At 38.8% G+C, this 47815-nt stretch carries 37 protein-coding genes and 1 tRNA gene; 12 read left to right on the forward strand and 26 right to left on the reverse strand.

Going from position 1 to position 47815, the window contains the following annotated elements:
* Nucleotides 1-20 precede the first annotated feature (20 nt).
* The 17 genes from GSF09_RS13495 to GSF09_RS13575 form a co-directional block, all read right to left on the reverse strand.
* Entirely contained in the window at nt 21-1391 is a 1371-nt protein-coding gene (locus GSF09_RS13495) for an NADH-quinone oxidoreductase subunit N (protein WP_159802379.1), read from the reverse strand.
* A gap of 15 nt (nt 1392-1406) precedes the next feature.
* A complete protein-coding gene (locus GSF09_RS13500; protein WP_159802381.1) occupies nt 1407-2843 on the reverse strand; it encodes a NuoM family protein in 1437 nt (478 codons plus the stop codon).
* A 10-nt stretch (nt 2844-2853) separates the two neighbouring features.
* The gene (gene nuoL, locus GSF09_RS13505; RefSeq protein WP_159802383.1) at nt 2854-4734 is read right to left on the reverse strand and encodes an NADH-quinone oxidoreductase subunit L; all 1881 of its coding nucleotides are present in this window, start codon (nt 4732-4734) and stop codon (nt 2854-2856) included.
* Between the two features lie 6 nt (nt 4735-4740).
* Nucleotides 4741-5061: an NADH-quinone oxidoreductase subunit NuoK gene (gene nuoK / locus GSF09_RS13510; protein WP_159802385.1), complete on the reverse strand. Its 321-nt coding sequence runs from the start codon at nt 5059-5061 to the stop codon at nt 4741-4743.
* A gap of 1 nt (nt 5062) precedes the next feature.
* Nucleotides 5063-5566 (reverse strand): NADH-quinone oxidoreductase subunit J, encoded by a 504-nt coding sequence (locus GSF09_RS13515; protein ID WP_159802387.1) that lies wholly within the window; start codon nt 5564-5566, stop codon nt 5063-5065.
* Nucleotide 5567: 1 nt separating this feature from the next.
* Nucleotides 5568-6113, reverse strand: coding sequence for an NADH-quinone oxidoreductase subunit NuoI (gene nuoI / locus GSF09_RS13520; RefSeq protein WP_159802389.1), 546 nt, complete (start codon nt 6111-6113; stop codon nt 5568-5570).
* Between the two features lie 52 nt (nt 6114-6165).
* Nucleotides 6166-7197: an NADH-quinone oxidoreductase subunit NuoH gene (gene nuoH, locus GSF09_RS13525; protein ID WP_159802391.1), complete on the reverse strand. Its 1032-nt coding sequence runs from the start codon at nt 7195-7197 to the stop codon at nt 6166-6168.
* Between the two features lie 2 nt (nt 7198-7199).
* Nucleotides 7200-8243: a 2Fe-2S iron-sulfur cluster-binding protein gene (locus GSF09_RS13530; protein WP_159802393.1), complete on the reverse strand. Its 1044-nt coding sequence runs from the start codon at nt 8241-8243 to the stop codon at nt 7200-7202.
* Nucleotides 8244-8307: 64 nt separating this feature from the next.
* The gene (gene nuoF, locus GSF09_RS13535) at nt 8308-9675 is read right to left on the reverse strand and encodes an NADH-quinone oxidoreductase subunit NuoF (protein WP_159802395.1); all 1368 of its coding nucleotides are present in this window, start codon (nt 9673-9675) and stop codon (nt 8308-8310) included.
* Nucleotides 9676-9678: 3 nt separating this feature from the next.
* Nucleotides 9679-10224 carry an NAD(P)H-dependent oxidoreductase subunit E gene (nuoE, locus tag GSF09_RS13540; RefSeq protein WP_159802398.1) on the reverse strand — a complete coding sequence of 182 codons (546 nt, stop codon included), beginning with the start codon at nt 10222-10224 and terminating at the stop codon, nt 9679-9681.
* A gap of 5 nt (nt 10225-10229) precedes the next feature.
* On the reverse strand, nt 10230-11465 hold the full coding sequence (locus tag GSF09_RS13545; RefSeq protein WP_159802400.1) for an NADH-quinone oxidoreductase subunit D: 1236 nt from the start codon (nt 11463-11465) through the stop codon (nt 10230-10232).
* Nucleotides 11466-11476: 11 nt separating this feature from the next.
* Nucleotides 11477-12013, reverse strand: coding sequence for an NADH-quinone oxidoreductase subunit C (locus GSF09_RS13550; RefSeq protein ID WP_159802402.1), 537 nt, complete (start codon nt 12011-12013; stop codon nt 11477-11479).
* Nucleotides 12014-12019: 6 nt separating this feature from the next.
* Nucleotides 12020-12571, reverse strand: a complete 552-nt coding sequence (locus GSF09_RS13555) for an NADH-quinone oxidoreductase subunit B (RefSeq protein ID WP_159802404.1) — start codon at nt 12569-12571, stop codon at nt 12020-12022.
* A gap of 64 nt (nt 12572-12635) precedes the next feature.
* The gene (locus GSF09_RS13560; RefSeq protein WP_159802406.1) at nt 12636-13001 is read right to left on the reverse strand and encodes an NADH-quinone oxidoreductase subunit A; all 366 of its coding nucleotides are present in this window, start codon (nt 12999-13001) and stop codon (nt 12636-12638) included.
* Between the two features lie 297 nt (nt 13002-13298).
* On the reverse strand, nt 13299-13499 hold the full coding sequence (locus GSF09_RS13565; protein WP_159802408.1) for a cold-shock protein: 201 nt from the start codon (nt 13497-13499) through the stop codon (nt 13299-13301).
* A gap of 138 nt (nt 13500-13637) precedes the next feature.
* Entirely contained in the window at nt 13638-15389 is a 1752-nt protein-coding gene (gene aspS, locus GSF09_RS13570; protein WP_159802410.1) for an aspartate--tRNA ligase, read from the reverse strand.
* Between the two features lie 76 nt (nt 15390-15465).
* Nucleotides 15466-16020, reverse strand: a complete 555-nt coding sequence (locus tag GSF09_RS13575) for a hypothetical protein (protein WP_159802412.1) — start codon at nt 16018-16020, stop codon at nt 15466-15468.
* A gap of 195 nt (nt 16021-16215) precedes the next feature.
* Between GSF09_RS13575 and GSF09_RS13580 the strand changes: the two genes are divergently transcribed.
* On the forward strand, nt 16216-16563 hold the full coding sequence (locus tag GSF09_RS13580; protein ID WP_159802414.1) for a toxin-antitoxin system YwqK family antitoxin: 348 nt from the start codon (nt 16216-16218) through the stop codon (nt 16561-16563).
* Nucleotides 16564-16595: 32 nt separating this feature from the next.
* On the opposite strand, the gene GSF09_RS13585 is transcribed toward GSF09_RS13580, so the two are convergent.
* The 7 genes from GSF09_RS13585 to GSF09_RS13615 all read right to left on the reverse strand — a co-directional run bounded on the left by GSF09_RS13585 (nt 16596) and on the right by GSF09_RS13615 (nt 27377).
* Nucleotides 16596-17711: a PepSY domain-containing protein gene (locus GSF09_RS13585; RefSeq protein WP_159802416.1), complete on the reverse strand. Its 1116-nt coding sequence runs from the start codon at nt 17709-17711 to the stop codon at nt 16596-16598.
* A complete protein-coding gene (locus GSF09_RS13590) occupies nt 17711-20155 on the reverse strand; it encodes a TonB-dependent receptor (RefSeq protein ID WP_159802418.1) in 2445 nt (814 codons plus the stop codon). Before GSF09_RS13590 ends, GSF09_RS13585 begins: the two co-directional genes overlap by 1 nt.
* Nucleotides 20156-20397: 242 nt before the next feature.
* Nucleotides 20398-23574, reverse strand: coding sequence for an efflux RND transporter permease subunit (locus GSF09_RS13595; RefSeq protein ID WP_159802420.1), 3177 nt, complete (start codon nt 23572-23574; stop codon nt 20398-20400).
* Between the two features lie 67 nt (nt 23575-23641).
* Nucleotides 23642-24703 carry an efflux RND transporter periplasmic adaptor subunit gene (locus tag GSF09_RS13600; protein WP_159802422.1) on the reverse strand — a complete coding sequence of 354 codons (1062 nt, stop codon included), beginning with the start codon at nt 24701-24703 and terminating at the stop codon, nt 23642-23644.
* Nucleotides 24704-24710: 7 nt separating this feature from the next.
* The gene (locus GSF09_RS13605) at nt 24711-26006 is read right to left on the reverse strand and encodes a TolC family protein (RefSeq protein WP_236564889.1); all 1296 of its coding nucleotides are present in this window, start codon (nt 26004-26006) and stop codon (nt 24711-24713) included.
* Between the two features lie 101 nt (nt 26007-26107).
* The gene (locus tag GSF09_RS13610; protein ID WP_159802426.1) at nt 26108-26701 is read right to left on the reverse strand and encodes a TetR/AcrR family transcriptional regulator; all 594 of its coding nucleotides are present in this window, start codon (nt 26699-26701) and stop codon (nt 26108-26110) included.
* 85 nt (nt 26702-26786) lie between these two features.
* Nucleotides 26787-27377, reverse strand: coding sequence for a TetR/AcrR family transcriptional regulator (locus GSF09_RS13615; RefSeq protein WP_159802428.1), 591 nt, complete (start codon nt 27375-27377; stop codon nt 26787-26789).
* A 120-nt stretch (nt 27378-27497) separates the two neighbouring features.
* Here GSF09_RS13615 and GSF09_RS13620 point away from each other — a divergent pair, with 120 nt between their 5' ends.
* Nucleotides 27498-28472, forward strand: a complete 975-nt coding sequence (locus tag GSF09_RS13620; RefSeq protein ID WP_159802430.1) for a polyprenyl synthetase family protein — start codon at nt 27498-27500, stop codon at nt 28470-28472.
* Entirely contained in the window at nt 28472-28822 is a 351-nt protein-coding gene (locus GSF09_RS13625) for a hypothetical protein (RefSeq protein WP_159802452.1), read from the forward strand. The genes GSF09_RS13620 and GSF09_RS13625 overlap by 1 nt, the downstream gene beginning before the upstream one ends.
* A 46-nt stretch (nt 28823-28868) precedes the next feature.
* Here the strand turns inward: GSF09_RS13625 and GSF09_RS13630 are convergent, their stop codons facing one another.
* The gene (locus GSF09_RS13630) at nt 28869-29390 is read right to left on the reverse strand and encodes a hypothetical protein (RefSeq protein ID WP_159802432.1); all 522 of its coding nucleotides are present in this window, start codon (nt 29388-29390) and stop codon (nt 28869-28871) included.
* A gap of 119 nt (nt 29391-29509) precedes the next feature.
* On the opposite strand from GSF09_RS13630, the gene GSF09_RS13635 reads away from it, so the two are divergent.
* A complete protein-coding gene (locus tag GSF09_RS13635) occupies nt 29510-32299 on the forward strand; it encodes a 2-oxoglutarate dehydrogenase E1 component (protein ID WP_159802434.1) in 2790 nt (929 codons plus the stop codon).
* 56 nt (nt 32300-32355) lie between these two features.
* Nucleotides 32356-33591 carry a 2-oxoglutarate dehydrogenase complex dihydrolipoyllysine-residue succinyltransferase gene (odhB, locus tag GSF09_RS13640; protein ID WP_159802436.1) on the forward strand — a complete coding sequence of 412 codons (1236 nt, stop codon included), beginning with the start codon at nt 32356-32358 and terminating at the stop codon, nt 33589-33591.
* Between the two features lie 52 nt (nt 33592-33643).
* Here the strand turns inward: odhB and GSF09_RS13645 are convergent, their stop codons facing one another.
* Nucleotides 33644-34081, reverse strand: coding sequence for a retropepsin-like aspartic protease (locus GSF09_RS13645; RefSeq protein WP_159802438.1), 438 nt, complete (start codon nt 34079-34081; stop codon nt 33644-33646).
* Between the two features lie 96 nt (nt 34082-34177).
* Between GSF09_RS13645 and GSF09_RS13650 the strand changes: the two genes are divergently transcribed.
* From GSF09_RS13650 to GSF09_RS13680, 7 genes are all read left to right on the forward strand, one after another.
* Nucleotides 34178-34945, forward strand: coding sequence for a TatD family hydrolase (locus tag GSF09_RS13650; RefSeq protein WP_159802440.1), 768 nt, complete (start codon nt 34178-34180; stop codon nt 34943-34945).
* Nucleotides 34946-35012: 67 nt separating this feature from the next.
* Nucleotides 35013-36149 (forward strand): 1-acyl-sn-glycerol-3-phosphate acyltransferase, encoded by a 1137-nt coding sequence (locus GSF09_RS13655; RefSeq protein ID WP_159802442.1) that lies wholly within the window; start codon nt 35013-35015, stop codon nt 36147-36149.
* Nucleotides 36139-37167, forward strand: coding sequence for an asparaginase (locus GSF09_RS13660; protein WP_159802444.1), 1029 nt, complete (start codon nt 36139-36141; stop codon nt 37165-37167). Before GSF09_RS13655 ends, GSF09_RS13660 begins: the two co-directional genes overlap by 11 nt.
* Nucleotides 37168-37211: 44 nt before the next feature.
* Nucleotides 37212-37299, forward strand: a tRNA-Ser gene (locus GSF09_RS13665).
* A 311-nt stretch (nt 37300-37610) separates the two neighbouring features.
* Nucleotides 37611-38882 (forward strand): hypothetical protein, encoded by a 1272-nt coding sequence (locus GSF09_RS13670; protein WP_159802446.1) that lies wholly within the window; start codon nt 37611-37613, stop codon nt 38880-38882.
* Nucleotides 38857-39108 carry a hypothetical protein gene (locus tag GSF09_RS13675; protein WP_159802448.1) on the forward strand — a complete coding sequence of 84 codons (252 nt, stop codon included), beginning with the start codon at nt 38857-38859 and terminating at the stop codon, nt 39106-39108. Before GSF09_RS13670 ends, GSF09_RS13675 begins: the two co-directional genes overlap by 26 nt.
* A 131-nt stretch (nt 39109-39239) precedes the next feature.
* The coding region (locus tag GSF09_RS13680) for a SpvB/TcaC N-terminal domain-containing protein (protein WP_159802450.1) at nt 39240-47815 on the forward strand (8576 nt) is incomplete at its 3' end.

Raw genomic sequence — 47815 nt, forward strand, 5'->3', positions numbered from 1 at the left:
TTTTTTTATTATTTATATTTTTATCGCATAAGGTCGGCAACAAATGATGGATACAGCCCCATGGCAATATTTAAAACAATAGCCAAAACTGCTACAATGCTATACATTACAGGTACATTGCGTTTTTCTCCGGTAGCTTCTTTGCCATACATAGCCAGTATCAGCTTAAAGTAATAGCCCACACTGATTATAGAATTGATAACCGCAACTATAACTATGGCTACATGACCTGTTGCCAGTACTTTTTCAAAAAGGAACATTTTTGCAAAAAATCCTGAAAATATAGGTATTCCCGCCATAGAAAGTAATGAACAGGTAAGCACTGCCGCCATCAGCGGATTAGTTTTTCCTAAACCATTAAAATTGTATATGTGTTCATTCTCGCTTTTTTCGGCAACGAAAAGTATTACTGCAAAGGCTGCAATACCTGCAAACGCATAGGCTGCTGCATAATATAATAATATACCCGAGGTTAAAGGCGGATTAAAAAATACCATCAGCATAAAACCTGCGTGGGATATACCCGAAAAAGCAAGCATACGCTTAACGTTATCCTGGCGTAATGCCATAAGGTTACCCACTGTCATGGAAAGTATGGCTGCAATGCTTATAATAGTCATATAAGTACCCGGCACTTCCTGGTTCATGCTGCGCATCAGCTTAAAGAAAGCAGCCATAGCAGCAACTTTTGCAAGTGTGCTCATGGTTGCGGTAGAAAGGGCAGGGGAGCCTTCGTAAACATCAGGAGCCCAAAAATGAAAAGGCACTGCCGCAATTTTAAACAGCAACCCTATAGTAAGCAATACAATACCTATAAAAAACCATTGGGGTATATTTTGAGATACAACCGCTTCAAAAATAAGTGCAATATCAAATGTTCCCGTAGCACCATATATAAGCGCTATGCCGAAAAGCAATATGCCTGAGGCAAATGCACCCATTAAAAAGTATTTCATACCCGCCTCGTTGCTTTTTACATCTTTAGGCTGGCTGGCTGCCAATACATATAACGATATGGAAAGTATTTCTATGCCCAGAAAGAACATGGCAAGGTTGCCAAAGTTCACCATTGCTACCGCACCGGCTAAAAGAAAAAGCTTTATAGCCACAAAGTCGGAAATCTTTGTTTTATGCTCTTTATGGAAATCAGGGCTTAATGCCACAAGGAATATAGTAAGCAAAATAAAAAGCGCAGAAAAGGAAACCCCATATTTATCAATAACAACCATGTTATTATAAAACGTGGCAGTTGTACCGTAATCAGCCCAATTAAGCCCGAATATTCCAAGAAGGCCAATTATGGTAACCGGTACTATGGCTTTCCTTAGATTGAAAATTTCAGCTACAAGGCATACAATCCCTAATCCTGCAATAGCTATTAATGTATTCATTTCTTATGGACTTAATTATCTGTTTATAAGTAATAAAATTTCCTGTAGGTCAGGAGTAATAAAATCAACAATTGGCTTAGGATATAAACCAAAGAATAAAAGCACGGCTATAATAAGGACAAAAATAAAACCCTCACCAAATTTTATATCGGCAAAAATCTTTACATTCTGTTCCCCAAGCATAACATGCTGAAACATTCTCAGCATATAAAATGCCCCCAGTATAATGGTTGTACCACCCAAAACGGCAAGCCATATATTAGTTTGGGCAAGGCTGTACAGTAATTCAAATTCACCAATAAAGTTAAAGGTTGACGGCAGTGCTACCGATGCCAGCACCAATATCATAAACATGGAAGTAAACTTAGGTGACTGGCTCCTTATACCTCCCATTTCGCTTATCTCCGTTGTATTAAACCTTCGGATAATTATTTCAGCAGCATAAAAAAGCCCTACTACAACAAATCCGTGTGCTATCATTTGGAGGAATGCGCCCCTTAAACCATCCAGTGTAAGTGTATAGGCACCTGCTGCAATTAGCCCCACGTGTGCAAGAGAGGAATAAGCCAGTAGCTTTTTAAGGTCGGCCTGCTTCAGCGCAAGTATAGAACCATATATAACACCAGCTATGCTTAATCCTACAAATACATACATGTACTCTTTTGCCGGTGCAGGAGCAATAGGCAACTGCCACCTTATAATACTGTAAATGGCCATTTTAAGCATTATGCCCGAAAGCAGCATTGTGCCTGCTGTTGGCGCTTTTTGGTACACATTAGCCTGCCATGTATGGAAAGGTATAAGCGGTATTTTAATGGCATAGGCAAGAAAGAACGCAAGGAAAATCCAAAACTGTTCTGTGCCTGTAAATTCAGTCCTGTAAAGGGCAGTATTTAAAAACATGCCCGCTTTGTAATACATGTACACAAAGGCAACAAGCATAAATAATGAGCCTGCAAAAGTGTATATAAAGAATTTAACAACAGCTTTTTTACGGCTTTCATAATCGCCGCCGCCCCATATAAGTGCAATAAAATAAATAGGGATAAGCGAGAGTTCCCAAAATATGTAATACACAAGCCCGTCTGTACTAAGAAAAGTACCTGCCATGGCAAATGCCATAAAAAGAATCAGGGCATAAAACGCACGCGAATTGGCTATTACATTCCTAAAGGTTGATGCTATAATAACAGGCGTTAGTGCTGTGGTTAGCAATACCATTGAGAGCGAAAGCCCATCGGCCTGAAGGCTGAAGAATACACGTGGCGTGCGTATCCATACCTTGGCAAAATTTACCTTTTCGCCAAGATTGTAACGGTATAATATGTAAAGGGTTGCCGCAAAAGCCGCTGTGCCAAATATAAGCGCTGCTTTTGAGGCCCATTTGTTCCCCACGAAATAAGTAGCTGCCGCCCCAAACAATAAGATAATGAGTATAAATGATACGTCCATCAGGTGTAATTTATTTTGCTAAAAATATATAAGCTATTATAGAGCAAATGCCCAGCACAAATACTAAAAGGTAAAAGCCTATGCTTCCGTTCTGTATGGTTTTTCCACTTGTTCCAAGTGCATTGGCAAGCCTGCCAAGCCCAAATATAAATCCGGAAAAAGCAACTTCGGTAACATTGCGGAAAAAGCCTGCAAGCGCATATATAGGTTTAACTATTATTGCACTATATATTTCATCTACATACAGCTTGTTGTATAATATTTTGGTAAAGCCTGTAATTTCGCTGTCCTGTCCCGGCACTGCTGCCTGTTTAATATATTTTACATAGGCAATACCGATACCTATTAGCGCACCGATAACGGCTACCCCCATAAGCATATATTCTGTTGTGCCGAAATGGTGATGCTCTATTTCCCTTGTAAGTACGGGAGCAAGGTATTCATTTAACCAGCTGCTTCCCGGCAGGCTTATAGCACCGCCAACCAATGCCAGTATGGCAAGCACAACCAGAGGGAATGTTATCAGCCCAGGAGATTCATGTAAATGATGTTTTTGTTCTTCAGTTCCCCTGAAATCTTTGTAGAATGTAAGGTATAGCAGGCGGAACATATAAAATGCGGTCATTATTGATGCTACTGAGGCTATTACCCACAGTGCTTTATTATGGTGGAAAGCCGTCATTAATATTTCATCTTTCGAGAAGAAACCTGAAAACGGTGGCAAACCAGATATTGCAAGTGTGGAGATAAGGAAAGTTATAAATGTAACTTTCATAACCTTGCGCAGGCCGCCCATATAGCGCATATCCTGCTCGCCATGCATGGCATGTATTACCGAACCTGAACCAAGGAACAGGCATGCTTTAAAGAAAGCATGTGTTATCACATGAAAAACAGCCACATTATAAGCACCAAGCCCTAATGCAAGGAACATTAACCCAAGCTGTGATACTGTTGAATAGGCAAGCACTTTCTTAATGTCATTTTGTACCAGCCCTATGGATGCAGCAATTAATGAGGTTACCACACCTACAATTGCAATAATATTCTGTACATCGGGTGTAAGGTCAAACAGGAAGTTCATCCTTGTTATCATAAATATACCTGCAGTTACCATGGTTGCTGCGTGTATCAGTGCAGAAACTGGCGTTGGCCCTGCCATTGCATCGGGCAGCCATGTGTAAAGCGGTATCTGTGCACTTTTACCACAGGCACCAATAAACAGGCATAACGTTGCCACGCCCACCCACATCATATCTATCTCAGCACCGGATGTTACCGCACTTTTAATTACATTATAATCAAGGCTGTGGAAAAGGTAACCAATAATAAATATACCGATAAGGAAACCAAGGTCGCCAATACGGTTCATAATGAAAGCCTTTTTTGCGGCATCGTTATAATCCTGGTTTTTATACCAAAATCCTATTAGTAAGTAGGAACATAAACCAACGCCTTCCCAGCCGATAAACATTATAAGCAGATTGCTGCCCATTACCAGCGTTATCATAAAAAAGACAAAGAGGTTAAGGTAGGCAAAAAATTTGTGCAGGTTTTCATCATCATGCATATAGCTGATGGAATATATATGGATAAGCGTACCGATACCGGTTACAAACATTAGCCATAAAAGGGAAAGCTGGTCCAGCTGGAAAGCAAAATTAACCTTAAAGTTGGCAAGTGTCATCCATTCAAAAAGGTCAACCATTACCGCGTTTCCGGTATTATTAACCTGCAAAAAGAAAAACAGCGTTACGGCAAATGATACCGCAACAGCCAGCGAACCGATTGTTCCCGAAAGGTTACGGCTAAGCTTTTTACCTGTAAAAATATTTATTAAAAACCCTGCAAAGGGCGCTAAGAGTAGTAGTAATGCCAAATTAGTTTCCATTAGGCGTTATCCTTTTAATTTCTTTAAACTGTCAATATCAATATTCGTTACGTTCCTGTACACTGCTACAAGTATGGCAAGCCCAACGGCTACCTCGGCAGCAGCTACAGCCATAGAGAAGAATACAAAAACCTGCCCTGCAGCATCCTGGTGGTAGGTTGAAAAAGCAACCAAAAGCAGGTTAACGGCATTAAGCATAATTTCTACAGACATAAACATAACTATGGCATTCCTCCTGTAAAGCACACCAAATGCGCCCACACAAAAAAGCAATGTGGAAAGGTAAATGTAGTTTTCTATACCTATTTGCTGAAGTATATTTTCCATATTAATTATTGATGTGTTCTTTTTTAGATAATAATACAGCACCTATCATAGAGACAAGCAGCAGTATGGAGGCAAACTCAAAAGGTACCATATAATCGTTAAGCAATACCTGCCCTAATACTTTGATGGACTGGTAATCCTGCCCCGAAACTTTATAACTTTCTATAACAGGCTGTGATTTTATAAAGGTTGCCAATATAACAAGGCCCAAAAGCCCAAAAGCAACCACTGCAGCCAACCTTGAAAGCAGTGTTTTATTTTTTTCGTCTTCCTTATTCAGGTTCATGAGCATTATGGTGAAAAGCATAAGGATCATAATAGCGCCCGAATATACAATTATATGCACTATACCCAAAAACTGCGCGTTAAACATAAAGTAATGCCCCGCTATAGAGAAAAAGCAAAGTACAAGGTAAATAGCACTGTGTATAGGGTTTTTACTGAAAATAGTTAAAAATGCAGTAGCAAGTGTAATGGCCGAGAGAATGTAAAATAATGTCAGCATACTAGTTTGCCATTTGAGGTTTAGTATTATTTATAGCCATTTCAAGAGGCATAAGCAGTTTTTCCTTCCCATAAATAAAATCTTCCCTGTTGCTTTGCGATTTTACCATAACCCTTGATTTAGTAAGGTATATAGCCTGCTTAGGGCAAGCCTCTTCACATAGTCCGCAAAAAATGCAGCGAAGCATATTTATTTCATAAATTGAAGCATACTTTTCCTCCCTGTAAAGGTGTTTCTCCTCAGGTTTCCTTTCGTCGGCCTTCATGGTTATTGCCTCGGCAGGGCAGGAGAGTGCGCATAACCCGCACGCAGTGCAGCGTTCCCTTCCTTCCTCATCGCGCATCAGCATGTGCTGCCCCCTGTAAACAGGGCTTAATGGCCTTGTTTCTTCAGGGTATTTAATAGTTACCTTCCTTTTAAAAAGGTGGCGGATGGTTATCATCAGCCCTTTAAATATCGCAACAAGGTAAAGGCTTTCCCAAAAATTCATCTTTTTGTTGGAAACCTCTTTCTTTCTTCCCGATAATGATATGGTTTCTATTGACATTTTTATTATTATTTCCTGTCTGCTCTACAGGTATTCCTAATTTATTTTACGGCTACTCTACTAATAGCATTATTACTCCCGTAACAATTATATTGGCTATAGAAAGCGGTATAAGCACTTTCCACCCCAGGCGCATAAGCTGGTCGTAGCGGAACCTTGGTATTGTCCAGCGCACCCACATATAAAAGAATATGAAGAAACATATTTTTATAAACAGCACCGCTATACCTATAATGTTGGCAGGGTTTACACCCCAGTTAGCTTCAACCCAGTCCATGCCCGGATAATTGTAAGCACCAAAATATAATACAGCCAGTATGGTAGATGAAATAAACATGCTTGCATATTCAGCAAACAGGTAAAAGCCCATTTTCATGGATGAGTACTCCGTATGGTAGCCACCTATAAGTTCAGCCTCACACTCTGCAAGGTCAAACGGTGTACGGTTGGTTTCGGCAAACGAACATACCAGGAATATAAGGAACCCTACAGGCTGGTAAAATACATTCCAGTTCATGCCGCTTTGCTGTGCTGCAATTTCACGAAGGCTTAATGTGCCGCTCATCATGATAATTGCAATTATAGAAAGCCCCATCGCTACTTCATAAGAAATCATTTGCGAAGAAGCACGCATGGCGCTCATAAGCGAGAACTTGTTATTGGAAGCCCAACCGCCTATCATAATACCATAAACACCTACAGATATTACACCGAAAACATATAATAAGGCTACATCTATATCTGTTGCCTGTAGTATAACCTCACGGCCAAATATTTCCAGTTTATCTCCCCACGGGATAACAGCACTTGTCATTAAAGCGGTGCTCATTGATATGGCAGGGCCTACTATAAAGAGGAATTTATTAGGTGTGTTAGGGAAAAACTCTTCTTTGGAGAAAAGCTTTAAACCGTCAGCCAAAGGCTGTAAAATACCACCTTTCCCCGCACGGTTTGGGCCTACACGGTCCTGAAGCCACGCTGCAATTTTACGTTCGGCAAGGGTTTCATACATTGCAAAAAGCATGGTAATGGCAAAAATCACCACTATAAAAATGCCTTTTTCTATTATTATTGCTGAATCCATAATTATACGTTACCTTCTTTAAATGCTTCTTTTTCGTCCTTTTTAAGCGGAATGGCCTGCATGCTTATTTTCCTACGGTCTTTCTCCCGGCCTAAAAGTATTTGTTTTTCAGTTTCTATAACCACAGGCTTAATCTGCCTTGTGTAGTTGTTTTGGTTTATAACCGAATCTTTTTCAAACTTACGAGGGCCTTCTATTACCCAGTCTTCCACATTTTTATGCTCAAAGCGGCATTCGTTGCAAATAAATTCCTCTACCTCATGGTATTCGTCTTTGCGTGCCGTTACCCTTTGTATTTCGTTACCAAACATCCAAAGCGTGGTTTTTCCGCAGCATTTATCGCAATTCCTGTGTGCATTATACGGCTTATTGAACCATACCCTTTGTTTAAAGCGGAAAGTTTTGTCGGTAAGCGCACCTACAGGGCACACATCTATCATATTGCCTGAGAATTCATTATCAATAGCTTTGGATATGCAGGTTGATATTTGTGCGTGGTCGCCCCTGTTAATAACACCATGTACCCTGCCGTCAGTCAACTGGTCAGCAGTCATAACACAGCGGTAGCACAAAATACAGCGGTTCATGTGCAATTGTATCTTGTCGCCTATGTTTTCAGGTTCAAAAGTCCTTTTTTCTTCTATATAACGGGTATTGGCAGAGCCATGCTTAAAACTCAGGTTTTGCAGGTCGCACTCTCCGGCCTGGTCGCACACGGGGCAATCAAGCGGGTGGTTTATCAAAAGGAATTCTGTTACCGACTTCCTTGCATCCAGTACCCTTTCAGAAGTGATGCTTTTTACTTCCATGCCGTCCATAACGCCTGTAACGCACGATGCCATAAGTTTTGGCATTGGCCTTGGGTCGGCCTCGCTGCCTTTACTCACTTCCACAAGGCAGCAACGGCATTTGCCCCCGCTCCCTTTCAGCTTGGAGTAGTAGCACATTGCCGGCGGAACAGACTCTCCGCCAATCATTCGTGCAGCCTGCAGGATGGTAGTCCCAGGTTCTACATTTATTTCCTGTCCGTCTATTGTTACTTTCATATTTTTAGCCCTTAACCCCCATCGGGAGAATTATTTAGGTTAAATATTATTTCTGTTTATGCCTTTACACCTCTTGTTTTGCAACTAAATGCCTTACTTTTTCAAAAGGTTCAGCTACAAAATGGTCGCGGTTTTTAACTTTTTCCGGGAAACGAACGTGGTATTCAAACTCTTCCCTGAAATGGCGTATGGCAGCGGCCACGGGCCACGCTGCGGCATCACCCAGCGGGCAGATGGTATTCCCTTCAATTTTTTTCTGTATATCCCAAAGCAGGTCAATATCTTCTTCACGGCCGTGCCCGTTTTCTATGCGGTGCAATACTTTTTCCAGCCAGCCTGTACCCTCGCGGCACGGCGAGCACTGCCCGCAGCTTTCATGATGGTAAAACCTTGAAAAATTCCATGTGTTACGCACAATGCAGGCGGTATCATTATATACAATAAACCCACCTGAGCCAAGCATTGAACCTGATGCAAAGCCACCTTCACTTAAAGACTCATAAGACATAACCCTGTCGGCGCCTTCGGCTGTTTTATAGATAAGGTGCGCCGGCAGGATTGGCACCGAAGAACCCCCCGGAACCAAAGCCTTTAAAGGCCTGTCATCCATCATACCGCCAAGATATTCATCAGAATTCATAAATTCATCCACACCAAGGCCAAGCTCTATTTCATAAACTCCCGGATTTTTACAATGCCCGGAAGCTGATATCAATTTTGTACCTGTTGAGCGCCCAATACCTATTTTGGCATATTCAGCACCTGTATTGTTTACTATCCATGGCACAGCGGAAATCGACTCCACATTATTTACCACTGTAGGATTTGCCCAAAGCCCGCTTACAGCAGGAAACGGAGGCTTTATCCTTGGGTTGCCCCTTTTGCCTTCAAGGGATTCTATAAGAGCGGTTTCCTCACCGCAAATATATGCACCTGCACCGCAATGCACATGAAGGTCAAGGTCATAACCTGTGCCTAATATATTTTTACCAAGCCATCCTGCGGCATAGGCTTCTTTTATTGCGTTTTCAAGTATGCGGTAAACCCACATATATTCGCCACGTATATAGATGTAAGATAAATTACACCCTAAAGCATAGCTGGAAGTAATCATTCCCTCAATTAAAAGGTGGGGAATGTATTCCATAAGGTAGCGGTCTTTAAACGTACCCGGTTCAGATTCGTCAGCATTGCAAACCAGGTGGCGCGGCTTTCCTGATTTTTTATCAATAAAGCTCCACTTCATACCCGTTGGGAAGCCTGCACCACCACGGCCACGAAGCCCTGAGGTTTTTACTTCTTCCACCACTTCATCGGGAGTCATTGATTTTAATGCTTTTTCAACAGAAGCATAACCGCCCATTTTGCGATATACTTCATACGTTTTTATACCCGGAACATTTGCGTGTTCTAATAATATTTTCCTTCCCATCTGTTACTCGGTATATTGATCCTGTTTATGCAGCTGCACTTTTCCTGCCCTGCAGTCTTCAATCAGTTGGTCAATCTTTTCTTTAGTCAGGTTCTCCCTGTAATAATCGCCTATTTGCAGCATTGGTGCATAGCCGCATGCTCCCAAACACTCTACGCCTACTACTGTAAACATGCCATCAGGTGTAGTTTCTCCCTCTTTTATTCCCAGCTTTTCGCAGGTATATTCCATAAGGCTTTCCGCACCGCGAATAGCACAGCAGGAAGTCCTGCAAAACTCAAACATATACTTGCCAATAGGCTTTTGGTTGAACATGGTGTAAAATGAAATCACCTCATATACTTCTATCGGTTGTATTTCAAGTATTTCGGCTACCTTATCCATAAGCTCAATGCTCAGCCAGTTATCATGCGCGTCCTGTACTTCATGAAGCACGGGCAGCAAAGCACTTTTCTTTTTATCGGCAGGGTAGTGGCTCAGCAGCTCGTTAATGCGTGCTGTAAGCTTCTCATCTATATTTATAACCTGTTTGTCGTGAGTAAATTCCATAATCTTTAAGCATCTAATTCGCCTGCAATTACATTCAGGCTTGATAATGTTGCAATAGCGTCTGACAGCATCTGGCCTTTAATCATATCATTAAACGCCTGGTAATATATAAAGCATGGCCTGCGGAAGTGCAGCCTGAACGGTGTACGGCTCCCATCTGTAATAAGGTAAAAGCCAAGTTCTCCATTACCGCCCTCTACAGGGTGATACACTTCTGTTTTTGGTACAGGCACTTCTCCCATCACTATTTTAAAGTGGTAAATAAGTGCCTCCATGTTATTGTAAACTTCTTCTTTAGGTGGAAGGTAATAATCCGGTACATCGGCATGGTATGGGCCTTCAGGCATTTTATCCAGTGCCTGGCGGATAATTTTAAGACTTTCCCAAACCTCGGCATTGCGTACGCAAAACCTGTCATAAGTATCGCCTGATTTACCTACCGGTATATCAAATTCAAAATCTTCATAGGAGCTGTAAGGCTGCATAACGCGGATATCATAATCTATACCCGCAGCACGCAAGTTTGGCCCTGTAAAACCATAGCTAATTGCCTTTTCGGCAGAGATAGGCCCAACATTTATAGTGCGGTCCATAAAAATCCTGTTGCGCATAAGCAGTTTTTCAAACTCTTCCCACACGGCAGGAAACTCCTCAAGGAAAGCATCTAATTTGCGGAAAGCTTCAGGGCTCCAGTCCCTTTCAAAGCCACCGATACGCCCCATGTTTGTAGTAAGGCGTGCCCCGCATATTTCCTCATATATCTCGTATATTTTTTCCCTGAACTGGAATACATATAAAAAGCCGGTTAACGCACCTGTATCAACACCCAATACCGAGTTGCATATTATGTGGTCGGCAATACGGGCAAGCTCCATTACAATAACCCTTAAATATTGTGCCCTTTTAGGTACTTCAATATCCAACGCCTTTTCAATCGTCATCCACCAGCCCATATTGTTGATTGGGGCAGAGCAGTAGTTCATTCTGTCCGTTAGCGGGGTTATCTGGTAAAACGGCCTGTTTTCGGCTATTTTTTCAAATGCCCGGTGAATGTAGCCCACAGTGCCTTCGCCATCCAGTACCCTTTCGCCATCCATGAGCAGTATATTCTGGAAAATACCATGCGTGGCCGGGTGTGTGGGGCCCAGGTTAAGTATTGAAAGCTCGCTGCCATCTTCATTTTTCCTCTGTTCAATCAGCTTGGCATAGCGGTGCTCCGGTGGTAATAACAGGTCTGACATTTTATAAAAAATTATTCCTGGTTAATTTTTGCATTATCTGTTGTTCGGCCAAAGAAACGGTCGTCTTTATCAGTCCTTCCGCCATCTTCCATAGGAAACTCTTTGCGCATGGGGAAAGAAACCATTTCATCCATATTCAGTATCCTTTTCAGTTGCGGATGGCCCTTAAATATAATACCGTAAAAGTCGTATGTTTCCCTTTCCTGCCAGTTGGCTCCTAAAAAGAGGTTAGTGGCAGAATCTATTTCAGGGTTTTCACCGTTAAGGAAAGCCTTAAAGCGTATGCGCACATTATCTACCCAGTTGTGCATATGGTACACTACTGCAAACTGCCTTTCGGTTTCGTTATCAGGATAGTGTACACCACAAATATCTGTAAGAAAGTTAAAGCGCAGTGTAGCATCTTCCTTTAAAAAACGCATTACATCATTTGCAGATGCTGCTTCAACCTCAAATGAAAAAATATCTTTTATCTGAATAAACCCGGTTACGTTGTTTCCGAATTTTTCTGTAAGCTTGTCCTGTATAACAGATGTTTCTAAAGCCATATAGTATTATGAAATATTATAAGAAGCCAATAGTTCTTTATATTCAGGCGAATTCCTTCTCCTAACCGATTCGTTTTTCACTATGTCCTGCAACCTTAGGATACCGTCCAGTATCTGCTCCGGCCTTGGCGGGCACCCCGGCACATAAACGTCAACCGGAATTACCTTGTCTATTCCCTGCAGTACGGAGTAGGTGTCAAAAACACCGCCTGAACAGGCACAGGCGCCAACTGATATTACCCAGCGCGGCTCGCTCATCTGTTCATACACCTGCCTTAATATAGGAGCCATTTTTTTGGCAATAGTACCCATAACCAAAAGCATATCGGCCTGGCGCGGGGAAAAACTCATACGCTCGGAGCCGAAACGTGCCACATCATAATGCGAGGCCATAGTTGCCATAAATTCTATACCGCAGCATGAAGTTGCAAAAGGCAAAGGCCAAAGCGAGTTGGCACGGGCAAGGCCCACAACCGTATCCAGCTTGGTGGCAAAAAAGCCGTTCCCTTCATAACCCTGCGGGGTTTCAACTAATTTTATATCTGTTGAGTCGCTCATTTTAATTTAATTTTGATTATCAGTTTAATACTGTGCAAAAAGCATACCTAATAACCCGTTTTATTTATTCCCACTCCAGGCCTTTCTTTTTCATAACATAAAAAAAGCCAACTACCAGCAAAAGCATGAATATTCCCATTTTCCACAGCCCCTCAAATCCCATTTCGCGGAAATTAACAGCCCATGGATACATGAATATTACCTCTACATCAAATAACACAAACAATATGGCAACAAGGAAATATTTAACCGAGAAGGGTATGCGTGCATTACCTATGGACTCTATACCACACTCAAAGTTTTTATCCTTATTTACAGAATGCCTTTTAGGGCCAAGCAAATTTGATATTGCAATTGTTCCTGCTACAAACCCAACGGCTAAAACCATCTGCATGATTATTGGGAAATAATCTACCTGAGTAGTCTGCATAATAGCTAAATTTTTAATAAATAATTCACAAATATACATGTCCTGCCTGAAACAAAAACAACGTTTTTTAAAGCACTTGGTTTATTTGTCCTAATTTTTATTTAGAACGAATAAAAATTATTTTTAACCAAAAATCAACACTTATTAAATTAATGAGAAAAAGGTTTAAACGTTAAATAAATAGCTGAAATATATCTTCTTATTTATTAATTAATATGACAATATAACAAAAACAGCAAAAGGCTGCCCAATGGCAGCCTTTTGCTTTAATCTTTAAGCGGTAATATAATGTATATATTAATTTTCTAAAGATACTACCTGAGCAGCTACTTTGCCTTTTCTTCCTTCTTCTTCTTCGTAGCTTACTTTGTCGCCTTCGCGAAGATCTGCGGTTTTAATTCCCGTAGCGTGTACGAAAATGTCATTTCCTGTTTCATCATCTGTTATGAATCCGTAACCTTTAGATTCAATAAAAAATTTAATTTTGCCTGTTCGCATTATGTAAAAAAAATAATTAGTAATACACCAAAGATAGTGTTTATTACGAAACTGCAAATTATTATTTCAAAAAAAAGTTAAAAATTTTAAAATAGTTGAACTGCTTTATTTTTTTATTAAAAAATTTTAAATTTAATTTTATGTAATTTTCAGTTTAATATGCAGTTCATTAAGCTGTGCATCATCAATAGCCGAGGGTGCATCAATCATAACATCACGCCCTGAATTATTTTTTGGGAATGCTATAAAGTCGCGGATGGTTTCCTGCCCGCCCAGTATGGCAACCAGCCTGTCAAAACCAAAAGCAAGCCCCCCATGCGGCGGTGCACCATATTGAAAGGCATCCATAAGGAAGCCAAATTGCGCTTTGGCCTGCTCTTCTGTAAACCCTAAATATTTAAACATTAACTGTTGTGTGGCTTTGTCATGTATTCTTATAGAGCCGCCACCTATTTCATTACCATTCAATACAAGGTCATAAGCATTAGCCCTCACACTGCCAGGGTCAGTTTCCAAAAGCGGTATGTCATTAGGCTTTGGTGAAGTGAATGGGTGGTGCATGGCATGGTATCGTTGCGTTTCTTCGTCCCATTCCAGCAAAGGAAAATCTACTACCCATAAAGGTGCAAATTCATCAGGCTTGCGCAGCCCCATTCTTGTTGCCAGTTCCATGCGCAATGCGCTAAGGCGTGTGCGTGTTTTAAATGCATCGCCAGATAAAACCAGTATTAGGTCGCCCGGCTGTGCATTTGTGGCCTGTGCCCAGTTTTTAAGGTCTTCCGGGCTATAAAACTTATCTACAGATGATTTTAATGAGCCATCAATATCATATTTTACATATACCATACCGCTGGCACCTACCTGCGGGCGTTTAACCCAGTCAATAAGTTCATCTATCTGTTTCCTGGTATAGGAAGCGGCGCCGGGCACTGCTATACCTACAACAAGTTCTGAATTATTAAAAACCGCAAAATCTTTATGTTGTGCTACTTCGTTCAATTCGCCAAATTCCATACCGAAGCGGATATCCGGTTTGTCGTTACCATAGCGTTTCATGGCTTCATCATAGGTCATGCGCGGAAAAGCACCTGTTTCTATACCTTTAAGTTCTTTAAGCAGGTGGCGGGTTAGCCCCTCAAAGGTTTGTATAATATCTTCCTGCTCAACAAATGCCATTTCGCAGTCTATTTGTGTAAATTCCGGCTGCCTGTCTGCGCGAAGGTCTTCATCGCGGAAACATTTTACAATCTGGAAGTATTTATCCATACCGCCTACCATAAGCAGTTGCTTAAAGGTTTGCGGCGATTGCGGCAGAGCATAAAACTGTCCTTCATTCATGCGGCTTGGAACCACAAAGTCGCGTGCGCCTTCGGGTGTTGATTTTATAAGTACCGGGGTTTCTACTTCTACAAATCCCTGTGCCGAAAGATAATTTCTTACTTCCATGGCAACCTTATGGCGAAATAACAGGCTGTTTTTAACCGGGTTGCGGCGAATGTCAAGATACCTGTATTTCATCCTGATATCCTCACCACCGTCGGTTTCATCCTCAATGGTAAACGGAGGTATGATAGATGCGTTTAATATAGTAAGTTCTTTTACCAGTATTTCTATTTCTCCGGTTGGCATATTCGGGTTTTTGCTTTCGCGTTCTATAACCGTACCTTTTACCTGAATTACAAATTCACGGCCCAGTGTTTCTGCCAGTTCAAATACATCTTTTTGTGTACGCTCTTCATCAAATATAAGCTGCGTTACTCCGTAGCGGTCCCTAAGGTCTGCCCAAATAAGAAAACCTTTGTTACGTGTTTTTTGCACCCATCCTGCTAAAGTTACTTCCTGGTTAATATGCGATGCATTAAGTTCACCGCAATTATGGCTTCTGTACATTGTATTTGAATTTGGGTGCAAATTTATAACTAATTACCAATTTATAAACAGGAATTGGCGGTAATACCAAATAATATTACCTTATGCTTTTATCGGCTTCCTTAAATGAGGTGATTATATCTTCCATCTGCTTTTCATTTTTTTCCTTCCTGTCTTTAGTTGTCCAGGTCATTACCTGATAGAAGTTTTTCTTTCCCTCCAAAAAAGCAAACTTCCAATATATGCCAAAACCGGATGACGAGCCTTCAATTGTAGTCCTTCGCGCATTAAGCCCGTTGATTTTAGTATCCTGAAACCCGGAAGTGGTATCTATGGTTACTGATGGGTCAATGCCATTTATAACCAGTTGCGAATAGCCTTCCAGGTCCGGCTTATAAACGTCATATAAAGAGTATGCCGATATAATAGAGTCAAATGATTTTTTTGTTTCATCTATAACTATAACATACATCTCTTTAGAAGCATCCTGATATTGCAGCGATGCATCTTCATTAAGCCCTTTTGCCTGTTTCATAGATTCAGGCACGGTTAAGGCATATTTACCATCTATAGTAATTGTTTGCGTTTTATCATTGTTACACGCTATTACTGCCCACATTGCTATTATAAATAAGAATTTGGCTTTTTTCATTATGATTTGGTATTTAACGATGGCAATTTACAATATTAACATTACCTGTATTGTAAATAATGTTTGTTTTTGCAATTATATATCAGCCTAATGTTAAATCTTTATTCAATGTTACCAAATTGTTAAGTTAACATGTCTTTTGTGTAAATAAATCATTATATTCGTATAAGAAATAAATTTAAAACACAAACTGATATGAAAAAGATTATTATTGCCGGATTGCTGCTATCAGCAGGTGTGTTATCAGCCCAGGAAGTAAAACCAAAATATGAAGTGGCAAACCAATTGGTAAAAGCTACCTACTATCATGATAACGGAACTGTAAAACAGGAAGGCTTTTATAAAGATGGGAAACTGCATGGAAAATGGATTTCTTATAACGAAAACGGAACCAAGCAGGCTATGGGTGAATATGTAGATGGAGAAAAAAGCGGTAAATGGTTTTTTTGGAATAATACAACCCTTACTGAAGTAGATTACAGTGACAGCAGGATAGCTGAAGTAAAAAAATGGTCGAAAGATGCAGTTGTATTAAATAAGTAAATACAACTTTAAGTACAATAAAAAAGGCTGCACTATACTGCAGCCTTTTTTATTTTTGGTTTTTTGTTTTTGCGCCCCCACCAAATTATAAATCCGGTTACGGGTAATGCTGCGGCAAAAAGGCTCGCTATAAAAGCAATAATTTTACCTGTAAGGCCAAAATACTGCCCAGTATGCAAACCGTAAGCCATTTCCTGAAACTTCATACCCGGGCTTTTACCCTCATACAGTTGCTTTTTAAGCATTTTTCCTGTGGCTGGGTGAAAGTACATATTAGATTGATGGTCAAAAATAAGCGGTACCGGATACGCACCAGCAACTATGGCACTTTTATCATCAGGCTTCCAAACAAAAAACATTTCATCATCTGGCTTAGCCTTTACAATTCCGGCAAATGCCATATCAAGTGCAGGCATACTGCCCTGTGCAACGGCAGTAGTATCTACTATTGGTGTTTCTTTTTCTTCTTCATAACTCTTGCCCAAGTTGCCAGCAAGATACATTCCTTCATGCATCCATTCATAAGAAAAGGATAAGCCTGTTACGGCAATGGCAAAAGCTGCCAGCGATATATAAAAGCCCGATACATTATGGAGGTCATAATTTACACGGCGCCACTTGGCGTTCCATTTTACCCTGAGCCTGTCTTTTAAATGCTTTCTTTTTTTAGGCCACCATTGTATAATACCGCTTACAAGCAGCAAAACAAAAATAATAGTACTTATGCCTACCACCTGCCTGCCTATGGCTTCGGGAAGCAGCAGGTGCATATGTATTTCCTCTACAATGGTAAAAAACTCTTTGGTGCGGTCTTCCCTGTATAGAAATTCGCCGGAGTATGGATTAAAATAGTTGAAGAAATAGCTTTCTTTTTCTGATTGTATAACCATTGCAGGACGGTCTTTTCCTGCATAAAATACCATTTGTTCCTCTCCGCCGGGAAAAAGTTCCCTGCTTTTTTTATGCAGTACCGATGGCATTACAAAAGGCTTGTTTTCCTTTTCTACCATCCGCCATGAATACAACGCATCCTTAATTTCATCCTGAAAGCAAAATATACAACCGGTAATACTCACTATAAACACAATTAGCCCGGATATTAACCCGAGCCATTTGTGTATAAAGCGTACTTTGTTTTTAAGCCCCATTAAAATTTATAGGTTAGGCTGCCCATAAAAGTTCTTGGCGCCTGCACATTAATAGTTGTATAACCGTTAAAGTATAGTTCATCGGTAAGGTTATTAACCTTTAAGGCTATCCTGTACTTTGGTTTGTCATAAAATAATGATGCATTAAATACAGTGTAGGATGGCAAGACAAATTTTTCAACATTTCCTGTTGCATTACCGCCTGCATCCAAAACATTTGAATTGTATATAGGGCTTTCACTGCCATAGTTTCCTCCAAAGCCCACGCCAAGGCCATCTATTGTTTCGGCCGGAAACCTGTAGCTCACCCAAAAGTTGGCAAGGTTTTTTGGCCCTGCTGTAGTTGGTCTTAGGCCTTCAACATCAGCCGATGCTTTTTCCAGTTTACTGTCATTATAAGCATAACCTGCAATAATATTAAGACCCGGTATTGGGTTAGCAGTAATTTCAGCTTCAAAGCCTGTGCTTTTTTGCGAGCCATCCTGTACAGAATTGTTAAACCCTACAGACCTTACCACATCTTTTACCTTAATATTATAATAGCTTACAGTTGCGCCAAGCTTGTTCTTTAGGGCATTCAGCTTGATACCGGCTTCAAACTGGTTGGCACGTTCCGGTTTAAATGTTTCCCCATTCAGGCTCGGGTCAGATGTTCCGGCATTAGGGTTAAGCTGATTTTTAAAGCTGTTTTGGTAATTGGCAAATACTGATACTTCATCCTGTACTACCTGGTAAACCAAACCAAATTTAGGCGACCATGCATTTTGCGAATAGGCTCCTGTGGTGGTATCGGTTGCAGCATTATAATTTCCCTTGTTTTCAAAATTATCAAAACGGATACCCGCAGAAACAATCAGCCTTGAAGTAAGGTTAAGCACATCGTTAATGTAAACACTGTGCGAAGTAAAGTTTGTCCTGGAAGTGTTTACGCTGGTAGAGCTGTTTAGCAAATCCTGAATGGTGTTTTGGTTAAAATCGTTATAATTTGCAATATCACCACTGTAATTAACTACGTCATATTCCCAGCCACCGCCCGGCAGGTAGGTAATATTGGTATATCCTTTTGTATAATAAATATCACCACCTATAACAACACGGTTCCTCATGTTGCCGATTTTAAAATCGCCGCTGAAATTTTGCTGGAATTCAATAGCATTGGATGAGCCAGAAAAGCCCCATGCGTTACGCGACATTTCATTACCGGGGCGAAGGTAGAACCATACGCCCGGCCCGTTAGCCTCGTTATTTGCCGATGTAATGATAGACTGTGATGCCCAGCTGTCAGATATTTTATAGTTAACCGTACCAAATATATTGCGGCTTCTTGTTTTTGTTATAAAGTCGCTTCCCAATAGCGAACGCTTAAAATTATAGTCTAAATCCTCAGCATTATTTATGCCGATTGATGAAGGGGTTTGTGTATAATCCAGGTAGATAAGATGAAGCCCGGTAGCATCCTGGCTAAAAAACTCGGCCTCAAGTGTTGCGCTCAGCCTGTCACTGAAAATATATGTAAATGATGGTGCTACAAAAAAGCTCTTGTTCATTCCATAGTCCTGGAAAGTTTCACTTTTAGCGGTGGCTGCATTTAACCTGAACAGTGCAGTCCTCTCCGTATTAAGCGGAGTGTTTACATCTACTGTAGCGCGGTTAAACCCATAGCTTCCTGTCTGGTAGCTAACCTCGCCGCCAAATGTTGCAAAAGGTTTTTTAGTTACACGGTTAATAAGACCTCCGTATGAGGTAAGGATGCTGCCGAATAGTGTGGCCGAAGGGCCTTTTATTGCCTCTATGGTTTCAATATTAGCCACATCATTATTCGCTATTACCGTTCCTGCAATTCCATTTCTTAACTGTGCCTGCGTAACAAATCCACGTGATGCAAAGTAGGAGCCACCATCGCCCGCACGGCCTGTAGAGCCCCATAACTGGTACAACCCGGGTACATTTTTTAAGGCATCATCCTGGTTTGTAATCAATTGGTCGGCAATAAGTTCTTTAGTAACTACATTATAAACCTGTGCATTTTCAAGACTTTTTAAAGGCATTCTGGAAGCTGTGCTGCTCTCCTGTTTTTTATAGCGGTTTTTCTCACCTTCAATAATAACTTCCTTCAATTGCTCTGCACTTTCAGAAAGCACAACATCCTGGTTGGAAGTTTCACCTGCCTTAACTGTTATTTCCTTCTCAACAGTCATAATACCTACTGCAGAAATGCGTAATGTATAAGTATCAGGCTTAATGTTTTTTATTTCATAATATCCCTGGTCATTACTTACAGTGCTGTAAGATGAACCTTTTAACCCAACATTAATATTAGCGGCAGGGGTATTATCATTTAAGGTAATTTTACCGCTTATGCTGCCTCTTTCCTGTGCCCATGCAAATAGTGTGGTAAGCATAAGCAGGCAGGTAAACAGTTTTTTAGTAGCTCTGTTTTTCATTTTATTTAGTCAATGATTATTTACGGGCGCAAAATTAAGCCCCCCAAAGTTAACAGGCAAATTGTTTTTAATTATTCTAAATAAAAAAGAGTTGCGGCAGTAAAATTTTGTTTTATTCAGTAATATTGGCTTAACATTATATCCTCTGCTGTTATAATGCAAAAACAGTATAACAATTGTCAGCAGTAAAATAAAAAAGCCTCCATATTGGAGGCTTTTTTATCGTTGGTATTTAATATAAATTAATGCTTTGCGGTAAATCCATCTTCGCTAAGCTCCCTGTGCTCATAATCAGCAACCATTTCGGCAGCATAATCTGTTTTCTCTTTTTTAGAGAATCGTGCTATCAGGCTATCGAATATAGAATATACAACCGGCACAATAATAAGCGTAAGGAATAAGGAACTTATAAGACCCCCTATAATAACCCATGCAAGGCCATTGTTCATTTCGGCAGCACCACCTTTGGCAAGTGCAATAGGTATCATACCAAAAACCATTGCAATGGTTGTCATCAATATAGGGCGCAAACGTGCATGGTTAGCCTGAACAAGTGCATTAAAGGTATTCTCGCCTTCTGCTTTCCTGTGGTTGGTAAAATCCACCAGAAGGATAGCGTTTTTACACACAAGTCCAATAAGCATTATAATACCCAGTATTGTAAATATATTAAGCGAGTTATTGGTTAAAGCCAGTGCTATAAGTGCCCCAATGAATGACAGCGGTACTGAAAACAATACCACAAACGGATATACAAAACTGTCATACAGTGCTACCATTACAAGATAAACCAGGATAATGGCAGCAAGTAAGGCTATACCCAGTGTACCAAAACCTTCGGCCTGGTTTTCCATATCACCACCCCAAACATAGTTTACACCGGCAGGCCTGTCTATTTCAGAAAATTTAGCTTCCCAGTCGCCGGCTACATCACCCGCCGGGCGGCCAATGGTTTGCGCCTGTATGGTAACAGATGCACTTTTATCACGCCTTTCCAGCAATGACGGGCCGGAACCTTCAGTAACCGTGGCGAATTGCGATAATTTTATTTGCTCGCCCATACTATTTATAAAAGTAAGGTTGCGAACATCATTAATATTGCTGCGGTCATATTCGCCAAAACGTATGTTAATGTCATATTCATATTGGCCTGCCCTGAATTTACCATCGGTATTACCATTAAAGGCCGTCTGCATGGTTAAACCTACCGTTTGAAGGTTAAGCCCCAGTGAAGCCATTTTATCGCGGTCTACCTGAACGTTAACTTCCGGGCTTCCTGATTCGGATGTTAATTTTATCTCTGTAGCACCAGGCACAGTAGCCAGTTCTGCCGCTGCCTTGTTGGCAAAATCCATTGCGCTTTCCAGGTCGTTCCCGGTTACGGTAAGGGCTAACGGGGCTTCATCTGCACCACCCATAATACTTACAGGAACGGTTTTAATTTTAGCGCCAACCAGTATTTTTTCAAGTTCACGTTTGGTTTTGGCCGCATATACAAAGGAATTATCTTCTCTTTCTTCCCTGTCTGTAAGTGTTACGGTAATCTCCGATTTATACACTGTGGTTTGCGCTCCGGCAAAGCCCTCGCTGGTTTGTCCCACAGTGGTTAAAAGGCTTTTTACCTCTTTTTTCTTGCTCAGGAATTTCTCCGCTTCCTGTGTAATAAAATTGGTTTGTTCCAATGAGGCATCCTTTGGAAGCTCAAGCTGTACCATGAACTGGCCCCTGTCAAGCTTAGGGAAAAACTCACCGCCTATAAAGCCCGCGCCCACAAGTGCAACGGATCCGAAGAACATAAGCACTACAACCAGGAGGCTTATAATTTTATTTTTCCTTGAGCCTAAAGACCATTTAAGGATATCGGTTACCCAGTGTGTAAAGTTGTCAAGGCCTCTCTCAAATCCTAAAATTATACGGCCGAAAAATGTTTTATTAGTTACGTGTTCCAGCTTACCAAAGCGTGAAGACAGCCATGGTATTAAAGTGAATGAAGAAAGCAGCGAAAGCAATGTTGCTATTACCACAACCACACAAAACTGGGTAATAATATTACTTACAAGCCCGCTACTCATGGCAATAGGAAGGAATACCACAACTATTACCAGAGTAATTGCCGATACGGTAAACCCAATTTCGCGTGTACCATCATAAGCGGCACGCACACGGTTTTTGCCCATTTCCATGTGGCGGTAAATATTTTCCAGTACCACAATGGCATCATCCACAAGGATACCCACCACAAGCGAAAGCCCTAATAAGCTCATCAGGTTCAGGGTGTAATCCATTAAATACACGCCTATAAAAGTAGCTATAAGCGATGCAGGGATGGACACCATTACTATAAGGGAGTTCCTTATACTGTGAAGGAAGAAAAGCATTACAAATGCCACAAGGAATACAGCAATAAATAAGTCATGTATTACAGCGTCGGCAGCTATAAGGGTAAATTCAGAGGTGTCATTTGCAACCTGTAGCTTTAAGCCTTCTTTTTTATAATCGTTTTCTATCTTTTTTACTATAGCCTGTACATCTTCGCTTACCTGTACCGCATTGGCATCGGTTTGCTTGGTAATCTGCAAGGCAATGGCACTTTGCATATCTACCCTCGAAATCTTTTCGGCCTCTTTTTGGTCGTCCTGCACATCTGCTATTTCGCCCAAACGCACCTGGATACCGTTTTTGGAAGATATCACCAAGTTACGCATTTCCTCTACAGAACGGTATTTTCCTGAAAGGCGTACCAGCATACTGTTCTCCCTTGTTTTTACACTACCGGTAGGGAAGTCAAGGTTAGACGACAGTACTGCATTTTGTACTTCGGGTATGCTGATTCCATACCCCTTCATTTTTTCCTCGTCAAGGTTTACCTGTATCTCCCTTTCCTGGCCACCTACTATGGTAACCTGTGCCACGCCGTTTACACGCGCAAGTATAGGTTCAATCTTTTTATCCAAAAGGTCATAAAAAGCAATTTCATCCATATTTGCAGTGGCTCCCAGCGTAATTACAGGTAGGTCGCTTAGCGAGAATTTTACAAGTGCCGGGGGGTCGGCATCTTCCGGTAAATCTTTTTCTATGGCATTTATTTTACGTTGTGCATCGTTAAGCGAGTAGTCGGCATCAGCTTCAGGCTCCAGTGTAACCATTACCAGAGAAAGGCTTTCGTATGATTTGGATTCCACCTTTTTTACCAACTCCAATGATGATACCGCATCTTCTATTTTCTTGGTTACCGTATTTTCTATCTCACCCGGAGATGCACCCGGATATACAGTAGAAATGGTAATAACATTCATTTCAAATTTAGGGATAAGCTCATAGCTCAGGTTGCTGTAGCTAAAGATACCCCCAAGGGTGAGTATGATGAACAACACTATAATAAGCGTTGGCCGTTTTATTGATATTTCTGCTATTTTCATGTTATTGTTATTAAAAAGTTTAAGGTTTAAAAATGCAAAGCCATCCAGGCTTTACAGGCTTAAACTTTTATTTTATAGGTGTTACTTTAGTACTGTCCTGTAGGTTTATCTGTCCGCTTACCACAACAATATCACCTTCGTTAAGGCCTTTAACTACTTCAACCTTTTCCCCTAAAATACGCCCAGATACAATTTTTTTAAGGTATGCAATGCTGTCTTTTACTACAAAAACCTGGTTGTTGCCCACACCGCCTACAAATGCCTTTCTTGAAATAGCCATGATAGGCTCCTGTTTTGCTTTACCGGAATTGAATATGGCACTGCCATACATACCTGCCTTAAGCTCATTGCCCGGGTTGTTTGCAATTTCCACCTCTACAGGGAAGTTAAGCGAGGCATCAGCTTTAGGGGCAATAAATGTTATTTTGCCATCAAACTCCTTGTCAGGAAACACACTTGCCGTAACTTTTACAGGGCTTCCTATTTTTAGGGTGGTTACCTGCTGTTCGTTTACCGTTACCTTTAATTTAAGTGTGGAAACGTTTACCAGTTCAAATAAAACCGTACCCGGAGAAACAACAGAGCCCGGTTCTATATTACGCTTGTTCACTATACCGTTTATGCTCGATTTAATGCTGGCATCGCCATAGTTAATCTGGGCCTGGTCCAGTCTTGCCTTGGCATTTACAAGGTTAAGCTTTGCCTGGTCCAACTGCTGCCTTGTTACACCGCCTGTTTTAAAGGCATTTTCATATCGCTGGCTGTCAGCAAGTGCAGTCTGGTAGGCTGCCTTTGCATTTTGAAGTTCAATAGAAAGCTGGTCGCCTTTAATTACGGCAAGTGTCTGCCCTTTCTTCACCATATCACCTTCATCTACCAATACCCTTACAACACGTCCTGAGTTTTCGGCAGGAAATTCCAGTTGCTGCGAAGGTTCAAAAGTACCATTGGCAATATAATCAAGATTGGGTACTTCGGTCTTTACAGTGTCAATACGCACAGCTACCGACGCATTTTTCTTGGAAACAAGTGAAGTTTCAGCTTCATTTTTCTCCTTGTTTTTCATTAATATAAATGCGCCAAAGCCAAGTACTGCCACACCTATTATTATGTATACTATTTTTTTCATTGCTTTATTAGTTTGTTAAAGTTTTTAATTCGCCTTTTGCTTTTATTAGTTGTACTTCTGCCAGTTTAAAATCAAGCAGGGCAGAGTTATAGTTATTTTGAGCTTCTATGTATGAGTTTTCAGCATCCAGTAAATCTGTAAGTGTAGCCAGGCCGTTTTGGTAATTGTTTTGGGTATTATCTAAAACCTCCTGCGCCAGCTTTACATTTTCGCGCTGGTTTTTAATGGTAATAAGGCTGTTGTTTATTTGGGTTTTGGCATTTTCAAAAGCAAGGTTTAATGATAGCTGGGTATCTTTTAAGTCTTCCTCTGCTTCTTTAATGTCTATTTCTGCCTGCCTTACCCTGGAGCGTGTACCAAAACCATTAAATATGGGTATGTTAAGGTTTACTGCTATAGCTGAAAAGTCTGACCAGTAAACCCCATCCGAAGGTTTTGCAAACCATGGCAGTTCAGGGCCCTGTCCTATATAATTATAACCCGCAGTTAATGAAAGGGTAGGGTAATAAGCAGCTACTATTGATTTTCTTTGATAGTCAAGCAGTTCCTGCTGCTTTTTTAATAGCTGGTATTCTGTCCTTTGTGTAACATCCGGAGTATCACTAAGTGCCAGGGGCGTTACCTCAAATTCAGTTTCGGGTAATGTTATAGGGGTTTCTATTGGCATTCCCATGTAAAATTTAAGCGCATTTTCCTGCAGCTGCACTGCGTTTATCAGCTGCTGGCGCTGTGTGTTGATGTTAGACAGGTTAACATTCATACGGTCAAGGTCTATTTTGCGTGCCAGCCCGTTATCATACTGTCCCTGTATAATATTCCTTACCTTTTCGGTATTCGCATAAGTACTGTCTAATACCGATAGCTTTTGGCGCTGCACATATACCTGGTAATAATTATTGGCTACACGCTCAATAACTTCTTCTTCTGTTAGCTGGGCGTTTATAATATAAAATTCGCGGGTGCTCTTTGCTGCCTTAAGACCTGTAAAAACCGACTGGTCAAAAAGGTTTTGTGTTAAGTTTAACCCGGCGGTAGATGTCCATTCCTGGCCCAGTGGCGCAAGTATGGTAGTGCCTTCAGGCTGGCCGAAAAACTGCCCCGGTAATGCATTTAACTGCAATATGGGGTTGTAGGTAAGGTTGCCGTTGGCTGTAATAGTTGGCAGTGCACGCGCGCGCACTTCTTCTATCTGGTAATTGCTGTTTTCTACAGCAAGCTTAGCCTTTACGGCATCAGCCTTATTTTCAAGCGCGTAATTAATAGCATCTTTAAGCGTTAGCTCCTGTGCTACCTGTGCCTGCATGGAGCTGCTTAAAAGCACTATTAAAAAAGCAATACCGTTAAGGTAAATGCTTTTAAGTTTAAGGGTAATGTTCATGTTAACTGTATTTATTGATGGATGATTTAGTGAATAAAAAGTGTTTTAAGTATAATGTCTTTTCTTTCTTCCAGTAGCTTGTCATACTGTTCTTTGGTAAAGCCCATAGTTTCCTGAAATAACGGGCGCATGGAAACAGGGAATGATGTAAGCGAGGCAAAGTTTAGGACAAACTGTTCCGGCCTCATTTTATTAATATTGCCTTTATCCATTTCCAGCCCTATCTCCAGGTAAAACTTATCTAAAAGCGTATTCATTGCTTCTTTATCCTTGTAGCAGCTTCCCTGGTTCATCTGTGTAACCATGTATATTTCCAGGTATGGGTATTTTTTTGTCTGCTCAAAGAAAATATCCAGGTGGCGGCTTACCTTTTCTTTTAAAGGTAAATCAGAGTCTACTATAATTTTTGTAAGCCTGAACTCTTCTTCCTGTGCTTCTTCAAACACCTTTTGGAACAACATGTCACGCGACCTGAAATAATAATTTATTAGTGTGCGGTTAACCCCTGCTGCATCGGCTATCTCCTGCGTTGTGGCATTAAATCGGCCTTCCCCAAAAAATATTTTTTTGGCAGTATCTTTTATTAAGGCTTCTGTATCTATTTCTATTTTAGCTGACATTTTTGTTTAACTTTTTTGTTTGACAATTTTGTCAATGCAAATTTATTGCCATTTTTTTATCTGCAAAATATTTTTACATTTTTTTTTAAATAAAATTTTCTAAAATGCTTAATCCCTTTGGCGTAACAATAGCTCTAAGGTGGTACTCAAGGTACATTTTTGTTAGTTTTTCAACTTCAAAAACATCTTGGGGAAATATTTCACTGTCTTTAATTCCCGTTAATCCTGTAAAATATATACGGGACACAAAATTTATATTTATGTCCGGCCTGAATATCCCGTTTTCAATTCCTTTTTTAAGGTTCTCAATCATACAGCCGTTCATTTTTTCAAATTGTTTTATGCGCAGGCATGAAAAAATTTTAGGAAAAAACTTTTGCAGTTGATAAAATGGAGATGCTGTTTCATTATTAAGGTGCTGCATTATAAAACTTCGAATAATAAAAACTTCCTCAATAGAGTTTTTGTCCTGCTCCCTTATGTTGTCAATCCCGGACGCTATCGTTTCAAAAAGATTGTCGGTAGCTGCTTCCACCAAATCGGTTTTATTGGCAAAATGCTGGTATATTGTTTTTTTGGAAATACCCAGTTCATTGGCAATATCATCCATTGTAACGCTTTTAAAGCCAAGCGATAAAAACATTTTAGTAGCTTTCTGTAAAATAGTTTCCCTCATTCTTCATTTCATTTTCGGCAGCAAAGGTAGTTAAGGAAACTTTTAAAACCAAAAAAGTTTCCAAAGTTTATTTTTTTTGAATACAGTATTGAATAGCCTATATTAGCTGAAAAATTGCTTATGCAGCCAATAGCGCACTATCAGCAGGTCATTTCTGAATATTTTGCTACCCACTTGCAGGACCAGGAGCCTGAAAATTTGTATAAACCCATAAAATATATACTTTCATTAGGTGGAAAGCGCATGCGCCCTGTACTCACATTAATGAGTGCCGAAATTTTCGGTGCTGATTATAAAGAAGCACTGCCTGCTGCCATAGCTGTAGAAATGTTTCATAACTTTTCGCTTGTACATGATGATATTATGGATGCTGCCCCTTTAAGGCGCGGTAACAGCACGGTGCATGAAAAATGGGATGTTAATACCGCAATACTTTCGGGGGACGCGATGCTTATATTGGCTTACCGCTATTTTGAATGTTATGAGCCTGCTGTTTTTCAGTCGCTCGCCAAATTATTCAGTAAAACTGCGCTTGAAGTTTGCGAAGGCCAGCAATGGGATGTTGACTTTGAAGGGCGTAATGATGTTACTATACAGGAATACCTTAAAATGATTGAATATAAAACTGCCGTGCTGGTTGGTGCAGCTATGAAAATGGGCGGCATAGTAGCGCAGGCAAGTCCTGAAAATTGTAACCTGATTTATGATTTTGGGTGTAGCCTGGGGCTGGCTTTCCAGTTACAGGATGATTATCTTGATGCATTTGGCGATCCTGAAACTTTTGGTAAACAGGTGGGGGGTGATATTATTGAGAATAAAAAAACCTATCTTTATTTAAAAGCACTGGAGTATGCTAACCCATATGACAGGGAAAGCCTGCTGCAATGGTTCTCTGTTCAGCCGGAGGAAAGTGCAGAAAAAGTTACTGCCGTAAAACAGATTTTTCAAAACTCCGGGGCAGATGATGCAACTAAAGAAGCCATTGCCCACTATACTGATAAAGCTTTTGAAACACTGCAAAAAATGGATATAGGGGAGCCAAAAAAACAGCTGCTTAAAGTATTTGGGCAAAAACTAATGGAAAGGAAAGTATGATGTATGTAGCTCCTGCCAATACCGACCTACTGCTTAGCCAGGCACAGAAGGAAGATTTATACAGCAAGCTGATAGAGCAGCTTAATAAGGACTTTGCCCTTGCCAATGAGCCTGTGGATTTTGAAACGGTACTGTCACCTATAAATTTAAAGTTGGGCTTACAGGAAAAAATATATACACTTATCCAGCATAAGTTTGCCGAATACCTTAACCTGCTTTATATAACTGATGTGCCCGAAAAAGAGATTAAGGCACTGAACGGCGGCGATATTGCCGAGCTTAGCGAACAGGTAGCTTTCCTTATACTAAAAAGGGAATGGCAAAAAGTATGGTTCAGGAATAGGTATTAAATTAAGAATTGTTATTAAATAGCGGTAATCTTTATTTTTAGATTTTCTAAAAATAAACCCTTATAAAAGGCATTAAGGCATCGCTGTACACAAAATCATTTTCCTTAAAAAGAACATTATACCGCAACCCGATAGTTACATTTTCCATACGGTAGCCTGCGCCTAAAAATAACGCTGTATTCCAAAAATCCCTTGTGTAATCGGAAAATCCATCATCAACATCAAGGTTAACACGTAACTGCTCTACTTCTGCCGAAAGCTGTACCTGCGGTATGGGGTTAAATACCGTTATTGCAGATGCACCATAAATAAAAGATGAATAATACCGCCTCTGGTTTACGTAAGTACCCTGAAGGCCCAGCCCAACACCTACATAGTCATTTATTTCATATAATGCGCCGGGTGCAATGGTAACATCAGTATAGCCGTTGCCAAAGGCAAGGCCGAAGCTTCCTCCAAAACGCACCCTGCTCCAAAAGTCTGAATCTTGTGCAAGGCCAAGATTGAATGAAAATAATATTATAATTATGGCTGATTTTGTTAAAAAATTGTGAACCCCTGATTTCATAAAGTGTAAATAATATATAATCACTAAACATAAAAGTATAAAAAACGCTGAAAGATTATTACAATTGTTGTACTTTTGCGTAAAATTTTTTAAACCAAAAAGTCATAAAGACATTAGGTATGGACAGGTTTTCCTTTTTAAATGCAGCGCATACTGCTTTCTTTGCAGATTTATACGACCAATATATAGAAAATCCTGATAGTGTAGAGCCCAGTTGGAGGAGCTTTTTCCAGGGATTTGATTTCGCTAACACAGATTACGGCACAGATTTTTTTGAAACCGAGCAGCTCCGTCAATCAGGCGAGGTGGCAACACAGCCGGTTTCAGACTATTCCGGCCTTCCTGAAAAAATACAGAAAGAATTTAAAGTGCTTAACCTTATTGAAGGTTACAGGACAAGAGGGCACTTATTTACAAAAACCAACCCGGTAAGGGAGAGGAGGAATTATACTCCAACGCTTGCCCTTGAAAATTTTGGGCTTTCTGATGCAGACCTTAACACGGTTTTTGATGCAGGTAAGGAAGTGGGCTTGCAACAGGCTACGTTACAGCAGATTGTAAACCATCTTGAAAAAGTATATTGCAACCATATTGGTATTGAGTATATGTACATCCGCGACCCACAGGTAAGGAAGTGGATACAAAACAGGCTTACAGCCAATGAAAACAACCCTGATTTTTCGGCAGAACAGAAAAAATCAATACTGTCAAAATTAAATGAAGCTGTTTCTTTTGAAAATTTCCTTCATACCAAGTATGTAGGGCAAAAACGATTTTCACTGGAAGGTGGGGAATCGCTTATTCCCGCGCTGGATGCGCTTATAGAAGCGGCTGCCGATAAAGGCGTTGAGCAGTTTGTTATGGGTATGGCGCACAGGGGCCGATTAAATGTACTGGCAAACGTGTTTGGCAAGCCGGCTGCTGATATTTTCAGTGAGTTTGACGGTAAGGACTATGATGATGATGCCATGTTTGATGGAGACGTTAAATACCACCTTGGGCTTACTGCCGATAAAAAAACAAGGAATGGCAAACAAATAAATATAAACCTTGCACCCAACCCATCGCACCTTGAAACGGTAGGCGCGGTTATAGAGGGTATTGCAAGGGCAAAACAGGACAGGCACTTTCAGGAAGATAATTCCAAAGTATTGCCTATTGCACTTCATGGCGATGCAGCCGTGGCCGGGCAGGGCATAGTATATGAAATTGTGCAGATGGCCAAGCTTGACGGTTATAAAACAGGTGGAACAATACACCTGGTTATAAATAACCAGATAGGCTTTACCACTAATTATCTTGATGCACGTTCCTCTACATACTGTACCGATGTTGCCAAGGTAACCCTTTCACCTGTATTGCATGTAAACGCAGATGATGCCGAAGCAGTGGTGCATGCTGTGCTTTTTGCACTGGATTTCAGGATGGAGTTTGGCAGCGATGTGTTTATCGATTTACTTGGCTACAGGAAGTACGGCCATAATGAAGGTGATGAGCCACGCTTTACACAGCCTAACCTGTATAAACTAATTGCAAAACATAAAAATCCAAGAGATTTATATGCCGAAAAACTGATTAGCGAAGGTGTTATAGAAAAGGGTCATGTAGCTGAGATAGAAAAAGAATATAAATCAGGTCTTGAGGAAAGCCTTGAAGCTTCCAGAAAAAAAGACCTGACCATAATTACCCCGTTCATGCAAAATGAATGGGAAGGTTTTGCGCAGGCTGATGAAGCTACCATGCTGCAAAAGGTTAATACTGCTTTTTCTTTAGATATACTTAATGATGTTGCGCAGGTATTAACTGAGTTGCCTAAAGACAAAAAATTTATCAGTAAGATACAAAAGCTGGTTAATGACAGGAAAAATATGTATGAGTCTGACAAGCTTGACTGGGCTATGGGCGAGCTTCTTGCATACGGTTCACTATTAAGTGAAGGATTCAATGTGCGTATTTCCGGCCAGGATGTTGAAAGAGGTACATTCTCCCACCGCCATGCGGTTATAAAGGTAGAGGATTCGGAAGAAGAAGTTGTGCCGCTTAACACGCTTAAAGACCAAAAAGGTAAATTTTATATTTACAACTCACTATTGTCAGAATATGGTGTTGTAGGATTTGATTACGGTTATGCGTTGGCAAGCCCTAATACATTAACCATTTGGGAGGCACAGTTTGGTGATTTTTCCAATGGCGCCCAAATTATGATAGACCAGTACATAAGTGCTGCCGAAGATAAATGGAATAACCAGAACGGCCTTGTAATGCTGCTTCCGCATGGATATGAGGGGCAGGGTGCTGAACACTCTTCTGCACGTATGGAACGTTACCTTCAGCTTTGTGCCAACCACAATATGTATGTGGCCGACTGTACAACGCCGGCTAACTTTTTCCACCTTCTAAGGAGGCAGATGAAAACTAGTTTCCGCAAGCCTTTAATAGTGTTTACACCTAAAAGCCTGTTACGCCACCCAGATGTAATCTCTACAAAAGAGGAGTTGGCAAACGGCAGTTTCCACGAAGTGCTGGACGACCCTAAAGCCGATGCAAAAAAAGTAAAGACACTTGTATTTTGTACAGGTAAGTTTTATTATGACCTTGTGGCTGAAAGGGAGAACCTTAAGCGCGATGATGTTGCTTTTGTAAGGATTGAACAGCTATTCCCGCTTCCTGTAGAGCAGTTGAAAGAAGTTATAGCAAAATATAAAAATGCCGACGATTATGTGTGGGCACAGGAGGAACCAAGGAATATGGGAGCCTACAGCTATATGCTGATGAACTTCATCGAAGTTAAATTGAGGGTGGCATCTTTAAAAGCATACAGTGCGCCTGCTGCGGGAAGTTATACGCGTGCCAAAAAGCGCCATGCTGCTGCCATAGCCATGGTTTTTGATAAAGATTTGTTTAATTAAATTGTATTTTTGATTTTTCAAAAAGAAATAGCAACACCAAGTAAAATTATATTGACATGATTTTAGAAATGAAAGTTCCTTCTCCGGGGGAATCAATTACAGAAGTTGAAATTGCAACATGGCTGGTGAAGGATGGTGATTATGTAGAAAAAGACCAGGCTATTGCCGAGGTGGATTCAGATAAAGCTACGCTTGAGCTTCCTGCCGAAGCCAGCGGTGTTATTACCCTAAAGGCAGAAGAAGGGGATGCTGTAAAAGTTGGGCAGGTTGTATGCCTTATAGATACTGATGCAGCTAAGCCGGATGGTGCAGCACCCGCAAAAGAAGAAAAGGAGGAAGCGCCAAAAGCTGAGGAGAAGAAAGAAGAGCCGAAAAAGGAAGAAACCAAAAAAGAAGCACCTGCTGAAAAAAGCTACGCTGCGGGTACACCTTCGCCGGCGGCTAAAAAAATACTTGACGAAAAAAATATTGACCCTGCCACAGTAACAGGAACAGGAAAAGGCGGCAGGATTACAAAAGATGATGCCGTGAATGCTAAAGCCAGCATGGGTACGCCAACGGGCGGTAACCGCGGCTCTGAGCGCAGCAAGCTGTCAATGCTTCGCAGAAAAGTGGCAGAAAGGCTTGTTTCCGCTAAAAATGAAACAGCCATGCTTACCACTTTTAATGAGGTAAACATGACACCTATAAATAAAATCAGGAGCGAATATAAAGATGCCTTTAAAAACAAACATGGTGTTGGCCTTGGGTTTATGTCGTTCTTTACAAAGGCTGTAGTAAGGGCATTACAGCTTTACCCTGATGTAAACTCCATGATTGATGGCGACTACAAAATATCGTATGACTTCTGCGATATATCTGTAGCGGTTTCCGGGCCAAAAGGGCTTATGGTGCCTGTAGTAAGGAATGCAGAAGCATTAACTTTCCGTGGCATAGAATCTGAAATTAAGCGCTTGGCTACACGTGCACGCGACGGACAGATAACTGTTGATGATATGACGGGTGGTACATTTACCATATCAAATGGTGGTGTGTTTGGCAGTATGCTTTCAACACCTATTATCAACCCTCCGCAATCAGGTATTTTGGGTATGCACAATATTATTGAGCGCCCTATTGCTGTTGACGGTAAAGTTGAGATTCACCCTATGATGTATGTGGCCCTTTCTTATGACCACAGGATAATTGATGGTAAAGAATCGGTTGGCTTCCTTGTAGCGGTAAAAGAAGGTTTGGAAAACCCTATGGAACTGCTTATGGATAATAATCCTAAAAAGGCTTTGGAACTTTAATAAGCAAAGTCACTATATAGAAAAGGGATGGTTTTGTTTAAACCATCCCTTTTTATTTTAAATAAAAACAGCTATTGTAATAGTCTATAATTGCTTTGCCTTTCAATAATATATCAGCGCCTATAATTCCATGTACGGGTTTTGCTTTATATTGTAACAAAGCTTCATTAACATGCGACATATCAAAAATAACCAGCCCTAAATTTTTGGTAGTCCATCGTCCCAGTTTAAGTGTGTTCTTAACAGAGGTTTGTGTAAGCATGCCTGTGCCGCCTGCACCCGCTGCCTTAGTATCAGAATCCGAGGCGGAAAGCCCGAAAAATTCAATACCTTTAAAATCAACACAACTGTTGGATGCGCCTGTATCAAGAATAAAATTTCCTTTTATGCCATTAATAGTACCACTAATAAGAAGGTGCTGCGTTTTTGATATTTTAAATTTAATTTTTTTATAGCCTTTTTCCTTTAGTACAGGATACAAATTTTCCATTTTATGTTTTGTGTAAATACCAAAAATACTTTAAAATTTCTGTTTGTACTTCTAATGTGCCCTTAAGTTTGTAGTTTTGCAGCAGAAATTTATAACATGATTTTTACTGACACACATACACATTTATACAGTGAAGAGTTTGATGCCGACAGGGACTTAATGATTAATTGTGCCCTGCAGGCAGGAGTAAAAAGGCTTTTTGTCCCGTCTATTGATTCATCTTACGCCCAAAAAATGTATGAGTTGGAAAAGCAATATCCCGAAAATATTTTCCTGATGATGGGGCTGCACCCAACGTATGTAAAGGATAATTATAAAGAAGAACTTCTGTTTGTTGAAAACCAGCTTGCCAAAAGGAAATTTGCAGCAGTGGGCGAAATAGGGATTGATTTGTATTGGGATAAAACCAGGCTTAAAGAGCAGCAGGAAGCGTTTAAGTACCAGATTCAGCTTGCTAAGAAGTACAGCCTGCCCATTAATATTCATTGCCGCGATGCTTTTGATGAGGTTTTTGAGGTGCTGGAAAGCGAGAAGGGTGATAGCCTGTATGGGATTTTTCATTGCTTTACAGGGGATTTTGAGCAGGCAAAGCGTGCCATTTCCTATAATATGAAATTGGGTATTGGCGGTGTGGTAACCTTTAAAAATGGTAAAATAGACCAATTCCTATCAAAAGTAGGGCTTGAACATATAGTGCTGGAAACCGATTCGCCTTACCTGGCGCCTGTGCCATACAGGGGCAAGAGGAATGAAAGCAGTTACACTGTATTGGTGGCAGAAAAACTGGCGCAGATATATAATGTTTCGGTAGAGGAAATTGCCGCAATAACTACTGCCAACTCCAAACAGGTTTTTGGGATTTAACAAAGAATATCGGTTAAATTAATAAAATTTTCGTTCATTTGTGAGATTGTTTTAACCTTAATTGATAATGTCCAAATTTGACCATATCAGGCCTTTTTATGATAGTGAAGTGAACGAGGCTATACGTAGTGTAGTGCATCACCCAATGATGAAAGCCCTGATGAGTTTTACTTTTCCTGATACAGAAGAAGAAGTTTGGGCGGGGCAATTGCTAAAAACGCATTCCAAACGCGATTTCCAGATTAATTTTATTTACCATGCCGTGCAAAAGGTATTGGAAAAAAGCTCGGAAGGACTAACCTCTTCGGGTTTCGAAAAACTGGAAAAGCATACGCCATACCTTTTTATATCCAATCATAGGGATATAATACTGGATACCTCACTGCTTAATGTGTGCCTGTATGATTACGGGCAGATTATGACGGCTTCTGCAATAGGGGATAACCTGGTTCAAAAATCTTTTTTGCATACGCTTTCAAGGCTTAACAGGAACTTTCTTGTACAGCGCAGCCTTTCTCCGCGTGAGTTGCTGCAAAGCTCAAAGCTAATGTCAGAATATATATACCGCCTTGTATCACGGGAAAACCGTTCTGTATGGATAGCACAGCGTGAAGGCCGTACCAAAGACGGTAATGATGCCACCCAGCAGGGTGTGCTAAAAATGCTTGCAATGGCTTCAGACGAGGAAAACCTGATGGATTATTTCAGGAAGATAAAGATAGTACCGGTTTCTATATCCTATGAATATGATCCTACCGATGCCCTTAAAATGCCGCAGCTTATGGCCAAGGCAAAAGATGAAATATATATAAAGGAAAAAAATGAGGATTTTACTACTTTATTAAGTGGTATAATGGGGCAGAAAAAGCGTATACATATTCATGTATGCGATGTACTCGACTCTGAATTAGTAAAGATAAAAGAGGAACAGGACAACCAAAATAAACAGATACAGGCACTGGCACAGGTACTTGATGATGCTATATTAAGTTCCTATAAACTTTGGCCTACAAATTATATAGCTTTTGATTTACTGCACAATACCAGCCAATATTCGGATAAATATACCGAGAAGGAAAAGCTGCTTTTTGAAAGGCGCCTTGAAATGCGCATAGATATTGGAAATAAAGTTATGCGCGAAGGATTTTTGGCAATGTATGCCAATCCTGTTGTAAATAAAATGAAATACCAGGATGCAATTTAACCCTAATATTTTACTTATTTATACCGGCGGCACCATAGGTATGGTAAAGGATTTAAAAAGCGGTGCCCTAAAAGCATTTAACTTTAAAAAACTCCTGCAAAGAATACCAGAACTAAAGCAGCTTGACTGTAATATTGAAACGGTATCATTTGATATGCCTATTGATTCTTCTAACATGAATCCGGATAAATGGGCAAAAATAGCTACACTGATTGAAGAAAATTACAGCAGTTTTGACGGTTTTGTAATATTGCATGGTTCTGATACCATGTCTTACTCTGCTTCGGCTTTAAGCTTCATGCTGCAAAACCTGGCTAAGCCTGTGGTGTTTACAGGCTCGCAACTGCCCATTGGCGATTTGCGTACCGATGCCAAGGAAAACCTTATTACTGCCATACAAATAGCATCTTTAACGGAAAATGGCCAGCCCGTAATTAAAGAAGTATGCCTTTACTTTGAATATAAGCTATACAGGGGAAACAGGACTACAAAAATAAGTGCTGAGGTTTTTAATGCCTTTACATCGCCCAATTATCCGGCACTGGCAGAATCGGGTGTACATTTAAAAGTAAACCGTGACCTTTTACTGCAAAGTAATGGAAAAGAATTTACCATAAATAAGGCAATGGACAGCAATGTGGTAATTATTAAATTATTTCCCGGTATAAATAGTAATGTGCTTAATTCTGTTTTCAACAGCCCGGGACTAAAAGGAGTGGTGCTGGAAACCTATGGCTCGGGTAATGCGCCTACTGATATATACTTTATATCGGTATTACAACAGGCTATACAAAAAGGCATACATATAGTAAATGTTACGCAATGTTCCGGTGGTAGTGTAAATATGGGGCATTATGAAACAAGTACCCTGCTTAAGGAAATAGGTATAATATCAGGTAAGGATATAACCACCGAGGCAGCAATAACCAAACTGATGTATTTATTAGGGCAGAATATACCGGCCTCACAATTCCGCTCTTATTTTGAATTGCCTATTTGCGGTGAATTATCGGAATAATTTTTTAAATCGGTTTTTTCGTTCTATTTTTGCAGCCACTTAATAGAGAGGTGGCCGAGTGGTCGAAGGCGCACGCCTGGAAAGTGTGTATGCTCCAAAAGGGCATCGAGGGTTCGAATCCCTTCCTCTCTGCGAAAAGAATAAATAAGAGACCATATATCTTAAGTTATTAAAAACCTGCAAGTTAAAATTGCAGGTTTTTTTATTAATATATTGTAATGTATAATTCGTGCAATTTGCGCTTTTTTATTATCAATCAAGCTGAAATTTTAAAAGCGCACAAATTTATGACAGTCTAATACAGTACATTCCAGTTTTCAGAAATCTTATTTAAAAAAAAATAATATTAAATTAAGTTAATTTAACTATTTGTTTTTTCATGATTAACTTATGTAGTTAGATTAATAGATTTAATTTTATATTTTTAACAAAAAAACATAATCATGAATTTTAAACCTATATTAACCCTGTTATGTATAATTATAATACCAAATGTTTATTCTCAAAAATTTCCTGGTGGAGTTACAGGTGCTGAAGTATGGTATATTGCAAGTGCTACTGATATTCAACAAAATATATATGTAAATTCTGCAGAAGAATTTATAAATCTAAATTTATGTTCTGATAGTCATGAGCCAAGCTTGTTTAATTTTAACCCTTCTATTATTACTGGTCAATTATGTATTATGTATAATGCTTCTTTAGAAAGGAGTACTTCAAGAAATATATTTTTTGTTGGTGAGCCTCTATCGAGTGGATATAGTTATTCTCATTTGACAACTGGCTGGCGAGAAGGCTTTTCTTCCAATGTATTGACAGATTCAATAATAAAAAATCGTTTCGATCTTGGAGCAACAAGTGCCTATGTAAATAGAAAATTATCTTCGTTTATTAATGAATATAATGCTTATGTGAATTTTTATCATTGGAATATTTATATACATGATAAAATCTTTAAGAGTTATGGAAGTGAAGGTGAAACAAGTTTTTACATAGGTAAATACTTTTTAAACCCGGAAGAAGAAGGAGATTATTATCAAGGGAAATTTCCTGAGTTTATATCTTTTCCCTATGAACTAACTCACAACGAAAAGAATAGGGTTGAATCTTATTTAGCAATTAAATATGGCATAACATTAAATACTAAAAATCCTTATCGTGACTCAAAAAACAAAATTTTTTGGAGCGTGTACAATCATAACTATTTTGCTGATAGAATTTTTGGTATAGGGCGCGATGATATCTCAGGGTTAAATCAACTACAAAGTGAAAGTGTACATTATAAAGACAGTCTTGTCATTTCTGTTGGTAAATTGATGGATACTAATGCTGAAAAACAAAGTATGGTTACTATTGATGATCATAATTTTATTGTGTTAGGAGATAATGGACAAAGCAACGTTTTAGATGAAAAACAAAATGATTTTGGAGTAAGACTCTTTAAAAGAAAATGGCTGTCACAAAGTACTGGAAAGGAAGCAAATAAAATAGAAGTAGATTTTCGTTTAAGATTATATGAAACTCTAAGAACAATACTATTGGAGAATCCAAATTTAAAGCTTTGGATGCTCCACGATAAATATGTAAGCAATCAGCAGGTATCAGACTTTAATAGTAATTATGTAGAATATTACGAACCTATCTTGTTGGACGAATCTACATATGCGTCATATGAATCAATTAAGATTGATGAAGATAAAGGGGGAAAATATTGATTTAAATAAATACCAAGCCGTTCTTCGATATGATTTATATGGATTGGAAAGTGCGTCAAATACAACTAAAAGTATCAATAATAATATTGCATATGGAGGAAAAACAGCTATTACAACTGATAGCTGGGTTCCTGTAAATGAAAAAATAGCAATAAATCAATTGAAGCCGGGAGTTAACGAAATTACTTTAATCGTAGAGAAAATGAAATATACTCATATAAAATAAAGAACTTTAAGATTGAGCTATTAAATAAAGATAAAGAAGAAATACAACTGGTTGAAAAAGAAATAACAAATTTTAATGGAACAATTTATTTAATAGGAATAGTTCCTGCTGATGTAAAAAGCGTAGAGGTATTGGGTAAAAAAATTCCGGTTATAAATGGAGTTTTTGAAGAGGTGTTTACAGATGTGTCAAATAATGTAGATACTCTAACTATTTCTTATTCAAAAAATGAAAAAAAAATCAGCTCTAAGTTTCCTTTACATTATAAATCTGAGGGTGTTAAGTATCATTTTTTAGAACCAAAATTAGCAGATGATGTAATTTTAAAATTTGATAGTACCTCTTCCCTTTCAAAATCAAATACATCAATATATATTACAGCTCAAAATATAAATGAAGACGCTAATAATTTTATTGCTGAAGGACTTTATTTTAAAGATATTAGAGTTGTGAATAGTGATGTCGATAATGTAACTTCGGGTTCTTATAAAGGATATCGCATAAAAAAATCAAAAGATAAAGTAACATCACATTTTAAGCTTCACTTAAAATATGATGCAAATAAAATACCTGACGGATATACAGCAAAAGATATAAAGACATTTTGTTTTGACCAAGCCAAGCGTACTTGGAAAGCACTCCCGGTAGATAGTCTGGATGTTGTTAATAAAGAAGTTATAACTGATATAACTCATCAAAATGATACGGATTATATTAACGGAATAATTAAAATACCTGAATCTCCGGAAACAGCTAGCTTTACTCCTACTACAATAGCCGACATGAAATATGTCGATCCGGCAGCAGGTGTTGTTAGTATTGCTCCACCAGCGCCTAATAGCACAGGAGCCCTTACAACAAGTTTTCCTATAAAACTACCACAAGGCCGTAACGGTTTACAACCCCCAGTACAAGTTAGTTATAATAGTGATGGAGGCAATGGTTGGATGGGGGTTGGATGGAATATTTCAACTCCGGCAATAACTTTAAGTACAAAATGGGGAGTTCCTACCTTTAATCCACTTCAAGAATCTGAAATTTATTTATTAAATGGAGAAGAACTTGTTCTTGATAATGGTACTATAAATTCTCCAGAATATACAAATCCGCACAGACAAGGTAATATACCGCGCTTAAGTGAAAGAATTTTTTATACACGTAAAGAAGGAAGTTTTCAAAAGATTATTCGCCATGGGACAAATACTCAAAATTATTGGTGGGAAGTAATAGATAAAATGGGCAATAGGAGTTTTTATGGCAATTATGATGGCCAGAATAGCAACACAGTAATTAGAAATCAGGGGAGCATGGGCAATATATGTCACTGGGCACTTAAAAGAACTGAGGATCCTTACGGCAATTATATAGATTATTCTTACACTAAGCTTCTTACATCGCTTGATGGTGGTACAACTATTGCCCAGGAATTTTATTTAAATAAGATTAAGTACACCATGCATGCATCTTTATCAAATTATTATGAGGTTAATTTTTTACGGAATAATTATACCGTATCTTCTGATGGAAATACAATTTATACAAATAGGAAAGATATTATAATTAACGCGCGTAATGGATATGTACAATTAATAGATGATCTTCTTACTGAAATTCAGGTTTCATATATAGAGTCAGGATTAAAAAAAAATATAAGAACTTATCGTTTTGATTATAAAGAGAAAGCATTTCAAAAACAACAACTTATAATTATTTCAGAGTTTGATACTAATGACGAATTGTTTTACAGTAACACTATTGATTATTTTGATGATATTTCCACAGGACCTATAATCAACAATACTGCACAGAAATGGACAGGCTCTAATGATAATATTTCTTCATCAATAGCTAATCTTCCGGGACTTAATTTTGTTATACCTCAAGGTTCAGTATTAGGAACCTCTGTTTCCTCTGGTTTTTCAATTGGTATGCGTGGTGGTATTGGTCCTGGCATGAATGTATTGAGTGTAAGCAATACAATTGGAGGGTCGCTTAGTAGCAGTAAAAATAGCCAAGATACCCGTATAAGTTTTATTGATATTAATGGTGATGGATTGCCTGATAAAGTATATAAAAATAATAGTGGGGTGCGATATAGGGAAAATAACGGAACCGGCTTCGGCCCGTTGTATGAAGTAAATGGAATATCTCGTTTAACAACTACAAAATCAAGAACCAGGGGAAGCGGTTTTGATGCTAATATAAAAGGATTTGGAGTTGGTAAAAGTAGGAGTAAAACCAGGTCTGAAACAGATAATTACTTTGTAGATTTTAATGGCGATGGTCTCCCTGATTTAATAAGTAACAAGAAGGTATACTTTAATCATGGTACTGATAGTATGGAGATTAATTTTAATACAAATGTAAATGGTTCAGAAAACACAATTTTATCTGGAGGCATGGATGCATCGGTTGTAGACGATTTGAATTTGCCTGGTCTTCCTGAATTGAGAGAAGAATATCCTCAATTTGATCACGTAAAGGTTTGGAAAGCACCTTACACCGGAACCATTATAATTACTGGGAATGCTGAATTAATATATAAAAATAATAACGGAGTACATCCTAATACATTTAAATTAAATATTCAGCAAAATGAAAATATCATTAAATCACAAACCCTATCTTCTGTAGGTCAGGAAACTAGTATGGCAATGTATTATATTGATGTTGATAAAGATGATATATTTTACTTCAGGACACATAATTTAGATGAAGGGTATGGTGGTGAGATTAAATGGAATCCGATTATTACCTATACAAATTCTGATAATGCAATGCACTTATCAGTAACAGATGAAAACGGTAATTATATTAATAAATATAGTGTGGCGGATGACTTTATTATGAACAATGGCGGTGATTTTCAGGTTCATGGAAATATTACTAATATTAATTTTAACCTACCAAGTTATCAAGCATACCAATTTTCTGATAATATTCGATTTGTCGTTAAAGGACGCAGGATTAATAATGAAGATGGCAGTGAAATTAGTTTAGGAAAATGGATTAAGGCTTATAATAATTATAATGGCGTATATGCTGAAAATAATTCTCTAAATATTTCATCTACACCGGCAGGCTATACAGACATGCTTGAATTTTATGTTGAAAGTAACTCAAATGTGAACTGGAAAGCTATTAATTGGAAACCTATTGTTTCAACTAATACGGGTAATTATTATCCCCCGGTAAATTACAGTATTTATAACAATAATTTACGAGAAAACAAGTATTGGTTCGATACTAATCAATTAATATCTCCTATAATATACGATACTATACCCGATGATGAAGGTACAGCTTTTTTAAAAATTAGCCATAATTTATTTTCGCATTTAGCTAACAATCCTGGAATATTAAATCATCTTAAAAATAAAGATTTTCCTATTAAAATCAATTGGGTGGTAAAAGGTGAAACTTCAGTAGGAGTAAAGCTTTTAAATTCAACTACTTTTTATTTACATAGAACAGGACAAATACTTAATATATATCAATATAAATTTAATAATAGTGAATTTGATCCCAATGCAAATTTTGAATATTCCGAAGATTATAAAGAGGCAACTCTTACTAAAAAGGAAATAAAAGATATTATAGAATCACAGGGGCGTTTATTTAGTGCATTTTATGTTAATAATGAAAAATTTAGCTACAATGCAGATATAACATTAAAACTACATCCAGATCAAGAATCTAATTATTCATTTAGTCCTATTAAGATTGATAAGCCTTTCCATGCCTTATCCATAACTCCATATGGAATTTTACATAGGGGATGGTCTCAATTTTTATATAATGGTGGTTATGGGTTTGAACATGATGAAGACGGAGAGATAGTAAACGTAAATAATCCTGAAGATTTTGGTAGCGCACCTATTGATAAAGACCTATTTGTTATTGACAATGAATCTAATGTGCCTGGAGACGTGCCTGGTGATATTGATCCTGATGACGTGCAAGAAAGTGATAGCCCTATAAGATACACCTTCTATATTCAGGACAATGAAAATAGAAAATATGTTAATCAGGGTGTTGTTAATAGAACAATTGTAGATGAAAATACAGAGAATACTATAAATGCAGTATATGGATATAATGAAAATAATGATTTAACTGCAGTAACTGGACGCTTTGGAGAAGGAAATCTTTATGATGTTTATGTTGATCCTAATGATATAATAAGTGGTAATTCTGGATATTTTTTTGGTATGTCACAACGCTCTATTTCAAAAGGAAAGGCTAAATCCGCCAATTTTGGATATGGAAGTGCAACTGAAAGTAATGCAGAATCAAAAGTGCTGAACCAATATGTTGATTTAAATGGTGATAGATATCCAGATATGGTTTCGGAAAGTAAAATTCAATATACAGATATGCTTGGAGGTATTTCTAATAACAAAATATCAAATAGTTTTATAACAGGAGATAAAAGCGAGGATATAACTTTTGGTATTACTGTTGCTGCTATTAAGCCTAATTCTACTTCTGGTAACACTATTAAAGGATTCGATACTACTATTAACGTAATAACCAATAATAATATAAGTTCTGGAATTAATGCAAGTAAGGGTTCATCATTTAATTCTAAACAATGGTTAGATATTAATGGTGATGGTTTGCCAGATAAAGTTACAATAGCTGAAGATGCAGTAAAAGTAAGATTAAATATAGGATATGGCTTTAGCGAAGAAATTATATGGGGCAGCGGATATAATGATATAAAAATAAGTACCAGGGAAAATATTGGCCTTGGCCCTAGTTTTTCATTTGGAGCGTCTTTTGCAGCAGGCTTTGGAGGTGCAAAGAGCACAGCAATAACGAATGCAGCGTTATTAAATATAAATGGCGACCAATTACCAGATTTGGTGATAAAAAAAACAGCAACTTATTATGAATATTATTTAAATAAAGGAAATGGTTTTAGTACTTCCTCCACACCTTTTTATAATGGTAAAATAGAAGAGGATGTATCTGTTTCCGGAAATGTATTCGCTTCATTTACCTACGGTTTTTGGTTTCCAGTGTTTTTTGTACCTATAAAAGTGGTTTTTTCACCATCAGTAGGTGTAAATGCCAGCTTTAGTGAAAAAACAGTTACACTGCAAGATATAAATGGAGATGGGTTGTATGATGTCTTAAGCAAGGATACCAATAATGGTAATCTTACAGCACGTTTAAATAAAACAGGTAAAACACACTTATTAAAAAAAGTAAATACTCCTTTAGGAGGAAGCTGGAGTGTAAATTACAAAAGAGATGGCAATACTTATGATATGCCTCAAAGCAAATGGGTTCTTAGTGAAATTATAACTGATGATGGTTTTAATGGTGATGCACAATTTAAACCAAACACTACGCTTACAACCATTAATTATCTAAATGCAAAACACAGTCGGAGGGAGAGAGAGTTTCTTGGTTATGAAAAAGTTGAGATTGAACAGAGAAATCCGGATGATTTAGCACTATATCGAAAAGTCATAAAATCATATCATAATGAAAATTATTATTTAAGCGGAGTAGAAAAATCTAATGCATTATACAATTCGGAAGGTCAGATGCTTTCTGAAGAAAAAACATTTTATAACCTTCTTAATCCAGATAATCCAATAATAAATTTAAATGCCAATGCTGCCAATAATTATCTTCAGCAGGGTCTTTCAACCCTTCTACTTGATAAATCAAGACTGTTTATTGCTCCTGTAAAAGTAAAAAGCTCAGTATATGAAAATGGCGGACAGGTTCTAACTCATATAAAAGAGTTTACTAAATATGATAATGCTGGTAATATTCTTAATTATATAGATCGCGGCCAAGGTGCTGAAGATACTTATATGACTTCTATTGAATATTATTCCGAAGATTATTTTTCAATAGAGAATTCCCTGGCGTTTCCTAAAACTATTGCCGTTTATAAAACCACAACAAATCAGTTATTGCGATACAGGTCTGCTATATATAATGATACCGGAAAACTAAAGCAAATAACTGTTAAGCTTAATGAAGAGGATAATAATGATATTATGTATCATTATGATGTTTATGGTAATATGGAGGAAATTAATGAATTTAATAATTTAGATGATCAGGGTACTGTGCATTATACAAAATATATAACATATGATGATAAAATACACACGTATCCCGTAGAATTCACCAATACTTTTGGTGAATCATCTTCAATGCAATATAACTATTTGTTTGGCATTCCTACATTTACTACTGATATTAATGGTGAGTCTATGAGGACTCGAATTGATAATAGGGGTAGGGTTGTTGAAGTAACCGGTCCAAATGAGCTGGCTTTGGGAGAAAATGCCTGGACTATAAGAATGCAATATAAGGGCGAAGAAAATACATGGAATATAGATGAGTATAATATGCGTATAGCCTCTGGCAGGTTTGTAGCAGTAAATCCTGCCTCGGCAACTCCCACTAATGCGCAGCACTATGCAATAACAAGGCATTTTGACCCAGAATACGCAGTTGAGGGAAGCGCTACAAGTACTAACCAGTTACTTACAATCAGTATTATAGATGGTTTAGGGCAGCCCATTCAGGTAAAAAAAACACATCAGGTTGGCGAAAATATGAAATGGCTTGTAAGTGGTTTTGAAAGCAAGGATGCATTTGGGCGTACCATTAAAACCTATCTTCCGGCTGTACAAGGGTACACAAATAATATTAATACTATTTCTTCGGCCTCCCTAAACTATTTTTTTGTAAATCCAGGTACAATGCTTCCACCTACGGAAATGACTTATGATGAGAAGGACAGGGTAAGAACTTTAAAGCAGCCAGGTGAAACTCAATTAGCATATGTTAGCTATAGTATTGAAAATAATATGCTGGTTCAAAATACAACCAATGAAAATAATCAAACCCTTAAAGTTTATACAGATGTAAGAGGAAGGCAAAGAAAAACTGTTCAAAATGATGAAATAACAACTAAGTTTGAATATAATGCTATAAACGAACTTATAAGAGTTATAGATAATAATGGCTTTATAAGCTCTTATGTATATGATCTTGCAGGGCGGAAAACTGAAGTTCGTCATCCCGATAGAGGTATGGTAACTTTTAAATATGACCCTGCCGGAAGAATGATTTCTCAAAGTAATTCAAATTTACTTGAACAACAGCAGGAAATTACCTACCATTATAATCATAACAGGCTTGTAAAAATAAAATATCCGTTAAACCCTCAAAATGATGTTAATTACATATATGGTGAGCCAGGTGATGAACTTGCCGAATCTGAGAATGCGGTAGGGCGTATTTTACAACAGGAAGATGCTACCGGAGTACAAGTGTTTGGCTATGGCCGTATGGGCGAAGTAACTAAAACCCTTAGATCTGTATCACCGGCCGGGTATATGCCATTTTGGTTTTTTACAGAATGGAAATATGATAGCTGGAATCGTGTACAGGAAATAATATATCCTAGCATGCAAATAGTGTCTTATGATTATAATAATGCAGGGATGCTTAAGGCTGTTAATAGATCGGCAGTAACAAATTCAGGGCCTGAAATACAGCCTATTGTTACAGATATTGGCTATACTGAATATGGAGAAAGGCAGTATATTACCTTTGGGAATGTTTCTACCACAGAATATACATATGATGAAAGGAGAAGGCTAAGCACTATAATTACTTTTTTTGCAGATGATACCTCTGTTGCAAAAGAATATCATTATGATGCTCTTTCCAATATAATAGGTATAACCAGTATGGCGCCAGAATACAGCCTTCCTGAAGAAGGAAAAATAGGCGGGCCTGCTTATCATACATATATATATGATGATTATAACCGCCTTAAGCATGCCGAAGGTGGTTATACAGGCCCTAATGACTTTACTACTCCTTATTTACGCCAGCAGTACACACTGGATATGGAGTATAATACCAACCATACTATAAAACGAAAAACACAAAAGCAATGGCAGGGTCCTGTTACTGACAGTAGTGAACCCCTGCCTGACACTAATGGTAACCCTGTGCATAAAACAAGTTATGTTCTGGATTATGGCGGCTATGCCACCGGGGCTTATGTAGTGGGAGATGATGCATACGGCTACCAACAGCCCCATGCGCCGCGTATTATAAAAGAAAAGCCATCATGGGGCGGGGCATTAAGCCTTGAGGACCCAAGATTGAAAAGTTTTAGAATAACTTATGACAGGAATGGCAACCAAATTAAGACTATGAGTACAGTGGGTAATTTAACAACCCCTTTACGCGTAAATATTTGGGATGAAGAAAACCGCCTTAAAGCAGTTGATTTAAAACCCGATAACCCAACCAGCCATCCTATAGCTATTTATACTTATGATGCGGACGGCAACCGTGTGGTAAGGTATAATTATGAGCGTATAGATATTGCCTTAAATTCGCAGGAAACAAGCAATGAAATATCTAAGGATAATACGCTTATTTATCCCAGCGGATTAATGATGGGCAGGGTAAGATTACCGCACAAAGGGCACAGCATTATTACAACCAATTTTTATTACATAGGCAGCGAAAGGATTGCAGCCGGCACGGGGAGGCCTTATGAGTTTGAAAATTACCCCAGCCAACTCTTAAATGAGAAGATGCCGGAGCTTGATGAGTCAACGCTTCAAAACATTAGCAGTGGTGCTTTAAATAATGCCAATGCCATGGTGGCATCTGTGCATAATAATTTTGGTGTGCAGCCCCCAAC

Source organism: Flavobacterium sp. MK4S-17 (assembly GCF_009848495.1).
GTDB lineage: Bacteria > Bacteroidota > Bacteroidia > Flavobacteriales > Flavobacteriaceae > Flavobacterium.

Excerpts from the sequence above, each read along its gene's own strand:
- GSF09_RS13650 (WP_159802440.1), top strand. The coding sequence starts at position 34,178 with ATGATTTTTACTGACACACATACACATTTATACAGTGAAGAGTTTGAT.
- nuoI (WP_159802389.1), bottom strand. The coding sequence starts at position 6,113 with ATGTCAATAGAAACCATATCATTATCGGGAAGAAAGAAAGAGGTTTCC.
- nuoE (WP_159802398.1), bottom strand. The coding sequence starts at position 10,224 with ATGGAATTTACTCACGACAAACAGGTTATAAATATAGATGAGAAGCTT.
- GSF09_RS13670 (WP_159802446.1), top strand. The coding sequence starts at position 37,611 with ATGAATTTTAAACCTATATTAACCCTGTTATGTATAATTATAATACCA.
- aspS (WP_159802410.1), bottom strand. The coding sequence starts at position 15,389 with ATGTACAGAAGCCATAATTGCGGTGAACTTAATGCATCGCATATTAAC.
- GSF09_RS13585 (WP_159802416.1), bottom strand. The coding sequence starts at position 17,711 with ATGGGGCTTAAAAACAAAGTACGCTTTATACACAAATGGCTCGGGTTA.
- nuoK (WP_159802385.1), bottom strand. The coding sequence starts at position 5,061 with ATGGAAAATATACTTCAGCAAATAGGTATAGAAAACTACATTTACCTT.
- GSF09_RS13580 (WP_159802414.1), top strand. The coding sequence starts at position 16,216 with ATGAAAAAGATTATTATTGCCGGATTGCTGCTATCAGCAGGTGTGTTA.
- GSF09_RS13575 (WP_159802412.1), bottom strand. The coding sequence starts at position 16,020 with ATGAAAAAAGCCAAATTCTTATTTATAATAGCAATGTGGGCAGTAATA.
- GSF09_RS13500 (WP_159802381.1), bottom strand. The coding sequence starts at position 2,843 with ATGGACGTATCATTTATACTCATTATCTTATTGTTTGGGGCGGCAGCT.
- GSF09_RS13620 (WP_159802430.1), top strand. The coding sequence starts at position 27,498 with ATGCAGCCAATAGCGCACTATCAGCAGGTCATTTCTGAATATTTTGCT.
- GSF09_RS13655 (WP_159802442.1), top strand. The coding sequence starts at position 35,013 with ATGTCCAAATTTGACCATATCAGGCCTTTTTATGATAGTGAAGTGAAC.
- GSF09_RS13600 (WP_159802422.1), bottom strand. The coding sequence starts at position 24,703 with ATGAAAAAAATAGTATACATAATAATAGGTGTGGCAGTACTTGGCTTT.
- nuoF (WP_159802395.1), bottom strand. The coding sequence starts at position 9,675 with ATGGGAAGGAAAATATTATTAGAACACGCAAATGTTCCGGGTATAAAA.
- GSF09_RS13660 (WP_159802444.1), top strand. The coding sequence starts at position 36,139 with ATGCAATTTAACCCTAATATTTTACTTATTTATACCGGCGGCACCATA.
- GSF09_RS13635 (WP_159802434.1), top strand. The coding sequence starts at position 29,510 with ATGGACAGGTTTTCCTTTTTAAATGCAGCGCATACTGCTTTCTTTGCA.
- GSF09_RS13590 (WP_159802418.1), bottom strand. The coding sequence starts at position 20,155 with ATGAAAAACAGAGCTACTAAAAAACTGTTTACCTGCCTGCTTATGCTT.
- GSF09_RS13615 (WP_159802428.1), bottom strand. The coding sequence starts at position 27,377 with ATGAGGGAAACTATTTTACAGAAAGCTACTAAAATGTTTTTATCGCTT.
- nuoH (WP_159802391.1), bottom strand. The coding sequence starts at position 7,197 with ATGGATTCAGCAATAATAATAGAAAAAGGCATTTTTATAGTGGTGATT.
- GSF09_RS13550 (WP_159802402.1), bottom strand. The coding sequence starts at position 12,013 with ATGGCTTTAGAAACATCTGTTATACAGGACAAGCTTACAGAAAAATTC.
- GSF09_RS13610 (WP_159802426.1), bottom strand. The coding sequence starts at position 26,701 with ATGTCAGCTAAAATAGAAATAGATACAGAAGCCTTAATAAAAGATACT.
- GSF09_RS13515 (WP_159802387.1), bottom strand. The coding sequence starts at position 5,566 with ATGCTGACATTATTTTACATTCTCTCGGCCATTACACTTGCTACTGCA.
- odhB (WP_159802436.1), top strand. The coding sequence starts at position 32,356 with ATGATTTTAGAAATGAAAGTTCCTTCTCCGGGGGAATCAATTACAGAA.
- GSF09_RS13645 (WP_159802438.1), bottom strand. The coding sequence starts at position 34,081 with ATGGAAAATTTGTATCCTGTACTAAAGGAAAAAGGCTATAAAAAAATT.
- GSF09_RS13560 (WP_159802406.1), bottom strand. The coding sequence starts at position 13,001 with ATGCAGACTACTCAGGTAGATTATTTCCCAATAATCATGCAGATGGTT.
- GSF09_RS13625 (WP_159802452.1), top strand. The coding sequence starts at position 28,472 with ATGTATGTAGCTCCTGCCAATACCGACCTACTGCTTAGCCAGGCACAG.
- GSF09_RS13565 (WP_159802408.1), bottom strand. The coding sequence starts at position 13,499 with ATGCGAACAGGCAAAATTAAATTTTTTATTGAATCTAAAGGTTACGGA.
- GSF09_RS13675 (WP_159802448.1), top strand. The coding sequence starts at position 38,857 with ATGAAGATAAAGGGGGAAAATATTGATTTAAATAAATACCAAGCCGTT.
- GSF09_RS13595 (WP_159802420.1), bottom strand. The coding sequence starts at position 23,574 with ATGAAAATAGCAGAAATATCAATAAAACGGCCAACGCTTATTATAGTG.
- GSF09_RS13555 (WP_159802404.1), bottom strand. The coding sequence starts at position 12,571 with ATGAGCGACTCAACAGATATAAAATTAGTTGAAACCCCGCAGGGTTAT.
- GSF09_RS13495 (WP_159802379.1), bottom strand. The coding sequence starts at position 1,391 with ATGAATACATTAATAGCTATTGCAGGATTAGGGATTGTATGCCTTGTA.
- GSF09_RS13545 (WP_159802400.1), bottom strand. The coding sequence starts at position 11,465 with ATGTCAGACCTGTTATTACCACCGGAGCACCGCTATGCCAAGCTGATT.
- GSF09_RS13605 (WP_236564889.1), bottom strand. The coding sequence starts at position 26,006 with ATGCAGGCACAGGTAGCACAGGAGCTAACGCTTAAAGATGCTATTAAT.
- GSF09_RS13530 (WP_159802393.1), bottom strand. The coding sequence starts at position 8,243 with ATGAAAGTAACAATAGACGGACAGGAAATAAATGTAGAACCTGGGACT.
- GSF09_RS13630 (WP_159802432.1), bottom strand. The coding sequence starts at position 29,390 with ATGAAATCAGGGGTTCACAATTTTTTAACAAAATCAGCCATAATTATA.
- nuoL (WP_159802383.1), bottom strand. The coding sequence starts at position 4,734 with ATGGAAACTAATTTGGCATTACTACTACTCTTAGCGCCCTTTGCAGGG.